This is a genomic window from Rufibacter aurantiacus, assembly GCF_017916345.1.
Lineage (GTDB): Bacteria > Bacteroidota > Bacteroidia > Cytophagales > Hymenobacteraceae > Nibribacter > Nibribacter roseolus.
This window is the reverse complement of record NZ_JAFMSV010000002.1, coordinates 977,908-1,035,578: the sequence shown is the minus strand read 5'-3', so window position 1 is coordinate 1,035,578 and position 57,671 is coordinate 977,908. Positions and strand designations below refer to the sequence as shown.

Below are 57,671 nucleotides of genomic sequence, written 5' to 3'. Positions count from 1 at the left end.
GGGTGTAGGAAATGGAATTGTTGGTGCCGTAGTTGGAGCCGGTGGTCCAGTTGAAGGCCACGGCTTCGCTGGCGGCCAGGCTTTCCTGCAGCACTACTGCGTCTTTGCTGGTGGAGATCGCCAGGGGCGCATTGACGCTTTGGTCAAACTCGTCGTAAATATCGGTTTTACAGGAGATTCCCAGCAAGGTCACCAGCAGGAGCAGCAGCGCGTAGGGCCAGTTTACTCCTTTTGAGAGGTTATATATGTTTTCCATATCAGTCTAGAATGATGGGCTAATGATTAGTAACCGGGGTTTTGGACAAGGTTTGGGTTCGCGGTGACCTCCTGCTGCGGAATAGGCAAGAGCATGTGCTTGGTGCTGGCGTTGGTCTTGCCCAGGGAATGCAGGTAAGGCACGAAATACTGGCCGTTGTCATACCGGATGATGTCAAACCAGTGGTGTCCTTCAAAGGCTAATTCAAGGCGGCGCTCTTTTCTGATGGCTGTTCTCAAAGCAACCTGGTTAAGGCCGGTGAGGTTGGGCAATCCGGCTCTTAATCTTACCCGGTTCAAAGGTCCTCCATTGTTAATGCTGGTAGCGGGGGCTTGGGCCTCGGCGGTTCTGCCTAGTTCATTCAGGGCTTCGGCCTGCATCAGGAGCACATCGGCGTAGCGCAGTACCGGGAAGTTGGCGGGGTTGGTGTTGTACTCCGAGGAGACAGACTTCGGTACCAGGAACTTGCGCAGGTTATAGCCCGTCACGGAGTAAGATTTCTTGTACGCCTGCCCGTCAAAGTCAGGGCCGCCCTCGTACAGGATGGTTTTGTCTTTTCTGAGGTCACCGGGTTCATATTGGTTCACAAACTCCTGCGTAGGCTGGTTCCAGCCATAGCCGCCCGCCACCATATTGGCGTTTCTGGGGCCCGTGAAAGTGCTCACCCAGGAGGCCATCTGCTCATTGCCCCCAAAGAAATCGGCGGTGTTCACTTTGCCGGCGTACTGTACCTCAAACAGCGATTCGGGGCCGTTTTCAGATAAAGGGTTGAAATTCGCGCTGTAGTCCGGGTTCAGGGTATATCCCAAAGAAGTCACCTGTTCGCACAACTCCACGGTTTTGGCATAGTCACCTAGGGTTAAATATACCTTAGCCAGCAATCCGGTGGCAGCACCTTTAGAGGCGCGTCCAATGTCAGAGCCGGAGTAAGTTTCTCTGGTGGGCAGTAACTCAATGGCCTCGGTTAAATCCTGCACAATCTGGGCATACACCTGGTCTTTGGGCGTGCGGGAAGGGTAGAGGTATTCCTGGGTTGGGGTGTCGGGGGCATCGGTAATCAGGGGTACATCGCCGAAGGCCCTTACCAGAATGAAATAGTACAGGCCCCGCAGGAATTTGGCCTCACCCAGGATGCGGTTCTTCAGACCTTCTTCCATTTCAATGGCCGGTACATACTTCAGCACCACATTGGCCCGCAGAATTCCGGGGGAAGGACCGCGCCATAGATCCAGGGCGGCCTCATTGGCGGTGGTGAGCACAAAGTTGGAGACATCCTGCGTCCCAATCCCGTCCGTACCGCCCCCGGCGCCCACAATGCTGTTACCCGCCCAGATGTCTGAGGTCCAGATCTGGAAGTTGTACAGCTTGGGCCACATCAAAGGCTGGTAGGCCCCATTGATGGCGGCTATGGCATCTTTCTCGGTTTTATAGAAGTTAGAAGGGTTGATGGTGTCCAGCGGAGTTCTGTCCAGGTAATCGTCGCAGCTGCCCAGCCCCAAGGTGAGCAACAGGGCCGCGGTATATTTGATGAATGATTTCATGCTCGTTCGTTTTTGATGATTAAAAGCCAATGTTGATGCCGGCGCTCAGGGTTCTGGCCAAAGGATACACACTCAGGTCCACGCCACTGGAACCCACCTCCGGGTCAAATCCGGTGTAATCCGTGAAAGTGACCAGGTTCTGGCCCGAGACATAGATCCTGGCAGAGCTCATCTTTACTTTCTGGGTGAGGCTTTGCGGCAGGGTATAGCCCAGGGTCACATTCTTCACCCGCAGGTAAGAACCGTCCTCAATGAAGCGGGTAGAGTTTCTGGTGTTTTTGTTGGGATCATTGAAGACCGCCCGCGGCATGGTGGTGCTGGGGTTGGACTCGGTCCAGCGGTTCAGGGTAGCGGTGGTCTGGTTCTGCGCCACGGCCATGCCTTCCTGGAAAACCCTATTGGCGTTGAAGATGTCGTTGCCCTCTACCCCTTGCAGGAACAAGGTGAAATCAAAGCCTTTCCAGGCCAAGGTGTTGTTCAAGGCAAAGGTGAACCGAGGGTTAGGGTCGCCAATGTACGTGCGGTCTGCGTCGGTGATCTGTCCGTCGTTGTTGATGTCCAGGAACTTCACGTCGCCGGGCCTGGTGCTGTTGAAAGGGTCGGCGCCCTGCTGCTGGCGGGCATAGTTGTCTACCTCTTCCTGGGTCTGGAAAATGCCGTTCATGATGAAGCCGTAAAACGAGTTGATAGGATAACCCACCTTCTGGCGATTGATCTGCCCAAACCCGCCGTACAAAGGCACATCGCCATTCAGGTTCAGGACCTCATTCTGGTTGATGGAGAAATTGAAGTTGGTGCTCCACTCCAGGGCTCCGGTCAGGTTCTGGGAGTTCACGGCGAACTCAAGCCCTTTGTTCCGCACTTTCCCGAAGTTGATGCTGGGCACGAAGATGTCTGAATACCCCGTAGTTACCGGCACGTTCATGGGCACCAGCATGTCATTGGTGTTTTTCAGATAGGCGTCTACGGTTACGTTTACGCGCCCGTTTAAGAAAGCAAGGTCCAAACCAAGGTTGGACTGTTCCACCTCTTCCCAGCGTACATCGGCGTTAGGCAGCACCACCGGCACCACCGAGTTGACCACGGTATTGTTGAAAGTGGCTTCGCCAATGGCTAACCGGGAGGCGTAGGCATAGTTGCCGATGTTCTGGTTACCGGTGATGCCATACCCCACCCGCAGTGACAAATCGCTCAGCCAGCCTATTTCCTTGAAGAATCCTTCTTCCGAGATGCGCCATTTGGCTGAGGCCGAAGGGAAGGTGCCGTAGCGGTTGTTGGGTCCGAAGCGGCTGCTGCCGTCGCGGCGGATGTTGGCCGTGAGTAAATACTTGTCATTGTAGTTGTAGTTCACCCGGCCCAGAAGCGAGAACAGAGCCCAGTCGCTGGCGTTTCCGCCGGAAGGAAGCATCAGGGTGGCGTTGTCCAGTTGCTGGGCATCATCACTGACGAAATCCTGGCCGGCGGCATTCATCTGGTCGTAGCGGTTGTCCTGGGCGCTGGTTCCGGCCAGAATGGTGAGGTGGTGCTTCTCCCCGAAGGTAGCATCATAGGTAAGGTAATTGTCCCAGAGTTTGGTGATGCTCTTGTTGGAGCCCTGGTAGAGGGTGCTGAACTCATTGGCGATGGGTTTCCAGGCGTATTGCGGGCTCCAGTTGCGGTTATCCCAGAAGGCCGCCTGAATACCCAGCGTGGTTTTGAAGGTCAGCTGAGGCAGGAGGGTGAACTCCCCGCTGAGGTTGCCCAGCACATTGTAACCCGTGGTGGTGTTGTCATTGATCAAAGCCTGCCCGATGGGGTTGCGCACATCGCCGTACCAGTTGCTTTGCCCCTCAGGGCCAGCCCAGGTACCATCTGGGTTGCGGATGGGCTGCACGGGAAGCGCCGCCATGGCATTGCGGATATCCACGGTGCCGCTGCTCTTCTTGTCATGGCTCAACAACAGGTTATTGGAAAGCTTGAACCACGGGAAGAAGTTGTTGTTGCTGTTGAGCGTGAGGGTATACCGTTTGTAGCGGTTATTGATCACAATCCCCTCCTGGTCTGTATAGGTGCCCGAAGCATAGAAATTAGACTTCTCCGTACCACCAGAGTAAGACAAAGAGTAGTTCTGCTGCGGTGCCGACTGGAAATATTCGCCTAGCCAATCTGTGTTGGTAGAGATGGAAGCCGGGTCTGCGTAGGCCGGATTCTGGAGTTGGCCGTTGTTGGCCATGATCTCGTTGTGCAACGCCGCGAACTGGGCCGAGTTCAACATCTTCACCGTGCTGGTGGCCTGCTGCACCGCGGTATACGCCTTGAACTCCAGACGTCCTTTCTCAGAACCTCTTCTGGTGGTGATCTGCACCACCCCGTTGGCACCCCTTGAACCGTAGATTGCGGTAGCCGAAGCATCCTTCAGAATATCCATGGTGGCGATGTCATCCGGGTTGATGGCATTCAACGGGAGATCGGTGGGCACGCCATCAATTACAATCAGCGGGTCACTGTTCCCGATGGTACCGGTGCCCCTCACCCTGATGGTCACGTTGCTGCCCGGAGCCCCTGAACCCACCACCTGCACCCCTGCGGCGCGCCCCTGCAAGGCCTGGCCCGCATCGGGTACCGGCAGCGACCGGGTTTGTTCCATGTTCACCGAGGAAACCGCCCCCGTCACTTCTCTTCTGTTTTGGGTACCGTAGCCTACCACTACCACCTCGCCCAGGGCTTTGGCGTCTTCGCGCAGCACTACATCCACGCTTGCCTGCGAAGAGACCGGCACTTCCTGGGTGATAAAGCCAATGTAGGTGAACACCAACGTGCCGCCCGCCTCAGGTACAGCCAGGCGGTATTTCCCTTCCACGTCCGTAGCTGCGCCAATGGTGGTTCCTTTCACCACAACAGACACTCCGGGAAGCCCGGTGCCCGCAGCATCTTTCACAGTGCCAGACACAGCACGGGTACCTTGGGCTTGGGCGGATACTGCCAGGAGGAGGAAGCCAACCATTACCACCATCTGGCGATATCCGTTGGACCATAATCTATCTCTGCAGAATACGCAGGCCACAAAAGAACTAAGCTTTGGTGGCCATTGAGTTAAAAGTTTGGTCATAAAGGTGTGAAGTAAGTTATGTTAGCTATTAATAATTGCCATTTTGTTAATTATGAGGGTTTGGCCCAAAGAGGAGAAGAGCAGGGCAGATAGAATGAGATGGCTGCTTATTCCCTGTTTACAAATTTGAGATTCTTATCAGCCAAGTAGAAGAAAGTGAAATGGAAAGTAAATATTTTCACAAAGGGTTTATTTGTATCGAATTGATTTTCAGATAGTTATTTTTGTTTTTTGGCTTAATTGGGTAGGTGAAAAAGTAAATGATTTAGAGCGAACAGGTGGTGTTTTAAGGTGAATTTCCCTGTTGGCTCCCTGTTTTGACTCGGGCAATCCCTAGCGAAGGCTGAATAGATCCTTTTTGGGATATTGACAAAATGTCAAAAGAAGTCCTTGGGTCTGCGCGCGGGAGTTGGATGAGAAGGCGGGAAGAAAGAATGGTAAGTGGGGCTGGAACGGGGCGTAAAAAGAAAACCCTTTTGGGGCTCTTTTTGCGAAAAGAGCCCCAAAAGGGGAATGCTGAACTTCGGGGAGGACCGGCAAGGGACTACACGTCTCTAGGCCAGATTAGAAGGCTTTGATCTCCATGATTTTCTCCTCAAAATCATCGTTGGGCAGGATAGACCGGTTCTTAACCTTGGTTTTGTAGTTGTAGATGGTCCGCACAGAGTAGTCCAGGAACTGGGCCACCTGCTCGTGGTCAGTGATGCCCAGGCGCAGGAGCGCGAAGATGCGGAGCTCTATGTTGAGGGAGTTCTTGTCTTTGAGCCTGATCCGGTCCTCTTCCTTGAAGTACGAGTTGAAGGTGGAAACGAAGTTGGGGAAAAGCTTCAGGAAGGTCTGGTCAAAGCTCTGGAACAGCAGCTCGCGCTCGTTCTGCACGTTGATGCTCTTCATGGCGTGCCCAATCTCGTCATACTTCTTAGCCATGAGTTTGCGGTCAATAGACTTCTTGAACTTGTCTATCTTGTCCAGGTACGTAGACTGGAAATTGAACGAGTAGCCAATGTACTCCTCCTTGATCACGTTGGCCTCAATCAGTTTTTCGTTTGTTTCCCGAAGTTTGTCATAGGCATCGGTAAGCGTCTGCTTGGCTTCCACCAGCTCATCATTGGTTTGCTGCAGCTTGTCAAAAGCCTCGGTGAGGGTACGTTTCGCCTCCCGCAGCTGCTTCAATTGCCGGAAGATGATGTAAGCAAACACCAATACCAGCAAGGACAGCACCGTCACCACAATAGCGTAAATGTAGAGCCGCTGGCGCTGCCCTTCCACGGTAGAGAGACGCTCGCCTTCAATGATGGGCAGGATCGCCGCCACCTGGATGGTCCGTTGTTTGGCCCCGTAAAAGGTAGCATCCCGTAAAGCCTGCTTGATGTATTCGTAGGCCCGTACCTCGTCCCCGGTCTTGTACAGGAACTCCGCCAGGGTCATAAGCGCCACCCCCTCCTTCACCGATCCTTTCATATCCGCGATGGCAGCTTTGGCCATCATCTCAATGGCTTTGTCCACGTTTCCTTTTTTGTAGTAGATATTGCCCAGGGAGTTGGCCGCCATGGCATATTGGTTCAGCGTGGGATTGAACCGGTCCAGGATTGTCTGGAAGTAGCCCCGGGCCTCATCTGGTTTCTGCGCGATCTCTGCCCGCATTCCCTTCATGGCATGGAACTGCAGCTTGCTCTCATCCAGCAACGCCAACGCGGAGTCGGCGTAAATCTCGCCTTTCTTAGAATAGCGCGAGGAATAAAAGATGTCCTGGGTATAGCCGGAGAGGTCATAGTACGCCCGCGATTTCAAGGCATAATAATCTAACCGCACACTGTCTGGCAAGTTGGTTGCCCTGATGTTTTCCAGGGAGTCCAGCGCCTCGTTGTACATGCCCGAGGAGACCAGGATAAAGCTCAGTTTCAGTTTGGCGTGCGTAACCCTGACCGGATCATTCAACTTTCTGGCTACTTCCTGCAGTTTTAAGGCATAGGCAAAAGCGGAGTCATACTTAAAGGCGCGGTATTGGTAGACAAGTTTGTCATACACGGTAAACTGGTGCAGGAGCGACCCTGAGTTCCCGTTTTTCAAGGAGTTCTTCAGTTGGTCAAGCTGCCGGTTTTTCCCCTCAATAAAACTTTCATTGTTTTTGATGGTCTGGCTAAGCTCCGTGAGTAAGCTGTCAGTCACCGGAGATGCCTGGCCGTTGGAGGGGCAGACCACGCAAGAAAGCAACAGGGCAAATGCGACCCAAAGATTCTTACCGGTTGGAAACAAAATGGGATTCAAGTTCTTCAAAGAAGCTTCTGATCTGATATGAATAAAGCAAAATTAGCTGCCATAGCTAAGGGGAGGCAGATGCAATGCTAAAGATAGCCAAATATAGAACCTTATGCCGGGTGACAGAACTAAAACTGTGAAAGGCGGCGCACCTCTGGGCAAGGGAAAAACAGTGCAAGTCAGAAAGGGCTTTAACGCCAATCGGGTTTAGGGGCTGTTTTCCGCAAAACAGCCCCTAAACCCGATTCAATATATCCGATAGGAAGTCCTGTTACGGATTACCCGCCGAGGCGCCCGAAGACGTGAGCGTAAAGGGCGCGGACTTCACGTCACGGGAGTTGGGGCCCACGTACACCATGAAATCGCCGGGTTCTGCTACGTACTTCATGTTGATGTCATAGAACTTGAGGTCGTTCTCGGTAAGGGTGAAGGTTACGGTCTGCGTCTCGCCTTTCTTGAGGAATACCTTCTTGAAATTTTTCAGCTCTTTCACCGGCCGGGAGACGGTACCCACTAGGTCCTGCACGTACAGCTGCACCACTTCCTCGCCATCATAGTTGCCGGTATTCTGCACCTGCACGCTCACCGTCATATTGCCGCCGGGCTGCAGATTGGCGGTGCTCAACGTAGGGGCCGAAATAGAGAACGTAGTATAGCTCAACCCAAACCCGAAGGGATACAGCGGATCATTGGACACGTCCAGGTAGCGCGATTTGTACTTGTCCAGCTGCTGCCCGCCGTAAGGCCGACCCGTCATTTTAGCATTGTAGTAGATAGGAACCTGCCCCACGTTCTGCGGGAAAGTGGCCGTAATTTTCCCGGACGGATTGTAGTCCCCGAACAGGACATCGGCGATGGCGTTGCCGCCCTCGGTACCCGGGAACCAGGCTTCCAGCATGGCGTCTACGTTGTCGTTTTCCCATTTCAACGCCATCGGCCGGCCGTTCATGAGCACCACCACCAAGGGCTTACCGGTGGCTTTCAGGGCTTTGAGCAGATCCAGCTGGCGGCCGGGCAAGGTGATATCGGAACGGCTGGAGGCCTCACCGGTCATGCCCTGCGACTCGCCCACCACCGCTACCACCACATCTGCTTTGCGGGCGGCCTGCACCGCTTCCCGGATCATAGCCTCGGCAGAGCGTGGGTCTACCTCAATATTTCCGCCGTGGGCGTTCAACCGACGCAGCATGAGCGTGTCATCCGCGATGTTGGCTCCTTTGGCGTAGGTGATTTTCAAGCCCGGTCCGGCTACGTTCCGGATGCCTTGCTCTACTGAGATGGCTTGTTTCCAGTCGCCGGCACCATTCCAGTTGCCTAGTTGGTCTACCTGGCTTTTCACCAGCGGGCCCACGAGCGCAATGGAACCTGTTTTCTTGAGGGGCAAGGTCTGGTTCCGGTTTTTGAGCAGGACCATGGTTCGGCGGGCGATGTCACGGGAGGCATCGCGGTACTCTTTTTTCAGGAGGGTTTCTTTCGCGCGCTGCTCGTTGGCGTAACGGAACGGGTCTTCAAACAAGCCCAGCTTGTACTTGGCCTCCAGAATTCGGCGGCAGGAGACGTTGATCTGGTCTTCGGTTACTTTTTTATCCTTTACCAGCTGGCCCAAGTGTTTCAGGAAGACTTCGCCCACCATGTCCATGTCAATGCCGGCGTCCAGGGCTACCTTGGCTACTTCGTATTCGTTTTTGCCCAAACCGTGCGGAATCAGCTCATTGATGGCGGTGTAGTCGGTGACCACCAGCCCATCGAAGCCCCACTGGTTCCGGAGCAGTTCGGTCATGAGCCAACGGTTACCGGTAGCGGCCACCCCGTTGATGTCGTTGAACGAGGACATGACGCTGGCGGCACCCGCATCCAGGGCGGCTTTGTACGGTGGCAGGTATTCTTCCTTCATGCGGCGCTCGCTCATGTCGGTGGTGTTGTAGTCGCGGCCGGCCTCGGCGGCACCGTACAGCGCGAAGTGCTTCACGCAGGCCATCACCGTGTTGTTAGCCGACAGGTCATTGCCCTGGTAGCCGCGCACCATGGCCTTGGCGATCTGGCAGCCCAGCCAGGTGTCTTCGCCGGCACCCTCGGCAATGCGGCCCCAACGCGGGTCGCGGGAGATGTCTACCATGGGCGAGAAAACCCAGTTCAAACCATCCGCTGAGGCTTCATCGGCGGCGATGCGGGCGCTGCGTTCAATGGCGGCCAAGTCCCAGGAGGCGGCCAAGGCAATGGGCATCGGGAAGATGGTGCGGTGCCCGTGGATGACATCGTACCCGAAGAGGAGCGGGATTTTCAACCGCGATTGGGTAATGGCTTTCTCCTGCAGTTTGCGCACGGCAATGGGCGTAAAGGTGTTGAACACGCCGCCCACCAGTCCTTTGGTGATGTTCTCATCCACGTTTTCGCTCACCACCGGACCCGTCACTGTAAAGCCCACCGATACCAGGTTCAGCTGCCCGATTTTCTCCTCCAGCGTCATCTTGCCCATGAGGTCGTCAATAAAGGCTTTCATCTTGGGGTCCTGCGGTCGGGTGGGGATTGAGTTAGTGGCGGTGGCCGCAGTCTGGTTTTGTCCGGTACCGGTGGAGGCGGTTTCCGGGGTTTTCTGCGGAGGCATCTGCGTGCAGCCTCCACTTATCAGCAGGATCAAGGCAAGGGTAAAATTTCTCATCATGCGCGCGTGTTTAGTGGCTTCTAATGGTATTCTCTCATATTCTTTTCGGCCAACCGATGACATCTCACCGGCGAAATCTGACCTACCGTTTTATGGCAGTTTTGGTAAAATCAGCCATAAAACGGAACTGTAATTTGGGTACTTTTCATCTGCTGTTTCACCTGAATTCAGGCGAGGCGTTTTGGGGCTGTTTTACTGAAATCGGCTCTAAAACAGTTTACTATTTCGATTCCATGACTTTGCTTCTCTCCGAGACGCCGTTCTCGTTGATGGCCTCAATCTGGAAGTAGTAGGGCAGTTCTTTGTCCATGCCTTTGAAGTAGTACTCGCCGCCGCCGTGCACCATGATGCAGTTGTAGAGCTTATCGGGCGCCACGCCCACGTAGAGGTTGTAGGCGTAGGCATCGCTCACCTGCGACCACTTGATCCAGGCGCTGCGTTTGTCTTTCTCGGTGCGCAGAATGGTGAGGTCTTTCACGGCCTGGGGCTTTTTGCCATTCCCGTTCCCAAACACCCGGAAACCGCTGATCGCGAATTTACCAGTGGGCATGTGTAGGTTCTCCAGTTTGAGGTAACGCGCCTGCACCGGCTTGTCCAGTTCAATGTAGTCATGCGGTACATCGGTTTTGTTCTGGCTTTTGTCTACCAGCACCTTCCAGGTTTTGCCGTCCAGGGAATGGTACAGCTTGTATTGGTGGTAGATGTTGGTCTGCTTGCCCAGGAAGGTCACGTCCTGGTCGGCGTAGTTGAGCTGAATGGCGTTCACCGTGCTGGGTTGGCCCAAATCGGTCTGGATCCACTCGCCTTTGTTGCCGGTGGCGGCGCTCCAGTAGGTTTTGATGCTCTCGTCCACGGCGTAGTTGGGTGCGTAGGCCGCCAGCGTGGAGGAAACCGTCACGGGTTTGTTGTAGTTGAGGAGCATCCAGCCGGTGAAGCGGCTTTTAAGGTGATCGGCGGGGCCGTTGGGCAGGTAATGCGGATAATCCCCGAAGGTGGTGTTGCAGTACATGACGCCGTCTTTGTCAAACCCGGCGGGCCACACGCCCAAACGGCGCTCAAAGTTGTTTTTCACCGAGATCACCACCGTGGAGACGTGCCACCAGTTGCCCCATTTGTCTTTGAACGAGTTGCCGTGCCCGGCGCCGCGCGCGAACCCGCCGGGCTTGTAGGCGAACGGATTGTGGGCCTGCGGTTTGAATGGCCCCAGCGGATGATCGCCCACCTGCACGCCATCGGCGTAGCCGCTGAATTCAGTGCCCGGCGCGCCGTACTGCAGGTAATACTTGCCGTTGTGCTTGTCCATCCAGGCGCCTTCCATGAACGGGTCCAGGAAGGTGTTGTCAAGGTACTCCCCGAAACGCTGCCACCCAAATCGCTCATCGTTCAAGGCGATCATCTCCTTTTTCTCGCCGATGGGCTCAAAGGTCTTCCGGTTGATCTCGATGCCGTACATGGGGTATACGTTGCTGCTGCCCCAGTAGAGATACAGGCGGTTGTCATCGTCCAGGAAGAAAGCGGGGTCCCAGGCGCCCACCTGAAACGGCTCCACGGCCTCTTTCCACTGGTTGGCTTTGGGGTTGGTGCTCATCCAGAGCGGGAAATTCTTCTCCTGGGTAGACCCGAAGACCAAAAGCGTATCACCCAGCACGAATACCGCCGGGGCGCACAGATCGTCGTAAACTTTGTGGTGCGGCTTCAGGAAAGACTTGGAGACGAAGTTCCAGTTGTAGAGGTTGTTGCTCCACCAGTATCCCCACTGGTTTGTGGAAAACAGGTAATAATCACCTTTGTACATCACAATGACCGGATCTGCGGTGGCACGGTGCTTGCCCGATTCCGTGAAGTTGGGGATGGGCGTGTAGCCGTAATCCAGGTTCATGGGGTTGCAGTAGGTGCGCTGCGGTTTGGGCTGGCCCATGGCCGGCAGGTGCATCAGCCAGGCGATGAGCAGGACCAGGCTTAGGTTTAAGGCTGTTTTCATTTGCTCGCGTTTACTGGTAACTGAGGACTTTCAAACCCGAGTTTCCGAAGGCCGTTCTGCACATCGGGGATGCTCATGAACAGCTTCCAGAGCAGGCCGGTCCGGTGGTTCTCGATCATGACGATGATAGGCCCCTGGTCGATAGCCAGGTGCGAGTTGGCGTACCAGTTGTGGTGCTCGCTGAAGGCATCCACGAAGCCGTACTCGCTCCAGATTTTATCACCCAGGGTGTCATAGAAGTACCGCATCGCCTTCATGGAATACTCGGGCGTGTAGGGGAACGAAGACAAAGCCGCCGTGGGGGTAATCACGCCCAGGTCCTCGGTGGGTGAGTGGGCGGCGTAGCCCCGGTAGCTGTCGCTGGCGGTGAGGCCCCAGGAGTTCTCTGAGTAGCCTTTGTACTTCTTGGGATTGTCAATGCAGTAAGCCCGGTTGATGAGCGTGTGGCGCTTGTTCTGCTCCCAGTAGTCGGCGTACTGGTCTTTTAGCCCGCGTGGGTCCAGCCCCAAAAACGAATAATGGGCGAAAAACAGCGGCCCGCCATAGTCGAAGCCCAAGGGCAGTTTGATGCCGTAGAACTCGCGGTCGTTGCGGAAGTAGTTGTTGGTGGTCCAGCCCTGGTGGTAGACCTGCGGACTGATGCTGAACCGCGGTGACGATGCGGCCAAGACGTAGGTGATCAGCCCTTCGTTCCAGCCGCGGAGCTGGTGGTTCATGCTCCAGCCGTTGTTGGGGCTCCAGTGCCAGTACAGCACGTTCTGTCCGCCTTGGGTGTGCCAGTTCCACTCAATGCCCTCCCACATCCAGAGGATCTTGTTGCGCAACTGGCTCTCAGTGGGATTGTCCTGGTTGAAGTACTGGCGGGCGCAGAGCAGGCCCTGGAACAGGAAAGAAGTTTCCACCAGATCACCACCGTCGTCTTTGGGGCTGAACCGGATCACCTTGCCCGTTGCGCCGTCAAGCCAGTGCGGGAACACGCCGTGGAACTGATCGGCTTTCCAGAGGAAATTCACGATTTTGAGCATCCGCTCGGCGGCCTGCTGTCGGGTGATCCATTTGCGCTCCGCGGCCACAATGATGCCCATCACCCCGAAGCCGGTTCCGCCGGTGGTAACTACCTCGTCGCCGTAATCAAAGCTCCGGTTGCTGCGCTCGCGGGCCATGCCGCTCACCGGGTGCCCGAAGTCCCAGAAATACCGGAACGTCTGCCGCTGCACCAGTTCCATGAGTTGTTCATCGGAGAGGTTCTTGGGGCGTTTCACGGGGCCTTTCTTCTGGGCTTGTACGCAGCCGCAGAAGAGAATCAGGAGAAGTGCTATGGTGTAGAATTGCTTCATAGTTCGTTGGTATGTGGTGTGCCGTTCTGTTTTGGGGCCGTTTTTCCTTATCGGAGGTAAACCGGCAGTTCTTTGTTAAGCGTGGTATTGGTGAGTTTGAGTTTATAGGCGCCCGGGGACAAGCCCGCCCCGAAATTGACTTGATACAGCCCGTTGGCTTTGGCCTCCTGGTTCCAGAGCGTCTCCATGACGGTCCCGTCTGGTTTCTCCACTGTGAGGGTCACCGTGCCGGCATTCTTGAGAGCGACATCAATCTGGTAGGTTTCCACATCGGGGTGTTTGAGCAGGTCGTATTGCCCGGTTCTCACCTCCGGAATGGCTAGGTAAAAGCCCGTCTCGTACTCCGGTTTCTGGATGCCAGCCTTCACCAGGGCTGCCTGGATTTCCGGGAGATCGGTAAACAATTTCCACAAGAGGCCGCTGCGGTAGTTTTCAATCATGGCCACGATGGGTCCCTGGTCAATAGCCAGGTAATCTTTACCCACCCAGTTTTGCGGTTTGTTGTAGGCATCATAAGGCCCGTAGGTCCCGATCATCTGGGAACTGAGGTTGCCGTACAGGTTCCGGAGCACCTGCATGGAGTAGTAGGGTGTGTAAGGGAAAGAACTAAGCGCGGCCGTGGGTGTCACGGTGCCGTTGTCGTTGGTGGGGCTGTGCGCCGAGTAGCCGTTGGGCTCATCAGAGGCGGTCAAACCCCACAGGTGTTCTGAGTACCCGTAGGCTTTGGGCGCCAGGTAGATGCTGTAAGACCGGTTAATGAGCGTGTGCTTCACGTTATGCTGCCAATAGTTCACGTACTGGTCCTGCATCTGCCGCGGATCAAGGCTCAAAAACGAATAATGCGCAAAAAACAACGGTCCGCCATAAGGTGGCCCGATCTCCAGTTTGTAGCCTTCCAGCGTTTGGGTGCTCCGGAAACCGCTGCCGGTCCAGGAGGTTTGGTAAACCGCCGGGGAGATGGCGTGCGTGGGAGAAGCCAGCGCCAATACATAGGCGATCAGACCCTCGTTCCAACCCTGGATGGGCATGTTCATTTCCCACCCGTAAGTGGGGCTCCAGTGCCAGTACAGTTTGTTGTCGCCGCGCGAGGCGTACCAGTCCCATTCCACGGTTTCCCAGAGTTGGGTGATCTTGTTCCGCAGTTCGGTTTCCTTCGCATCTGGTCCGTTGAAGTAAGCCTGGGCGGTAAGCAGTCCGTTCACCAAAAAGGCAGTCTCTATCACATCGCCGCCGTTGTCTTTGGGGCTGAAGGGAATCACCTTGCCGTTGCTGCCATTGAGCCAGTGCGGCCATACCCCGTGGAACCGATCAGCGGAGGCCAGAAAGTTGCAAAGCTTCAACAAACGTTCAGTGGCCTCCTGCCGGGTGATGAACTTGCGGTGCACCCCCACAATGATGGCCTGCACCCCAAACCCGGTGCCGCCGCTGGTAACTGTCTCGCCAGAGTTGGTTCTTTCGCGGGCCATGCCCGAGGCCGGGAGCGCATACTCCCAGAAATATTTGAAGGCAGACTCCTGTACCTTGTTCAGCAACTCCCGGTCCGAGGCTGTGCTCACCGGGTTCTCCGGTGGGTACAACGAGGTGTCATCTGCCTCGTTTTTATCCTCCTTGCAGGCGAGGGTAGCCCATGCGAACAGAAGGCAGAAGATATAAAACGTCGGTTTGGTCATCAGGGGAATGGGAGTGGGTTTCCTGTTAAAATAGCCTGAAAGTTTGGGGTACAGTAAGGCTGATTTCAGGCCGTTTTCCTGAAAACGGGCCTAAAAAGCCAGAGGCGATTACACAAGAAAGAAGCAGTTTTAAAGGAAGGGCCGGCGCGTTAAAACCCCGGCCTTTTACCTATCTGTTGATCAATATCCAGGGTTCTGCACCAGGGTTCCGCCGCTGAGGGTGATCTGGTTCTGAGGAATTGGCAGTACCTCGTTTTTACCGGGGGTGAAGTTTTTGCCTTGTGCCCGCAATACATCAGCGGCTCTTCCTTGGCGCACCAGATCATAGAAGCGTTCGCCGTTTTCCAGGGCTAACTCTACCCGGCGCTCATTCCAGATCTTCATCCGGAAGTCTTCTTTGGTGGTAAAAGAAACTGGGGAAAGGCCCGCTCTCTGCCGTACCATGTTCAAAGAAGATTCTGCCTTGTCTGTCTGCCCAAGTTCATTGGCGGCTTCGGCGTGCATGAGCAATATCTCGGCGTAGCGCAAAATGCGGATGTTCTGGTCTTTTCCGTAGCCGCACACCTGGGTTACGCTGGAAGGCACATACGCTTTTTGGTTGTAATAAGGGTTAGGGGCCGATTCCAGGATTTTGTCACCTTCAGGGGTGGTTTCCCCGCGGAACAGGATGGTGGCCTCTTTCCGCTCATCTCCAGGTTCAAATGCGTTCACCAGGCTCTCAGAGGGAATAAAGAAGCCCCATCCAAACTGGCCTCTCACGGACTGTACCTCGGCCCATTGGCTGTTGGAAGAACCGCAGTTTCCAGGCAGGGTCTGGGCCTGGATCTCAAATATGGACTCAGAGTTGTTTTCGCCCTGTAATCTGAAAATCTGGTAATAATCAGGAGTCAGGCTGTAGCCAAGGCCCATTACCTGCTCAGTGAGGGAGAGCACATCGGCCCATTGAGCCTGATATAGATTCACTTTCGCCAGCATACCCAGTGCGGCACCTTTAGTGGCTCGGCCAATGTCTGCGGCGCCGTATGCAGTAGGCAAGACGGCAGCGGCTTCGGTTAAGTCTTGCTCTACGAAGGCGTAGACTTCTTCCCGCGTGTTACGGACTGGGTTCAGTTCTTCTGCTGTTACAGGTACCCGGCTCACGATAGGTACGCCGCCAAAAGTCCGGACTAAGTTGAAGTAATGATAAGCCCGCAGGAACTTGGCCTCAGCCAGAAGCCGGGCTTTCAGGTTCTCGTCCATGGTGATGCCGGGCACGTTGTCCAGTACTTGGTTGGCCAGGTTTATTCCCTGGTATTGCCCTACCCAGTAGCCATTAAGCTGTCCTTCAGTGGGGGTGACCGTGAAATTGTCATAGAGGTTCATGAACTCGGCATCACCGGGCACACTTCCTTTCTCCGCGTCATCTGAGGTGATGGTGCTTACGGCCAGGAAGGCAAAGGCAATGTTGTTCCACTCTCTTAAGTTCCCATAGATAGAGTTTACGGCCGTTATTGCCTGCGCCTGCGTCTGGTAAAACTGCGTATTCACCGCCTGTCCTTCTGGCGGAACCTCCAGAAAAGAATCACTGCAGGAATAGGATACTCCTAGGGTTAAAGTCCCGGCCAAGAGCCAGGTCAGACGTTTTATCTTAAATGATTTATTTTCCATGGTGTTCATCTGATTAGAAAGTGACATTTAGACCCAGGTTATAGGTGGCAGAAAGCGGGTACACATTTCTGTCAATACCAAAGTCAATTGGGGTGGGACCACCTACCTCTGGAGAAAAACCATTGTAGTCAAAGATGGTAATTGGGTTCTGGGCATTGAGGAAAATCCGGAGGCCCTGCATTTTCCATCTGTTTACCATAGCCGTAGGGAAGTTGTAGCCCAACTGCAGGTTTCTGATGCGGATATAGTCTCCGCTCTCTACATAAAAGCTGTTAGGATCCAGATTGTTACCGGTTAGGTTAGCTGATGGGTAGGTATTGGAGGAACCTGGCCCTGTCCAGCGGTTGTCATAGAATTCCTGGTCGTAGTTTTCGTTTCCGTAGCGGGTGTTACGGTTACCATTGTAGATGTCTCTATCTGCCACGCCCTGGATATCTAGCTGAAGGTCAAAGTTTTTATAGGTAAATCCGGTGTTGATGCCGTACGTGATGCCCGGATTTGGATTGCCCAGAATGACCTTGTCTCGGGAGTCAATCACGTTGTCTCCGTTGATGTCGCGGTACCGGAAATCACCGGGTTTGGCGCTGGTCTGGGCTGAGGCCGCGATCTCGTCTGTGGTCTGGAAAATACCGTCCATGATATAGCCGTAGAAAGAACCAATGGGGTCTCCCACGCGCGAGATGGTGGTGAGATAACCACCAACTGGAATGCTACCTCCGGCCAGCGATACGTTGCCGGTTGCCAAGCTGGTTACTTTGTTTTTGTTTCTGGAGAAGTTAGCCCCCACGTTGTAAGAGAAGTCATTTCCCACGGTGGCGTTCCAGCGCACGGCTAGTTCAACGCCTCTGTTTTGGAAGGAGGCATAATTGCCCATAATGGAGCTTCTATTGGCTCCAGACGTACCAATTAGCGGCACTGTGAACACGGCATCCTCCGTTTTCTTATCATACCAGTCCACTTCAATGTTTAACTGGTTGTTTAAGAAGCCAAACTCAGCACCTAAGTCGGTCTCTTTCACAACTTCCCACAGCAGGGTTGGAGGTACAAAGTCCGTAAGGTTACCTCCCGGATAGGCGATTCCATTAAAGAAGGCAACATATCTGGGGTCAAAATTTACAACCTGGCTTGTAATGTTGGATGGTACGTTGTTGTTTCCCAGTTTTCCCCAACTAGCCCTGAGCTTAAGGAAACTTATAGTTTCCTGGTTTTTCATGAAGGATTCCTCTGAGACTACCCAGCCCAAACCAACGGAAGGAAAATAGTCATACCGGTCATTCTCAGGGAATTTTGAGGAACCATCATACCGTAGGGTGGCAGTTAAGAGATATTTGCCCATGAAGGAATAGTTTACCCGACCGAAGTAGGACAGGAATTTTTCCCGCCCTGCACTGTTGAAGGCCAGCAAAGTAGTCTGATCGCCATTGCTCAGGTATAAATTGGCTTCGGTTTCATAAACTACGCCTTTCACAGAGCCACCCAGAGTTTCATTGAAGGCTTCTTGGGATGAGGTACCGCCCAATAAGGTAAATTCATGGTCTCCTAAGGTTTTCTGGAACGTCAAGGTGTTTTCCCAAAGCCAACTATTTGCTTTGCTTCTGCTTCTGGTAAGCGAGCTTATCTGAGCCTTCTGCACCGTGGTCAATGAGTCTTCTGATTGGAAGTTCCTGTACTCATTGATGTTGTAGTCAAGCCCTAAGCTGGTTCTGAAAGTGAAGCTGTTAAGGAAATTCCACTCTCCAAAGACGTTGCCAGTAACGCGTTGGCCGTTTGATCTTTGGTTGTACCAGTCCAGGGAAGCCTGCGGGTTGGCAAAGTTCCCGATAGGGTAATCAATGGGGTCACCGTAGTTACCATTGGCTTTTCTTACCGGAAGTACTGGGGGCGCTACAAAGGCCTGGTAGAAGATATCACCGGGTATGTCTCTGGACTTGTAACCGTAGAAGATACCGCTGTAGCCCACTTTTATTCTCTCAGATAGCTTCACATCTGTTTGCAGCCGGGCAGTTAACCTTTCATACTCATGTCCTTTCACTACGCCTTCTTGGTTTAGGTAGCCGGCGCTTAAACTGTAGGTGGCTTTCTCATTACCACCGGAGGCCGAAACCTGGTGGTTCTGGATATTGGCGGTTTGCAGAATCTCATCAAACCAATCGGTGTTGGGTAAATTGGTGCTAATGGTACCAGGGGCGTTCTTTTCGTTGTACAGTTGGGCGTACTCTTGGGCATCAGTCATCTCCAACTTATTGGTTACCCGTTGGACGCCTACAAACCCGTTGTAGTTGATTCTGGGCACGCCGGCCTTGCCTCGCTTGGTAGTGACAAGTACTACCCCGTTGGCGGCCCTGATACCATATATAGAGGCACTGGAAGCATCTTTTAGGATTTCCATGGACTCAATGTCCGCTGGGTTCAGGAAGCTCAGGTCAGAAACGAAGGTTCCGTCCACCACATACAGCGGTTCTAGCCCACCCTGAGCCGAACCTACCCCCCTGATCCTTACCTGGGGAGAGGCGCCCGGTGCGCCCGAGTTGGTCACCTGCACACCGGCTACCCTTCCCTGAATAGAACTCACCGGATTTTGGGAAGACTGCCTTTCAAATTCCTGGGCTTTCACGGAGGAGATGGAGCCTGTCACGTCTCGTTTCTGCTGCACCCCATAACCTACCACCACTACCTGCTCCAACTCATTGGCTGAGGACTGTAGTTGAATGTTGATAGAGGTTCTGCCATTCACGGCTACCGTCTGGTCTACATAGCCGATGTAGCTAACAACCAAAGCAGCATCTGAGGGAACATTGGTGATGGTGAAATTACCATCGGCGTCGGTCTGGGCACCAAGGGTGGTGCCCCTTACCTGTATACTCGCTCCAATAAGGGGATCGTTGTTCCCGGCATCGGTGACCCGACCGGCTACCGTGACGGTGCCCTGGGCGTGAACGAGCGTGAATGTTAACAGGTAAAATAGGAATAGGAGTAGGGGTTGTTTCATAGGTAGTTTGGTATAAGGGTACACACTCTTCTGAACTGACCTAAAAGTCCTGACATTATTTACTAAAGGCTAAAAATCTGCCTCAACAATACTACATCAATTACGAAAATTTCAATATCCTTGTTTAAATGCAGTTTGAATCTAAGGAATAGGCATTTTTATAGCTTTGAAGATGTGAAATTCATAAGGCTTAAACAGGTGTGTACACCCTATGAGAGGTAATGATGTAGTGAGAAAAGCCTTTTTCCATTGAGATTGTACTCAGCGAAAGGCATGAAGAACCCTCAAAAAGCCTTCTGTTCTCTGACAGGCAGGGAGTATTGGGGCTTTTTGCGATCAGAAGCGGCGGTAAGTTGCAAGGGGCAAGGGAAGAGTGTAGGCTCCTATCAAGGGAGATGAGAGGTGGAAAAGTAAGTTGTAGAGGCAGGCTTTCCGCAAGAATCAGGGTGAGAAACCCTTGAAAAAGGAATGTTCCGGTGGGCGCATAGGAGAGGAAGGTGCTGTTTGGGGCTGTTTTTGAAAAATCAATCCAAAAGCGCAGCCCAGGTTTGAGCTGTTTTGGCCCTAAGATTGGAATAATGGAAGCTGCCAGGTCTGCGGAAAACTGGTTTCGCTTCACGAATGGCCGGGCAATACCAAGAGCCGGCTTAGTGCGTATCTGTGGAACAATGAAAGGGTAAAATCCAGGAAGCTGTTGTTTAGAGGCTGCTTTTTAGAAAAGAGGCTCTAAACACCAGCTTCTTACAAGGGGTTGGAGGGAACATTCCAACACTGGTAAGAGACGCAGGCAGATCTTGGGGTGAGGGTTTCCAGGTTTCTCCGCTGCTCTCAGGTAGTGGAAAGGACCTATACATCCATGAGAAACTCCACCAGGTTCTTCTCATGGTCAAGGTTCAGCTTGCGGCGGAGGCGGTAGCGCCTGATCTCCACACCCCGCAGGGTGATGTTGAGCAGCGAGGCGATCTCTTTGCTGTTCATGTTCATGCGCAGGTAGGCGCACAATTTCAGGTCGTTGGGCGTGAGGTCAAGGTGGCGGCATTTGAGTTTCTTGAAGTAGTTCTCGTGCGCCTCGTTGAAACTGGACTCAAACAGGTTCCAGTCATAGTCCTCGGTCATGCCATCCTTGATCACCTTCTGAATTTTCTTCAGTTGGTCATCGCCCAGTTTTTTGCCGCCCTGGTCTTTCAGTTGCAGAATCTCTTCTTTGATGTTGAGCAGCAGTTCATTCTTGGAGACAATGTTCAACGCAGAGTTGGCCAGTTCGCGGCTTTTGGCCGCCAGTTCTGACTGTAGCTGCTCGTTTTTGAGTTTGATCAGTTTCTGTTCATTGATAATGGCCTCCTGCCGCAGGAACTCTTCTTTCTCTTTCTCCAGCTTCAGCCTGATGCGCTCTTTGTCTTTCTGCAGCTTCAGGAGGTACAGGTGCCGGCACAGCAAGAGCAAGATACCGCCTATAAGCACGTAAACGATGCCCGCCCAGTAAGTGGCGTACCAGGGCGGCGCCACCGTAAAGGCAAACTCCGTGACCGGCGACTCGGCCTCGTTGTCAATGCGGGCTTTTACCAGCAGCTTGTAATCGCCTTGCTCAAGGTTAATGAATTCCTTCTGTGTGGCGTTGCCCCAGTCTGACCACTTCTCAGAGAATCCTTCCAGAAAATACCGGAACTGCGGCCGGGCCTGGCTGTAGTAGGGCAGAGAAAACGCCACGCTGATATTGTTCCGGCTGAAGGGGAGCCTCAGGTCCCGGCTGCCCCGCTCCGTAAGGATAACCGAGCCGTCTGCGGCGTTCTGGACCCTTCGCACCAACACCGGCGGCAGCGTTTTGTTACGCTGCGGCGATACCTCGGTGTTGTACACCACAAAACCATCGTCAATACTGATGAGGTAAATAGAATTGCTTATCCGGCTGATGTTCTCATTCTGCTGTACCATGCGCCCGTTGAGCATGCTGAACGGACTGGAACTGATTTCCAGCGCGCCGGGGCTGGCCAGGTTCACCAGCGCCACCTTGCCGTGGTTGATAAACCAGTACTTGTTTCCGGCGGCTTTGATAATGCGGTTAGAACCCGCAAAAGGCCCCAGCATTTTGTTCAGCTCAGTATAGCCAGTGAACCGGTCGCTGATCTCGTCATAGACCTGGAAACCTTCAGTAGAGGAAAACACCACCCGGCTGCCCAGCCTGAACACGTTGATCTGGTTGTTCCTGGGCAGGCCATTCCCTTTCTCATAGTACCTGGAGCTTTTCACGGTTCTCAGGTCACTGCTCAGGGCTAGGCGGTACAGGCCTTTGTAGGCATGGCTTACCCAGAAATGCCCAGAGTTGTCCTGCTCCACGTACCTTGACGGCTCCCCGAAACCCGTTACCTGGTGCGAGAAAACCCAGTTGCCCGTTGGGTCCTTTTTGTAGATGACCAGCCCTGTATAGGTTCCTTGCACCAGCAGATGGGGGTGAGAGGCCAGGCGCTTGATGGTCCAGCCGCCTTTGAAATCAGATAGTTTCTGGATGCGGTCGCCCTCTACCCTGAAAGTGCCCTCATTGTGGCCGCAGAGGAGTTGACCGTCTACCAGAATGAGTTCCCATACCTGGCCCTGGGAGCCTTCAATGATCTTGAAATCCAGCGATTGGAAAGATTGCGCGTTGTTGGCGGTCCAGTTGCTGTAAAAGATGCCCTGGTTTGTGCCCAGGTAGATCTTGCCGTCATGCACAATGCTGGAGTACACCGTACCAAAGGTGCCGGTTTTGTCAAAGTAGAAGTACAGCGGCGAGTTGACTTCAATACGGTCCACGCCGTTGTCCAGGCCGGTCCAGAGGTTCTGCTCGGTATCGGTGAAAAGGCTCAGGACGGTGTTGTTCTGCAGGCCGCTGGCTTTGTTTATCCGGTGGGTGATGTTGCCCTGGCGGTCCAGGATGATGAGGCCGTTGAGGATGGTGCCGTAGGCGAATTGCCCATGCGGCAGCACCGCCCCGTTGTTCAGTTGGTTTGTTTTGAGAAAAGCATTAGCCACCGGCGAGCCCCAGGGCGAGATGGAAGAACCGTCATACAAGAAAAGGCCGCTCTTGGCACTGCCCACCAGGAAGGAATCCTTCTGGAAAGGCAGCACCGACAACACCCCCGCCTCTCCCAAGCCTTCGCTGCCTTTGATGAACGCCAGCTTGTTGCCCTTCAATTCATATAAACCTTTGGAAATCACCTCCACAAAGTATCGGTTATGGGCCTTGAGCAGGAACAGCAGGGTGTTAGGGCCTTTCACTACCTCTACCTTGCCTTTCTCAAAGATGTAGATGGCCGAGAAAGATTGGAAAAGTACCCGGTCTTTCTCCACGTAGATTTTCCAGATCTCATCTTTGAGGGCGTTGTCGCGGGGGATTAGCCTGGAGAGGGAATGGTAGGTGAACTGGCCCTTGTCATTGTGGCTCCAGTACCCAAACTCCCCGAAACCACCGGCATAGATGCGGTCTTTCTCCTGGTCGGCGGCTACGGCCCGCACAATGATTTTCTCCGGCATGCGGTAGAGTTGCCAGTACTGCCCGTCATAGGCCATGAGGCCGTCTGAGTTGCCAAAGTACATGACCCGATTTTTCCCCTCGGTAATGGACCAGTTCTGGTTTCCGGCCTGGTAAAGCAGTTTTGAGTAATTCTGGACAAACGGAAAACTGGCACGCTCGCTCATTTGGGCTGTGGAGACCGCCGTGCAAAACAGCATCACCCAGCCTATAACCAAACAGATTTTGCTCTTCACTCTCATCCCTTATCACAAATGAACCTGATACTCTTTCTCCAGGGCCGGCCATCCCAAGAAAAGAATTAGAAAACGCCGGGCTGAAGTACGCTAAGCGGTGGCTGTCCGTCTGTTCCCGTTTTAGAGATGAAGAAGAGCAAGCCAAAGAAAAGGGGGCAGCCAAAAAAAAGAGGCAGGCCGCAAGATGACCTTAATTTCCTGTAATTTTCTCTAATTCTGAAATATTCAGGCCAGAAATATAAGGTGTAATCATGCTCATGTGCGGTTCAGGCTATAAAGCAAAGTCCTTTGGATGGGCGTGTATGCCACGCCGGAAGCGTGGGAGAGGAGAAACAGCGTTTTAAGCCTGATTTTCCTGAAACTTGCCCTTTTCAGGCGCAGAGGTGAGCAGCGGTTCGGTTCCGTAGTATCTTCTCCTGAACCAGTAGGCCACGTTTACCAGCGCAATGAGTGCCGGAACCTCTATGAGCGGACCCACTACCCCGGCAAAAGCCTGCCCGGAGTTAAGCCCGAATACCCCGATGGCCACGGCAATGGCCAGTTCAAAGTTGTTGCCTGTAGCGGTGAATGCCACCGAGGCGTTCTGCGCGTAATTCGCTCCCAAAGCTTTGCCCATGTAAATACTCACCAGAAACATCACGGCAAAGTAGATCACCAGCGGCACGGCAATGCGCAGCACATCCAGCGGAATGGTCACAATCAGGTTGCCTTTCAAACTGAACATCACCACAATGGTAAACAGCAGGGCCACCAACGTGATGGGGCTGATAGCCGGGATGAACTTCTGCGTGTACCAGGCATCGCCTTTGATACGGCGCAGGATGAGGCGCGATAAGAAGCCCAGCAGGAACGGAATACCCAGGTAAGTGAAAACGCTCTGCGCGATATCACCCATGCTGATGTCTACCACCTTGCCCTCCAGCCCGAACCAGGTGGGCAGCACCGTGATGAAAACGAAGGCGAACACGCTGTAGAACAGCACCTGAAAAATGCTGTTGAAGGCCACCAGCCCGGCCGCGTATTCCCGGTCCCCCTCGGCCAGTTCATTCCAGACCAGCACCATGGCAATGCAGCGGGCCAGCCCGATTAAGATAATCCCGATCATGTACTCTGGATAGTCCCTGAGGAAAATGATGGCCAGCAGGAACATGAGCACCGGCCCGATGATCCAGTTCAGCACCAGCGACAGGGTAATGACTTTCACGTTGTCAAACACCCGGCCCAGTTGCTCATAGCGTACTTTCGCCAGGGGCGGATACATCATCAGAATCAGGCCCGCCGCGATGGGCACGTTCACGGTACCCACCTGGAAGGTATTGATGACCTCCTCGGTGCCGGGGTACAGGTACCCCAGGAGCACGCCCGCGCCCATGGCCACAAAAATCCAGAGGGTAAGAAAGCGGTCCAGGGTGGAAAGCTTTTTCCTTTTATCTACAGTGCATTGACTCATTTGCGTGTGATATTTGATTTGATAAATGACGTTATCGGGGTGGGTTCTGGGTTAAACCCAGGCTTTCGTTTCAGGGCAGTTTTCCTCAAAATGGCCCCGAAACCAAAAACCAGCCACAGGCCTGAATAAAAGTGAAACCGGATGTCTGGCTCAGGCCGTGCGTAGCATCTGGGCAAACGCGTTGGGCAGGGGGCTGGCCTCTATGGCTTGGGCGGCTTTCTCCACCTCATAAGGCACCCTGATGAATTCAACTTTGATGCTTTCCGGCTCACGGAGGTTGCTGTCTGGATTGAGTTCCAGGATCACGTAGCCCGCCCTGGGGTCTCCGTCCTTGGGTTTCCCCACCGACCCGATGTTGATGGCGTGCCGGTACCTGGTCTGCCCTTCGTGTTCGTAAGCCATGGCGCGGTGGTAGGGCTTGTGCGTGTGCCCGAAGAACAGGAGATCCGCTTGGGCTTCTTCCATCATCTTCAGGAAGCTCTTTTCGGGCCGGTCTTCAAACAGGTACTCGTTTATCTTACGGGGGCTGCCGTGCACCAGCAGGATTTCCATTCTGTTTTCCTCCTTAGACTCGTCCAGAAAGGTGAGCCGAAGGTGGCGCGGCAGCATGCGCAGGTACTGGCGGGTCTCCGGGGTCACCACCTGGTTTGTAAAATCAATGGACTGCTGCCCCAGGTCTTTCTCCTGGTCGGTTTTATAGGCACAGCCGCAGTTGGGACTTCCCAGGCCCACGCCTTCGTCATAATTCCCCGCGATGGTGGGAATCCTTCTTTTCCTGATTTCCGCCACTACCTCGTTGGGCCAGGGCGCATACCCCACCAGGTCTCCCAGGCAGTAAATGGCATCTAATTGTTGGGTGTCCATGTGGGCCAGCACCGCCTCCAGGGCAGGAAGGTTGGCGTGGATATCGGAGAAAAAGGCGATTCTCATACTTGGATTATGTAACGATGAAGGAAGTGGATTTTTAGCAACAGTTGTCCTGGCAGGCCACCGGGCTGGAGAACAACTGGAGGAACATATCGCGGGCTTCTTCCCAGTTTTGCTTGTCTATGCAGTAGCACACGCTGGTGCCTTCCACGGTACCTTTAATCAGCCCCACTGCCTTAAGCTCTTTCAGGTGCTGTGATACCGTGGCCTGCGCCAATGGAAGTTCGCTTACCAGATCACCGCAGATACAGGTCTGTTGTTTGAGCAGGTGCTGCAGAATGGCTACCCGGGCCGGATGTCCCAGGGCCTTGGCCAAAGCCGCCAGCCTGTTCTGCTCCCCGGTGAAGTGCTGAGTTTTGGTAACGCCCATGGTTCTGGTTTCTAAATTCATCGCAATACTACGATAAAGGAAAGTGAAATCAAATGGGTCAGGTGCAACCCGCTGAAATTCAATGGTGCTTTGTAGTTTTTGTGGTTTCTTTACGGGCCCCGTGGAAGAGTTTCCCCTGATCGCCAAACTTAAGGCGCCTGGTTTGGCGACCGGTGGCCTCTTGGCTGTACAAGTGGTTTTGCATGTTCTATGCCACGCCTTCGCCGAAGGCTTTCTGCAACTTCTACAGCCTTTGGGCAAGCTTGTTATTCTTGTATCTGGTGGTATCTTAGAGCCATAATGAAAGCCCGCTCAGCTGATATTATTTTCCCCGTAAGGACTGCTTTCAAGCCTATTGCAAGGTTTGATCTCCAATCAAACAACCTGGCTTTACCTACTAGAAAACGCATCATGTCTTAATGAAAGGCCTTCTCTGTTTCCTCCTGCTGATTTACTGTAGCTTTCTTACCTACGCCCAGGTCCCTGCGCCAAAGACCAGCTATGCCCTTATTCTTTATCCTGCTTCCCTGGTAGAAAAGGAGGGAAGCTTTACCGAAAGCTGGCTTAAACACTAACCTGGCGTTTATTGGCCCGAAATTTAAAATCATGATAAATATGAGTTGGAATAGATTCCTTTCCATGACACCTGAACCTTCAATTTAACGGCCCTCCATGAAAGATCAATCAACACCCCTCCTCAAGTCCTTTGCTGCGCTGGCATTGGGCCTAAGCATTTTTATAGGATGTAAAAGTGTGAAGGAGGAAACCAGGGCAACCCTCACCGACAGCCTTACCCAATTTGTTGACCCCTACATAGGCACTAGTTTCCACGGCCACGTTTTCATGGGAGCCAACGTTCCCTTTGGCGCAGTACAACTAGGCCCAACCAACATAACCGAAGGGTGGGACTGGTGCTCTGGCTACCACTACTCAGACTCCACCATTGTGGGTTTCGCGCACACCCATTTGAGCGGCACCGGCATTGGGGATCTGGGCGACATTGCGGTGATGCCCACCACCGGCCCGGTGAAGGTGATGGAAGGATCAGTTAAGAACCCTGAGAAAGGCTTTGTGTCTTTGTACTCGCACCAGGATGAGCGTGTGAAGCCCGGCTATTATGCCGTAAAACTAAAACGGTATAACATCCAGGCGGAACTGACGGCCTCAGAACGGGTGGGTTTTCATCAATACACTTTCCCGGCCTCAGAAGAAGCCCATATTGTGGTGGATCTGCAGTCGGGTATTGGCTGGGACCAGCCCACCGAGACTTTCATTGAGCAGATGAACGACAGTACGCTGGCCGGTTACCGCTATTCAAAGGGCTGGGCAGCGGACCAGCGCATCTATTTCGCGGCCGTTTTTTCAAAACCCATCCAAAACTTCAAAAGCTACCAGCTGCTGGATTCCCTAGGAAATACAGCCCCGGCCTCCAAAGGAACTAGAATCAAAGGAGTAGTCAGCTTTACCACTTCCAATAACGAGAAGGTGAAACTGAAGGTGGGTATTTCACCGGTGAGTACCCAGAACGCTATGGCAAATATCAGGGCCGAAATCCCGCACTGGAACTTTGACAAAGTAGTAGCCGATGCCGATGCTGCCTGGAACAAGGAACTGCAGAAAGTACGCATCAAAACCGATGATCCCAAACAGCTGAAGACTTTCTACACCGCCATGTATCACACCTTAATTGCGCCGTCTAATTTCAACGACCATAACGGCGATTACCTGGGCACGGATAAAAAGGTATACAAGAATGCGCCTTTCACCAACCTCACCACCTTCTCGCTCTGGGATACCTACCGGGCGGCGCATCCGCTGTTTACCATCCTGCAGAAAGAACGGGTAAGTGACATGATCAACTCCATGCTGGCCGTGTACAAGCAACAGGGCAAATTACCGGTATGGCACCTGATGGGCAACGAGACCAACACCATGGTGGGCTATAGTGCTGTGCCGGTAGTCGCCGATGCCATTCTCAAAGGCTTTGATGGGTTTGACAAAGACCTGGCGTATGAGGCCATGAAAGCCACGGCCATGCGAGACGACAAAGGGCTGGATCAGGTAAAAGCCAAGGGCTACATCCCCGCCAACACCACGGTAGAATCAGTGGCCATGGGGCTGGAGTACGCCATTGACGACTGGTGTCTGGCTCAGGTAGCCAAGCAGAGAGGCGCTACTGAAGACTACGCCTACTTCGGCAAACGCGGCCGGAACTATGAAAACTACTTTGACAAGCAAACCCGGTTCATGCGTGGCCGGATTTCTGACCAGGAATGGCGCAACCCGTTCAGTCCGTTTGTATCGCGGCACCGCAATGATGATTTCTGTGAAGGAAACTCCTGGCAGTACACCTGGCTCGTTCCCCAGGATGTGGAAGGCCTGATCGATTTACAGGGAGGGGAGAAACAGTTTAGCCAGAAGCTTGACTCGTTGTTTGTGGCCCAAGGCGACATGGGAGAGGAAGCCTCTAATGACATCTCGGGGTTGATTGGCCAGTACGCCCACGGCAACGAGCCTAGTCACCACATCACCTATCTTTACAGCTATGTAGGCCAGCCCTGGAAAACCGCAGACAAGGTGCGGTTCATCCTCAACCACTTCTACACTGATAAACCCGATGGCATTATCGGGAACGAGGATGTGGGCCAAATGTCGGCCTGGTACGTTTTCTCGTCTCTTGGTTTTTACCCGGTGAATCCGGCCAACGGCGCTTACGTCTTCGGGAGCCCAGCCGTGAAGGAAGCCACGCTGAACCTAGCCGATGGCAAAAAGCTGGTGATCAAGGCGCCTAACAACAGCCCTAAGAATAAATACATTCAGAAAGTCACCCTGAACGGCAAGCCTTATACTAAATCCTACATCCTGCACAAAGACCTGATGCAGGGCGGCGAATTGGTGTTTGAAATGGGCAGCACGCCAAGTGCTTCCTGGGGAGTGGCGCAAAAAGACAGACCCAGATCTGTAACCAGGTAGGACTTCAGGCAAGCCCCATCTTATCCAGATTTCCCTCAAATAAAAGCCCTCAGTTTAGGGGCTGTTTTCCAGAAAACAGCCCCTAAACTGAGGGCAAGATGAACTGGCTATCTTTAGCAGATTTGCACCAGTTAATAGGGTTTAGCCCTCTTTTGCTTAGAACAGGCTCAAAACGCCTTGAGGTGATCAGGCATGCTTCTCAATTGAATCAAAGCCCATCTCAAGTCTTTCCAATACTTCTTAAAACTTCATTTTCAGTTTCCAGTGCTTTGCCAACCGTTTGGCTTCTTTTCTGGTGAGGTGCACAACGGCTCCGTGCTTGGGCGACGAAAAGTTGGTGGTCTTCATCACGCCCTCATTGAAATGGCCAATAGGAGTGAAGTTCACGAAGTCTGTGGTTTCGCTGAACCCGAAATTATGCGGGTTGATGCCGTAGATGTCATAGATGAGGACCCATTTATCCTGACCAATGCGCTTGAAAACGGTGGGTGCTTCGCAGGCCTGAGGCTCGGGGTCAATCCATTGGGGAGCATATTGGTACCCGCTGTGAATAGAATCAGATACCGCCTGCTTGATCCCGGGAACTCCGTCATGCGGCACATAGAACATGTGGTATTTATTGCCTGTTTTGGTGATATCCGCGTCAATATAGGTGATGTCTTTGGGGTACTGGAATAACAACTGAGGCGTTGTTTCCATGGCGGTGAAGGCATCGTTCATGTAAGTGTAGTACAGCTTGTTGTTGCCATTCCGGAACCGCATGGTAAAATACAGCATCAGCTTTTTCTTACTCTCGTCATAAATGGTCTGGGGTGCCCAGGCGCATCCAATCTCCTCCAGTCCCGGGAACGCCTGGTCAACCCGCAGAATGGTGCGTGACCAATGGATGAGGTCCTTGGATTTCATGAGAACCAGGGATCGGTTGTTTCCCCAGCCGTACAGTTTGCCGTCGCGTTCCCACTCGGTGCTGCGGTAACCCGCTTTCTGGGCAAAGATGTGCAGGTCCGTCATGGCCAGGTAGAACATTCCATCGGGGCCACGGGTGATGTGTGGGTCCCGGATGCCCTTCTGCAGGGCAATGGTATCTCCGGCCATGACCTGGTTCCCAGAATTGATATCCGTAAAGGTGTACCCATCCGGACTGAGTGCCATGTGCAGCCCGTGGGTAGCATCCTTGAAATACACCAGCAGGTACGCCTTCATATCCTTCTCCCAAGGAGCTCTGAATTCCCTTTGGGCTTTAACTACACCGGTGGTAAGTCCCAGTATCACGAGTAGGACCATGACTGCCCGCCTGAATTCCTTATTGTACTTCATGCATGATGAGTGAGATGGCCGCAAGTGTAGGTTGCCCTTATACTCATAGATTTTTGCTTATATGTGTAAAATTAACATTTATTCAAGCATCTGCGCGAGAAAGTGGCGATTATTGAAATTTTAATCCAAATACAGCTAAATGGACCTTTCTAATTAGCAAAAATTTATTTTACTAAAATGTGGTTGCAGATTTTGCAAATTCTGAATTAAAGAGTAGGTTTATCCCCAAGTGAATAAGTGTACAAACAACGCTTATTTTTAAACCGAAAGCTATCCAATAAGATTTGGTATTTAAATGTGGCTCCTGTTTGAATATAGGGTGACCAATATACCAGCATGGAGAAGCTTATCATTGACAGAATGCGGTCAATAGATACCATCACAAATTCCCGTCCCCCCTACGGGTATGATAGGTTTGGTTAATCCTGAACCAGGATTTTCAAGAAGTTAAACGCTGCGATAGTTCCATGGGCTAGACTCATGGTCATGAGGCAGTTATTGATACTCTTTTAAAATTTTAAACCAACTATTTTACCTATGAAGCACAATTACTCGGCTAAGGAGAACAGGTACGCTCTGGTTCTTCTACTTTACTTATCCACGCATTTCACTGGGTTGGCTCAGATGCTTCCGAAAAGTGAAATAAAGACCCCTGAGATTGGTTCTGTTTCCTCGAAAAGAGGCAATAAACCAACCACGCTTCTCGCCAGTAACAGGCAGGTAAGCCCAAGCGGCGCAACAGAACGGCAAACCCAGTTCAAAGTAACGGGCAAGGTAGTATCCCAGGAAGATGGTTCCGGTCTTACAGGGGTAAGCGTTGTGTTAAAGGGAACAACCATTGGTACCAACACAGACATCAACGGAGACTTCACCTTGAACGCCCCGGACGGAAAAGGCACCCTGGTCTTCACTTACATAGGCTTTGTGACCCAAGAAGTGCCCCTGGAGAACAGAAGGGAAATCTCGGTGAAGCTGGTGCCGGATACAAAAGCGATCCAGGAAGTTGTGGTGGTGGGGTTTGGCGAGCAGAAAAAGGCCAGTCTGGTAAGTTCTATTACTTCAGTGAGCGTGGCAGATCTGAAGACCCCAACCTCTAACTTAACCAATGCCATTGCCGGTAAAGTAGCCGGGGTAATCTCGTTTCAGCAAAGCGGCGAGCCTGGCCTGGGAACCGATAACTCCACCTTCTACATCCGGGGTCTGTCTACTTTCGGGACCGGTAAACGCGATCCCCTGATCCTGATTGACGGGATAGAGTCCTCCCCCACGGATATGGCCCGCCTGCAGCCAGATGATATCTCAGATTTCTCGGTATTGAAGGATGCCGCGGCCAGCTCCATCTATGGTGCCAGAGGGGCAAACGGAGTAGTCCTGATCAACACCAAATCAGGGAAGGAAGGACCCATTAAAGTTAGCCTGAGGGTGGAAAACCGCATTTCCACCAATACCAAGAACTTTCAGTTGGCTGACAACATCACCTACATGAACCTGGCGAATGATGCCACCTTGACCCGTTCTCCACTCGCCAAAGAGCCGTACTCCCAGAACAAGATCAACAGTACCAGAATGGGGGAGGATCCTTATCTGTTCCCTAACAACAACTGGGTTGATCAACTGATCAGGGACCATACCTTCAACCAGGGCTACAACATCAATTTAAGCGGGGGTACAAACAAAGGCCGCTATTATCTGGCCATGACCTACAACAAGGATAATGGTATCCTGAAGGTAGACCCCATCAACAATTTCAACAGCAACATTAGCCTGAACAACTACTCTATCCGGTCTAACATTGATTTTGACCTCACGCCCACCACTGTATTGACGGCCCGGGTGTATGGCCAGTTTGATGATTACAACGGACCTATTGGAGGTGGGGCGACTACCTTTAGAAATGCCTTAAATACCAACCCGGTGATGTTCCCGGCGTTTTACCCCAAAGACAAGCTGCCCTTCGTGGATCACCCGCTGTTTGGGTCTGCCCGCACCATCAACAGCGATGCCGTAGAGACCACCACGTTATTCGTGAATCCTTACGCCGAGATGGTGAAGGGCTACGAAACCTACAAAACAGCCAACCTGAACCCCCAGCTGGAGATAAAGCAGGACCTGGGTTTCCTTACCAAAGGGCTTAGTGCCAGGGCCATGACCTACCTAAAAAGGGTGTCCTTTGTGTCGCTCAACCGGTTCTACAATCCATTCTACTACAGCTCAACCATTAACCCGGAAGACGGAAGCTATAAAATCGGGGTGCTGAATGATGGTTCCTCTACCTCCATCGGGCTGCCGGGAACAGAGTATCTGAACTACACCGAAGGTCTTAAACTGGTGGAGTCAACTTTCTGGCTGCAGGGAGCGGTGGATTATAACCGCACCTTCGCTGACAAGCATGATGTCGGCGGATTGTTGGTGTCCTATATCTCGAACTACGAGGCTGGTAACCCCGGTACCCTTATCCGTTCTCTCCCCAACAGAAACCACGGCATCTCCGGCCGCTTTACCTACGGGTATGACCAGCGTTACCTTATTGAGATGAACTTTGGTTACAACGGATCTGAGCGCTTCGCCAAAAAGAACCGTTACGGCTTCTTCCCATCCGCGGGTATTGGATACCGCATCTCCAATGAGAAATTCTTTGAGCCTCTCAAAGGCATCATCTCTAACCTGAAATTCAGAGCTACCTACGGTATTGTAGGAAATGACCAGATCGGGAACAGAGATGAAAGATTCCTGTACATGTCCAACGTCAATCTCAATGACAATGGCTTTGGTTCTTCCTTCGGAAGAAATGACGGAACCGCGGTTTATTACCGGCCTGGGGTTTCTATCTCAAGATACTCTAATGAGAGCATCACCTGGGAGAAATCAAAGCAGCTCAACTTAGGGATGGACCTGAACATAGGCTCTGCCCTGAACTCTGTGGAACTGATTGTGGATATGTTCAAGCAACAAAGATCCCAGATCTTACAGCCTATTACCTATATAGACAACGTCTCTGGTTTGATGGCTACCCCGCTCTCAAACTACGGTAAGGCAGAGTCGCAGGGGGTTGACCTTTCTGCGAACTACAGCAAGACACTTTCCCAGAATCTGAATGTAGAACTCAGGGGAACTTTCACCTACGCCACCAGCAAAGCGGTTAAGGTAGATGAGTTGGCCTATGACAGTGACTTGGCCCACTTGTCCAGAGCCGGGCGTCCCCTGAGCCAGAGATGGGGCTATATCGCGGAGCGCTTGTTCGTGGATAACGAGGAAGTGGCCAACTCTCCGGTACAGTTTGGCGACAGAGGCCTGCTGGCCGGTGACATCAAATACCGGGACATCAACAAGGATGGCGTGATCAACACCGATGACATGGTTCCCCTTGGGTATCCGCAGCAACCGGAGATCATCTACGGCTTTGGTACCACCGTCAGATACAAGAAGTTTGACCTGAACCTGTACTTCCAGGGAGCAGCCCGCACCTCTTTCTTCATTGATCCATGGGCTATCCAACCTTTTTACCAGTACCAGCTTCCTAACCAGGCAGGCGGTTACCAGACAGGACTGTTGCAGGCCATCGCAGATGACCATTGGTCTGAAGAAAACGGAAACCTGTACGCCTTCTGGCCACGCCTAAGCACCTGGCAGGTACCTTCCAACAATCAAACCTCCACCTGGTGGATGCGGAACGGAAGCTTCATCAGACTGAAGAATGTTGACTTCGGGTACAACATAGACAAGGTGAAAAGACTTGGGGTGCAGAGCGCCAGAATTTACTTCTCGGCCACCAACCTGTTGATGTTCAGCAAATTCAAGCTGTGGGATGTGGAAATGGGCGGCAATGGCCTGAACTATCCAATCCAGTCTGTTTATAACCTGGGTCTGTCTGTCAATTTATAATCAAAGTTTGATGTACGATATCATGGAAAAGAAGAGTTTCCTCTCAAAAATATATCCCTTTGGCAAAGGACTTTTCAAAGCCCCGGCCAAAAAAGAAGCTTCGCACAGAAGAAAGAAACCGTTCAGTTTCTTTCTGGTTCTTCTGGCTCTGGCTGCTTCTTCCTGCAAAGACTATCTGGATGTGGTGCCAGACAACGTGGCTACCATAGAGCATGCCTTCAAGCTGCGCAACGAGGCAGAGAAGTACCTGTTTACCTGTTATTCCTTTCTGCCTAAAAACGGGGATGGCTGGTACAATGCGGGATTGATGTCTGGCGATGAGATTTGGCTGCCCCAGGCAAGCCAGACCCATTGGCACCCGGCCTACAGGATTGCCCTGGGCCAGCAAACCAAAGATGCGCCCTTGTTTGATGAATGGGCGGGCATGCGCAAAGGCAACGGCGGCTGGAACGACCACCTGAAAATCTACAGAGGTATCCGTCACTGCAATATCTTTCTGGCCAATGTAAAGGACCCCAGCAAGGTGCCTGATCTCACCCCGGAAGAACGCATCCGGTGGATTGGGGAGGTTGAGTTCCTGAAGGCGTTCTACCACTTCTACTTATTCAGGATGTACGGACCCATTCCGATTGTTGATGATATCCCTGCCACTGACGAGCCCAGCGCCAAACGCATGCCGGTAGACGAGGTGGTGAACTACATCTCCAACCTGCTAGACCAATCCGTTGAGAAATTGCCCGCCCGTATTTTCGATGAAAACAAACAGATGGGCAGAATCACCCAACCTATTGCGCTGGCTGTAAAGGCAAAGCTCTGGCTGTATGCCGCCAGTCCTTTGTTCAATGGCAACGCTGATTACGCCGGCTTCACAGACAAACAAGGGGTAGCCTTATTCAACCCTACTTACGACCAGAGCAAATGGGTAAAAGCCGCGGAGGCAGCCAAAGCCGCCATTGAGTCGGCGGAGCAGAACGGGCACGCACTTTACAAGTACACCACCGATGTGTACAACCTGAGCCAGGTCACCAAAACCCAGTTGAACATCAGAAACGCGGTTACCAACCGGTGGGGTACTGAGCATGTATGGGCTTTGTCTAACAGTTATTTCATCAATGAAAGGCTGTGCATGCCTCCTATGGAGAGAGGAAGCCAGAACAGTAGGTTTGAGTTGCAGGCTCCCTGGTCTGCCCCTATCAAAATCGCCAAGATGTTCTACACCAAAAACGGGGTGCCTATTGAAGAAGACAAAACCCTGGACTTTACCAACTACTCAGCGGTTAAGGTGGCCGGGGCAGAGGAGAATTTCAACATAGAGACCAACTACAAAACCGCCCGCCTGAATTTTGACCGTGAACCCCGTTTCTACGCCGATTTAGGTTTTGACGGCGGTATCTGGTACATGAAGGATGGAAACCCAACCGGCAGTGACGTCAACACCTTCTATGTGAAATCTAAAAACGGGGATAAAGCAGGTTTCGGGGACTTCGTGAACTGGAACGAGACCGGGTACTTCATTAAAAAACTGGTGCACTGGGAGTCTACTACCAACGGCACCAATGCCCCTACCTGGAAATCCTACCCCTGGCCAGAAATACGGCTGGCAGATCTATACCTGATGTACGCCGAGGCCCTGAACGAAGTACAGGCAGGTTCTCCCGTGGCCATTGAATACTTAGACAAAATCAGGGAAAGAGCCGGTTTGAAAGGGATTGTAGAGTCTTGGTCTAATTTCTCTAAAAACCCCTCAAAATACACTTCACAAACCGGTCTGCGGGACATTATCAGACGTGAGCGTCTCATTGAGCTTGCTTTTGAAGGTCACCGCTTCTGGGACTTGAGAAGATGGAAACTGGCGGGCGAGGAGTTGAACAAAGACATCACGGGCTTTAACATCATGGGTAAAACCCCTGAGACCTATAACAATGAAAGAGTGGTGTTCAGCCAGAAGTTTATAACCCCCAGAGACTATTTCTGGCCGGTGGGTAACTATGACATCAGACGCAACCAGAATTTGGTAGAAAACCCAGGATGGTAAATCAACATTTTAGCGGATTAAACTTATGAACTTACATAAACTTAAAACATCGTTTTTCCTCATTTTTGGAATAATGGCCGTGGTTTCCTGCGAAGAGGATTTGCAGTTCCGGGAACCCATAGGAGGGGATAGCAGCGTGCCTAGCATGGTGTCAAACGTCACCGTGGAGAACCTGGCGGGTAAGGCTAAACTGACCTATACCATACCCAAAGACCAGAATCTGCTGTACGTGAAGGCGGTATACACCATTGCCACCGGTAAGACCCTGGAGGCGCAGACCTCTTACTACAACAACTCGCTTATAGTGGATGGCTTTGCAGACACCAACGAGCATGAGGTTCAGTTGTACACCGTGAGCCGTAGCAACGTCAAATCCAATCCGGTTACGGTGAAGGTGAAGCCTTTGGAGGCGCCCATCTGGAAAGTCTACAAAAGCATTCAGGTGGCTACTGCCTTTGGCGGTTACAACCTGTCTGCGGCAAATCCAGACACGGCCAATGTTTCCATCATTGTAATGAAGAAGAATGCCTTCAATGAGTTTGAGGTAGATAATCAGAAGAGCGTTTTCACCTCGGTAAAAGACATCACTTCTAAGATCAGGGGCCTGGATACTACCCGGTACGAATTCAAGGTCTTTGTCAAAGACAGATGGGGGAACTCCACTGATACCACTTCCAAAATAGTCCAGCCCTTGTTTGAGGCAGAGCTGCCCAGTTCAGGGTTCAGAGCATTTGTCCTGCCCGGTGATGCGCCCCAGGTAACGAACGGCGCCCGGCTGGAATATGCCTGGGACGGGCTTTTGGGGTGGCCCTATGTAAGCTTTACCCACCAGGTGAATGGCGGGCCCGAGCCCCATATGATCACCTTTGACACCGGCAAGCTGGCCAAAATGAGCCGCATCTGGATCCGTCCTTTTCCAGAGTTGGACCCGCCTCAATTCTATTATCTGACCACCATGAAGCGGTTTGAGATCTACGGATCGGCCAATCCTTCTTTGAACGGGGCTTTAGACACCAGCTGGGTTTTGCTGGGCTCTTACGAAGTGGTGAAACCTTCGGGCACTGGTTACGGGCAAGACACGCCCAAAGACCGGGAGACAGCGGCCGCCGGCTTTAACTGGGATCTGGACCTGAACGCGCCTAAGGTGAGATACATCCGGATTAGATGCCTGGAGAACTTTGCGGGAGGCACGGCCCAGAGCATCAATGAACTGAAAGTGTACGGAGATACCCGTTTGTAAAACATTAAATCCAGGTCCTGCCGCCATTCTATGGAGGGGAGGCAGGACCTTTAAAGAAAACATACAATGAAAAGGATATTCATACATAAAATAAGGCTGGCCTTTGCCTCCTTACTTTCCTTGATGGCTTTGTATTCCTGTACTGACTGGGATGACTTCAAGGAGTACACCAAGGATGGGGAGATTCAGTACGCCGGCAAAATGGACTCGGTGAAAATCTTCTCCGGCAAGGGACGCGTGCTGTACAAGGGGCAACTAAGCGCCGATCCCAAGGTGAAAACTGTAAAGATTTTCTGGAATGACCGGAAAGACTCCGTGGAATACCAGATTGAGAAAGGAGTGGGCAAAGAGCCGTTTGAAAGAACTTTCGCTGTGGACGAAGGCGTGAAGAACTTTGTCACCGTCACCTATGACGCCGCCGGGAATGCTTCAATTCCGGTGAATGCGATAGGTACATCCTATGGCAATACCTACCGCAGGAGATTGAACAACCGGCTGATTTCTTTGCTTGACTTTGAGACCAGCAGAACGGTGATCAACTGGGATGCCATGGACCTGTCAACCGGGGCCCAGTATACCGAGGTAGAGTATGTGGTGAACGGGGAAACAAAGGTGATCACTACTCCCGTGTCTACCTCCAAAACTGTTCTGGAAGGACTTACAGAATCCACCACCATCAAATACAGAACCATCTTCAAGCCAGAGCCGACCAGTATTGACACATTTGCGGTGGCTTTCCAGAATTATGCCATCAACATTGTGCCGCAATTGAAGAACAAGAAAGTACCGTTTATCGCAACTGCAACTTCGGGAAGATGGGGCAACCTGGCCAACTGGATCACGAACGATGCGGCTAAAAACCACGGCGGTTTTGGCGGCTGGGATGAGTGGAACGGCAATATCTTCAACGTGGAATCCGGCTGGGGCTCGCCGCCCATCACCAACGGGAAGATTTACCAGACCCTTACCCTTGACCCCGGAACCTATACTTTTGAGATATCAAACCTGAGAGACACCAACCTGACTCCTGACGATAAAACCTATTTGGTGGTCGCCCTGGGGAATACCCTGCCAGATGTGGAGCAAGTCACCACTTCTTTGGGGCATACAAAGATCTACAACGGACGGCCCATTGGTGAGCTGCGGGTAACCTTCACGGTTCAGGAGAAATCAGAGGTAAGCATGGGATACCTTACCACCCAACCAGACGGATGGCCAGGTAAATACTGTAACATCATCGCGTTTGATTTTTATAAAAACTAAGCAAGGTTAATTAGAGGTCGCATGCAAAAGCAAAAGCCAGTAGGGGATTACCCTGCTGGCTTTTTGCTTTTATCCTTCTTCGCCTGGGAGCCTGTTATAGCGTACCTGAGAGCACACCCACTAATTCTTTTTGAAGGTCCTCGCCTTTGTTTGCGTTGTACCAGTTCTGGATCTCAACCTTTATTTTCTCAAACGGAGCCTTCTCCTTCTGCAGTTGGGTAAATACCAATTGGCAGTTTGCGGGGCGCGGGCCCCACGTTCCCAGATTATTTCCTTCCTGGTCCCGGACGATTAGTTTCGGGATGGACCTAGTGCCATTGGTAAGGTACTGTTCTATCCTGAAGGGGGCCGTATCCCTTAGCTCGTAAGTAACCGATATAAGTGGATTCTTCCGCGCTATCATCTCTATGAAAGGTATGTTGTGGGCCGCATCGCCGCACCAGGGCTCAGTGATCACGATCCAGCTCTGGGGTCGGTCTATTTTACTTACAACCTCCAGGATTTCCTCAGAGAGTTTTCCGGTCTTGAACCAGCGGTTCATGCGTGACCAGTTTAAATTCGTGTAATCCAGGTAGTCTGGATTGTCATAAGGTGGCTGCTGTTCTGCGGCATCTTTTTCCAAAATGCCTTTGAAGTATGCGCTGTATTCCTGATAGTTCATGGCCTTTGTTTTGTTAAAGAATACGGAAGCCGTGGTCGGCTCTCCTGATTACTTGGGGAACAAGCCTGGCTGCTGCGTCCGGTTCTCATCAATAAGTAAATTATCCGGTAAAATTAACTTATAAATAATTCACAATCCGCCTTACTTTAGTCCTGGTTAGAGCCCAGATATTCTAATAACACTCAGTTTTATGAGAGTGTTTAATCTAATGTTGTCCCAGATAGGTTTGAAAAAGATATGAATGCCCTGTCGTTTATCAGAAGTAGGGTATTGATAATGGAAACAGGGATTTGACCTTAGCTCTGGTAAGAAGACCAGACCTGCCGTTTGTAGCTTGTTTTCAGGAAAGTAGCCTCAAATGGGGTGAGGTGTTTTTAAGCGGGTTGCTGTGCAACACTTTTGGGTGTTTCCTGTTTGAGGTGCCTCTTCAGGTTGGAAATCGGGAGCTCAAACAACTTCCAGGACAGCCAGGCAAGCAGGAAGAGAAGAACTAAATTCTCTGATAGAAAGAAGTAGAAGTTCCCTTTGATTTCTTGAGGAAGGGGAAGGGCTTTGTTGAAGCTGTACAGAAACCTTGCACTATGATTGAATATGGTGACATGGTAGAGGTAAATGCCGTAGATTATTTTCCCCATCAATAGCAGAGCCCTGTTTTGAAAAAGCCAGGTCAGCTTTTCCTGCCCGGTATTTCCCACGCTTAGGAAATAGGCTATTGCCCAGGAAACAATAAGGGCTACCAGGGTTCTGTGGTGAAGTGAAGGAAACTCTCCCCAAATATTCTGGCCTGCAATGACCAGGATGCTAAAGGGACAGTAGTTTAACGCGAGCTACTACTTTCTTCATTGATATAAAACTGGCTACCTATGAGCATGATTTATTTTCTATTGAAGAGTATTTAGAACCAAATCCGCGTTAAAAAGTGTCCGATATGTGTCCGTATTAAAATAAAAAAACCCTGTAATACAACGTATTACAGGGTTTTTTAAATGGTAAGTGTGGAGATGCAGGGATTCGAACCCTGGTCCAGACAAGGAAACTTGAGCGCTTTCTACATGTTTAGTCTTGGTTGGGTTTTCGTGTGGCTCCAGGCCCAAGCCTGGCCTATGAAGTCACCTTAGATGCTTTAGTTTCATGCAGACCCCGCACCTTGGCCTACACTAGATCGGCATTACGATGCCCTGTAACCAGCCCCCACCGAACCGAGGAGCTGCAGGACAATGGCAAAATGCTTAGTACCTAGACTAGGCAGCCATGGCGTAGTTAGACTCGCCAGATAATCGTCGGTCAATTCTGATTTACGGGAAAACTGCCAACTCCCGACATGCTTACACCCAGCTTGCTCAAGCTGTCAATTCCGGTCATCCCCAATTGTGAAAGAACTTCTCTGGCCTCTATTACGGCAGATGCCTGCAAAAGTAACCAAATTATAGACAAATCCTACCAGGCGGGAGTTCCCGTTTGGCGGGCGTTTTACAGAAAAGAGCCCTTAAACAAATTATAAGAAGGTCTTTAACTGGCTGAGGCAGTGTACCTCATAGGTGGGTTTCAGACGGGGGCGTTTTTTCTCGGGGTTGAAGAAAACCTGGTCAATGCCCGCGTTCATGGCGCCCAGTACATCGGCTTCCAGGCTATCACCAATCATGAGGCTCTCCTGGGCCGTGACACCGGCGCGCTGCAGTGCATGCTGGAAAATACGCTTATCGGGTTTGGTGCAGTTGATACACTCAGAGGTGATGATCTCAGAGAAATAGGAATCCAGCTTCGCCGACCGCATCTTTATGTATTGGACGTCTTTGAACCCGTTGGTGATGATATGCAGGACGTATTTCTCCTTCAGGTAACCCAACACCTCGTGGGTAAACGGGAACACCGCGGTTTTGGTGGGGCAGATGTCAATAAAGGCCTTGCTGATGCCCTCGGGTATATCATTAGAGGCTACGCCCAGGTCTGTAAGGCACTTGACAAAGCGGTTCTCCCGGAGCTGCTGCTGCGTGATTTTCCCTTTGTGGTACTGGTCCCACATGCGTTGGTTCACAAAGCTGTATTTTCGGTAGAAAGAGTCCCGGGTGAAGTTCCCCAGTTGGTCTAGCTTATAGTGGTCGTATAAATGGTGCAGCGTCTCTTCAGAGTTCTTCTCGAAGTCCCACAGCGTGTGGTCCAGGTCAAAGAACAGGTGACGGTAAGTTTTAGGCTTTTTCATAACAGAAGTGCTCGCTGACAAGGCAGCAGAAGAGCAAAGTTGTTATTTTAAAACCAATCTACCGGCTTTTAGTTTCAACAAAGCGGCGCGGGGAAAACATCTTCAGGACTTTTTTTCGCAAAGGGGCCTCCAAAACATAGTAGCCTACTACAGAAATCAAAGCCAGCAGCAGCAACACGCCTCCTTTGTTCTGCCAGACATGGAAGTAAAGGAGATCAAACCCAAAGGTGTAATGGGCCAGGTAGAAAATGTAAGAACCTTTTCCCAGCGCTTCCCCGGTTCTGGAGCCGAGTAGCTTTGAAAGGGCGGTCTCTTCCAAGGCCAGCCCGGTAACCAGGCTCCCGATGAAAACGGGCAGCACAAGGTTGTTCATGGTGTGGAAGGTGAGGAACCTCAAAGCTGGGAAATCGGGTAACAGGTTGATGGCCGGAGCCATAAGCAGCATGAAGGCCAGAATACCCAAGGAGCCCACATAGGTGAATGCGCCGGCCTTTTGCGCGGACGCAAGGGGAGGGGCAGACGACAGCAGAAACCTTTTGGCGCACCAGATGCCCAGGTAGAATTCAAAGCATCGGCCGAAGAAAGTAGCCCTAAGCAGAAAATTGCCGTCTGGGACAAAGGACACTGGCAAGGGTGATTGCCCAATCAAAAGCAATAGGCCACCGGCAAGCAGGGTGACCAGAAACCACCTGAACAGGCCTAATTTCTCCCAGTATAATAGAACCAAAGGCGCAGCCGCATAGAAACATACCTCTACCGTCATGGACCAGCCAACGCCAATGCCCGTGAAAGAATACGCTGGAAACAGGCCCTGTGCCATAGAAAGGTTCATCAGCCAGACGCCGGGCCTGAAATCCTGCCGAAAAACCAAAGCAGCGATAGTGCAGAGGAGATAAACGGGGTAGATGCGGGCTACCCGGTGCAATACATACTGCCGCCAGGCTGCAGAATCCTCCGCCTGAAAACTTTGGCTGTACCTTAAGCCAATGAGGAAACCGCTGAGCACAAAGAAAATGGAAACGCCCATGTGGCCTTCCCGGAACAAGTTGTTAAAAAACGGGGTGGCAAAGGGGACCTGGGGCTTGGCATGGTGGGCATAAACCAGGTAGGCAGCCACAGCCCGCAGTCCGGTTAAAGCCGGGAAATACCGGCCGGAGGCATCTGGGGTACGCATGCAACTACAGGCCGGTAAAATGCCGCTGCTGTAGCCGGTTAATGGCCAGTTCGCGGTTAGAGAAGAGCGTTTGGTAGACTTCCTGGTCTTTGAGTAACAGCGGATCTTTCTCCAGGTACCCGAACATCTGCTGCAAAAAGTCCAGCATTTCGTCTTTGATATAATAAAAGGCCCACTGATCCTGTTTACGGAAGGATACCAAGCCGGTGTTTTTTAGGTAGATGAGGTGGCGGGAGGTCTTGGTTTGGGTGAAATCCAGCACCAGTTCCAGATCAGCGATACACAGCTCCTTGTTGCGCATTAACAGGTTCAGAACCCTGATCCTGGAAACGTCACTCATGGCTTTGAATACTTGTTCCCCAAAACTGACGTTAAAATGTTTGAGCCTCATGGAGTATCTCTTCGTAAAATTAATTTAAAGCTCTTCGGCACAAAGTACTATAAAAAGCCTATACTTGTAAACGAACTGATCCATGACTACGCTATATTTCAATCCTTCTCCTCTATATTCCCGCTATTGGGCGCATCTGGGGCGCTTTCTGGTGGTCCTCTTATTTATTTCAGGAATTAGCCTCACCTCTGCGCACGGCCAGGGAGCCAAAAAGGTGATCCAGTTAACCGGGGTGGTGACTGCCGGCGATAGCCTGCTGGGGATTCCGGGCGCCAGCGTGTATATTCCCAAAGCCGGCCGCGGGACCAACACAAATGAGTATGGCTTTTTCTCTTTGCCAGTGCTGGCAGGCGATAGCGTGGTGTTCAGCTCACTGGGCTATGCCAAACAGTCTCTGGTGATTCCGCAGAGCTTTGAGAAGGACAGTTATTCCATTATCATCGAGATGCTGGAAGACCCTACGGCCCTGCCCGAAATCCGGGTTTTCCCGTATGCCACCTTCCGCGACTTTACCCAGGCGGTGCTGGCCATGAAATCACCGGTGGAGGATATTGACCGCGAGAGCGCCATGAGCCAGCAGATTCTGGACCAGATGTTCCGGAACACGCCCATGGATGCCAACTCTAACCACCGCACGTACATGAACCTGCAGAACCAGCAGCAAATGCGCCGGGGCGGTTATAATCCCGGGGCCACCAACCCGCTCTTAGACCCCATTAAGTGGTACCAGGTCATCAAAGCCATCAAGAACGGAGACTTCAAGAACAAAGAATAAATGCAGGTTTCCTGCCAACTTCAGGGACTGTCCAACCAACGGACAGTCCTTTTTTTGTGCCTTTTTCCGAAGGACCAACCAAAGAGGGAAACAGAGTTCATGCCTGTCTTCTAGAGAGACAAGCTGACCTTAGACCCACATGAAAACAACTCAATCTCTCCTCCTGGGCATGGTGCTGATGCTGGCAGGCTGTAACCCGAAGCTTACGGCGCCTTCACTGGATTATTTGCCCCAGGCGCTTCTGACCGCTTTTGAGCAAAACGGCCTTAAAACACAGTACACCCTTAACCCCGCGCTCAATCCTTTCTACCTTCAGGGGAATTTTGACGGAGACAATGCGCCCGACTACGCGGTGTTCCTGCAAAATAAACGCACTCAAAAAACCGCCGTTGCCTTCCTGTTGGGGACAGATCCAGCCAAGGCGATGGTAGTGGAGGAAGGGCAGTGGCCTGCCTTAAGGAGCTTTATGGAGGTCGCCTTTTGGAAAACCACCTCTCATTTCCCGGCGGGGGCAGGATCAGTTTTACCGGGCATCAAGGGAGGCGGGATTGTGTTGGGGCTACGGAAGCCTGAGGAGGTCCGGTGGATCTACTGGAATGGGCAGGAGTGGCAATGCATTAACCCAGAATAGAAATCCTCCTAAAACAAAATCCCCACCTGAATGAACAGGTGGGGATTTTGTTGGATGGCTGTTTAGAGCCTGTTTTCAGGAAAACGGACCCGAAACGGTTGGCTTAGTTTCCGCCTTGCGAACGGGGAGCCGTCTGGCGTTGGGTCTGCTGCTGCAACGGATTTGGCGTGATGCCGCGAGGTTGCTCTTTGAACAGCTCAAAACGGCTTGGTTGCGGACGCTGCGGATACGAGTTGTTGTTCATGTCAGTGTCGGCGGTTTCCTGGAAAGGATCCAGCATGAAGCTGGCCACGGGTTTCTCGGTCACGAACACCTTGGTGATTTCCTTTTCGTCGTAGCGCCAGATCTCCGCGGGGATGCGCACAATCTCGGAAGTACCGTCCTGGTACGTCATCTGCATCACCACTGGCATTACCAGCCCACCGTTGTTCCGGATGCCCACTTCGTAGAAGTTCAGGCCTTTCTGCAATAGGGCCCGCTCTTCAGGAGCCAAAGACTGCAGGTATTTCTGGTACTGCGCTTTGCTTTCCTCGGTCACGGCCAAGGGGTCATAGGTGTTGTAGAAGTCCTTCAGTTCTGGTTTGGTGTCTACCAAGGTCTTCTGGATGTCCTGCAGGTTGCGCTGCTGCGACAGGCTCTTAGGCGCGGCGTTGATTTCGGCGCGGCGTTTGGCGTTCTCCACCTCGGGGTTGCGGGTGTCTACAGAGTACCATTTCACGCCGGTCAGCTCCTGTTCTACGTGGTCGGTGGTGTAGAACCAGCCTCTCCAGAACCAATCCAGGTCGGTGCCTGAGGCATCTTCCATGGAGCGGAAGAAATCAGCGGGCATGGGGTGTTTGAAAGCCCAGCGGCGGCAATATTCTTTGAAGGCGTAATCAAACAGCTTGCGGCCCATCACGGTCTCACGGAGGATGTTCAAAGCCGTGGCTGGTTTGCCGTAGGCGTTGTTGCCCAACTGCGTGATAGACTCAGAGTTGGTCATGATAGGCTGCTGCATGCTCTTGTCCATCTTCATGTAGGTCACCATGTTTCTAGGCTCGCCACGGCTGGAGGGATAATCGCGCTGCCATTCTTGCTCCGTGAGGTACTGTACAAAGGTGTTTAAACCTTCATCCATCCAGGTCCACTGACGCTCATCTGAGTTGATGATCATCGGGAAGAAGTTGTGGCCTACTTCGTGGATGATCACGGAGATCATGCCGTATTTGGTGCGCTCGGTGTACGAGCCGTCTTTCTCCGGGCGTCCACCGTTGAAGGAGATCATCGGGTATTCCATCCCGCCCACGGCACCGTGCACGGAGATAGCCACCGGATACGGGTAGTCAATGGTGAATTTGGAGTAGGTCTTGATGGTGTGCGCTACAACCTCGGTGGAATACTGGCCCCACAATGGGTTTCCTTCTTTGGGGTAATAGCTCATGGCCAGGGTGTTTTTGCCGGCGTAGTTCACGTTCATGGCATCCCAGATGAACTTACGGCTAGAGGCCCACGCGAAGTCGCGCACGTCTTTGGCCACGAAGGTCCAGGTCTTTTTGCCTTTGGCTTTGTTTTTCTCGGCTTTCAGGGCTTCCTCCGGCGTCACGATCAAAACGGGCTTGTTAGCTTTCTTGGCTTGGGCCAGGCGGCTGCGTTGGGCAGAGGTTAAAACATCTTCGTTCTGCAACTCACCGGTAGAGGCTACCACGTGGTCTGAAGGAACGGTGAGGCTCACTTTGTAGTCTCCGAACGGCAGGGCGAACTCGCCGGTGCCCAGGAACTGCTTGTGCTGCCAGCCGTTCACGTCGTCATAGACGGCCATGCGCGGGAACCACTGGGCCATCTGGTACTCGTAGTTGCCGTCCTCAGGGAAGAACTCATAGCCGCCGCGGCCACCCTGCTTTTTCTGGTCGTTGATGAGGTTGGACCACTCTATGCTGAACTTCACGCTCTGCTTCGGTTTCAACGGCTGCGGCAGGTCAATGCGCATCATGGTGAAGTTGATGGTGTGCGGCAAGGCCTTGCCGTTCGCATCCTTCACCGATTTGATTTTGTAACCGCCGTCAAAAGCCTGCTCACCCAGCGCCTCGGCCACGCCGAAGGTAGGCTTGTCCGGGATCTTGTTCGTGCGGGTGAGGTTGGTCATTGAATTCTTCTCGAAGATATTCTGGTCCAGCTGTACCCACAGATAGGTCAGGACATCGGGCGAGAGGTTGGTATAGGTGATGGTCTCCGAGCCGGTGAGCGACTGGTTGTCATCGTTCAGCTCGGCCTTGATGTTGTAGTCGGCGCGCTGTTGCCAGTACTCGTGGCCCGGGGCCCCGGAAGCGGTACGGTAGGTATTGGGGGTAGGCAATTCCTGCGCCAGTTGCCTGAACTTGGACTTGTCAATGTTTTCCTGCGCCAGAACCGGTGCTGCCAAACCTAGGAGCAGCCCGGAGGCGAGTAAGAACTGTTTCATTTAGTGCGTAAGGTTGTGTTTGTTGGATTGTGAGAAAAAGCAAATTGGGCAATTAAAGGCAAAGAAAAAAGCAGACGTGCTCTTATTTAGACATTTGGGGAAGATCCTCGCCAAAGTGCTTCCTGATATCCTGCCGCAAAACCTTCATGAGTCGGAAGATGGCTGATCCAATAGGGACCGTGATCACGCCCAGCAGCAGGTGCTTGTATTGCCCCGAGTAGAAGAAAAGAAAGGGAACCAGCATAAAGGTGAAGCCCGTGAGAAAACCAAGGAAAAGTACCAGGTAGCTGCTGCCCCAGGCCAGGACGTACCACCACTTTTTCTTCATCTCCAGGGTGCGCTGCACGTACGCTTGGTGGTCTTTCTCGCGCTGGCGGCGGGCTCTTTCCCGCGCTACGGCCGCCCAGGCCAGGTACTCCTTGGGATCGGCCGGCGGATCATAGACGAACTCGTATCTCTCCCAGTCAGACTGCTGTTTGGGTGGCGCCGTGTAGGAATAGGAGGCGGATGGTGCCGCCGCGGCTACCTCCTTGAAACGCTGCAGATACTCATACGCCGACTGGATACGCATGAACATGGCCGGCGCCTCAGGGTCTTTGTTTCTGTCTGGGTGGTACTGCAAGACCAGTTGCCGGTAGGCATGCCTTACCTGAGGCATCTCAGCGCCAAAAGGTACTCCTAATACGCGGTAAGACTCGGTCAGCATGGGTGCGGCTTATAAAACAGGAAAGCAGGGGCGCTCCTGATTTATACTTGTTTTTCAGAAAATGGCTGAAAAATCCTGGTTTAAAATTAACATAAGGGCAATAGCCCCGGCTGCGCTGCTGATGCCCAACGCCCAGTCGCGTTTCTGTATCGGTAAGGCCCTGGTGAGGAGGAAATTAAGGATGAGTACAATCAGAACAATCAGCAACTGACCTAACTCAATGCCCACATTGAAGGCCAATAATTCCAGTACAATGTTCTGCCCCTGGCCCAGCAGAGATTTGAGGTAATTGGAGAAGCCCATGCCGTGGATGAGCCCGAAGAAAACGGCGAACGCGTTGTTCAATGACCAGACCGCGCCGCCTTTCTTTTTCACCTTGCCCAGCTGGGTGAAATTATACAAACACGTGAGCAAGATGGTGATAGGGATAAGCAGTTCTATGAGGGCGGTATTGAACTTTATCAGGTTAAGGGTAGACAAAGCCAGCGTGATGGAATGCCCAATGGTAAAGCTGGTGACCAGGGCCAAAATGCGGCGCCACTCACTGCCAGAATACATGGCGCACATGGCCAGCACAAACACCATGTGGTCATACGCCTGAAGGTTGAAAATGTGGTGGAAGCCTAATTGAAGGTAGGTGAAGAAGACGGATGACACTTTTGTTTGCTGTTTTAAAACGGTGTTAGTCAGGCAAGATTAGAAAAAAGCCTCAGGGATGCAAGTTCTGTGGGTGATGAGGGAGCAGGTGAAGGTGAGTTTCTGGTTCCTGCCTGTTTTAGAAAATACATGCCGAAAACGTAGCGGTGTTACACCGTAACGCCGTGTGGCCACAGGGCAATACCGCTGCCAATAACCTGAATTGTGCTTTAGGATTAAATAGACAAATCTCTTTGGCGTGGTAAGGCTGTTGAGGAAAGGAAGCCAACTACTGCGTATGACCACGGCGTTACGGTGTAACGCCGCTACATAATTGGTTTCTGGCCCATTTTCTCATAATCTGCCTTATAACATGTTGTATGGGCAATAAAAAAGGCGCCGGAGAATTGCTCCCCGACGCCTTCACTTCAACTTAAAACAACGGATTATCTATCAATGGGCAGATCAATGTCCACGTTGATGAACCTGATTTCACCGTCTTCCAGCACCGCTTCTACCACGGCATCTTTACGGATGTCACCGGCCAGGATGGCTTTGGACAGCTCGTTCAGGATGCGGCGTTGCAGCACGCGTTTCAACGGACGGGCACCGAACTGCGGATCGTAACCTTCGCGGCCCAAGAAGTCCAGTACCTCGTCGGTGGCTTCCAGACGGATGCCGCTGTCTTCCAGACGCTCCTGGATGTGACGGAACTGGATGTCCACAATCTTCCGGATCTCTCTTGAGCTCAACGGACGGAACATGATCAGCTCATCAATCCGGTTCAGGAACTCAGGGCGCAGGGTTTTCTTCAGCACCTCAAACACCTCGTCACGGGTCCGGTCAATGGTAGGCTCTGGGTTCAGCTCGTCCAGATCCTGGAAGTTATCCTGGATAATGTTCGCGCCGATGTTGGACGTCATGATGATGATGGTGTTCTTAAAGTTGGCAACCCGACCTTTGTTATCGGTCAAACGGCCATCATCCAGCACCTGCAGCAGGATGTTGAACACATCTGGGTGCGCTTTCTCAATCTCGTCCAGCAGTACAACGGAGTAGGGCTTCCGGCGAACGGCTTCGGTCAGCTGACCACCTTCATCGTAACCCACGTATCCCGGAGGCGCTCCCACCAGGCGGCTCACGGCGTGGCGTTCCTGGTACTCACTCATGTCAATCCGCACCATGGCGTTCTCGTCGTTGAACAGGAAGTCGGCCAGGGCCTTGGCAAGCTCGGTTTTACCCACCCCAGTAGTACCCAGGAAGATAAACGAACCGATAGGCCGCTTGGGATCCTGCAGCCCAGCCCGGCTGCGGCGCACGGCATCAGAAATGGCGGCAATGGCTTCTTCCTGACCAGCCACGCGGCGGCCCAGTTCTTCTTCCAGGTGCAACAGTTTCTCACGATCGCTTTGCAGCATTTTGTTTACCGGCACGCCGGTCCACTTGGCTACCACTTCGGCGATGTCTTCAGAGGTAACTTCTTCCTGCAGCATGTGGTCGCCGTCTTGTTGCTGTTTCACCTGCTCTTGAAGTTCGCGCAGTTTGGCTTCGGCTTCCTGAATCTTACCATAGCGCAGCTCAGCCACTCTACCGTAGTCACCGGCGCGTTCAGCGTGCTCGGCCTCCAGACGGAATTGCTCAATGGCCTCTTTCTGTTTCTGGATGCCTTCAATCACCTGTTTCTCGCTCTGCCACTTGGCGCGCAAGGCGTCACGGGTTTCGCTCAAATCAGCGATTTCCTTGGAAAGAAGATTCTCTTTCTCTTTATCATTCTCGCGGCGGATGGCTTCACGCTCAATCTCCAACTGCATGATCTTACGCTGTACCTCGTCCAGCTCTACCGGCAAAGAGTCAATCTCGATGCGCAGTTTAGAGGCCGCCTCATCAATCAAGTCGATGGCTTTGTCTGGCAGGAAACGGTCAGAGATGTAACGGCTGGATAATTCTACCGCGGCAATGATGGCGTCGTCTTTGATCCGTACCCCGTGGTGCAGCTCGTACTTTTCTTTGATCCCGCGCAGGATGGAAATGGCATCCGGGATGCTTGGTTCATCTACCGTTACAGACTGGAAACGGCGCTCCATGGCCTTGTCTTTCTCAAAGTACTTCTGGTACTCTTTAAGCGTAGTCGCACCAATGGCGTGCAATTCACCGCGGGCCAGGGCTGGTTTCAGGAGGTTAGCAGCATCCATAGCGCTATCGCCACCGGCACCGGCCCCAATCAAGGTGTGGATCTCGTCAATGAAGAGCACGATTTCGCCTTCAGAGTCTACCACTTCTTTGATCACCGCTTTCAGGCGCTCCTCAAACTCACCTTTGTATTTGGCACCCGCTACCAACAGACCCATATCCAGGCTCATGATGGTTTTGGTTTTCAGGTTCTCGGGCACGTCACCAGACACAATGCGCTGGGCTAAACCTTCCACGATGGCGGTTTTACCCACGCCCGGCTCTCCCAACAGAATCGGGTTGTTTTTGGTGCGACGGCTCAGAATCTGCAGCACGCGGCGGATCTCTTCGTCTCGGCCAATCACCGGGTCAATCTTACCCAGGCGAGCCTGCTCGTTCAGGTCAATGGCATAACGTTTCAGCGAGTTGTATTTCGCCTCGGCGTTCTGGTCGGTTACTTTGGAGTCACCACGCAGTTCTTTGATGGCGGCTTTCAGGCCTTTCTCGGTGATACCTGCGTCTTTCATGAGTGTGGCCACCCGGTCTCTGCCAGCCAGCAGGCCCAGGAGCAGGTGCTCAATGGCGACGTACTCATCGTCAAATTCCTTCAGGTAAGAATTGGCTTTCTGCAGTGCAGCTGCCGCATCATTGCCCAGGTACGGACTGCCGCCGCTCACTTTAGGGTAAGCGTTCACAATCTCGTCCATACGCGTGTTGAATTGGTTCACGTTCACGCCCAGTTTCTTCAGGTAGAAACCGGTCACGTTCTCGTCAGTTTGCAGGATACCCTTCAGCAAGTGCCCCGTCTCGATGGCCTGCTGCTGGTTGCCGCCGGCAATCTCGGTCGCCTTCTGCACGGCTTCCTGCGATTTGATGGTATAGTTGTTAAAGTTCATAGCTCTATCTAAGTCTTTCCGTAGTTTCTAAGTTTGTTACGACGATAGTAGCAAATGAGGTGCCTACCCGTTTTTTGCCTGTTTTCCGGAAAAAATGACAGAAATGGGAGGGTGTTTATTTAACATAATGAGACAAAAAGTCTGCAAGTGAGACAAGCAGATGGCGTAGACGCTCGCAGGTCCTCCGGACGCTACGAGGTCTTTTGAGTAAGCGGTGTTTTGGAGACACATGGAGTTGGGTCCACCTCTGCCCCTCTGAGGAGGGGAGTTATCGGCTATTGTAAGTAGAGGGTGAATTCTGAATAATTCCTAAAGCTTGAGATCAAGTTTCTAAAGGCTGCGGTTTTCAAAACAATGGAGCAAATAATCCTTTATCAAGCAGGATACCTTTCGCGTTTCGCCTCTCTTTTTGGCAAAACAATCCCAAACCAGAATAGCCTAATTACCTTCCTGGGAGAGGTAGGGGTGGGTTCAACTGCGTTCCTCACCTTCATCTCCCAAAAGCCCCTAAAAACGCATTTCCTACTCAGGACTCAGAACTCAAGACTCAGAACTAATTATGCCATCTGCCGCAGTTTCTGCAGCATCTCATACAGGAGGCGGTAGATTTCTCGCAGTTCAGAGATGTCCAGGATGGCTTCATCCTTGGAGAAGGTGAGCACGGTCTCGGGGCCGGTCTCGTCGGCGTCTTCGTCTAGTTTGAGGCTGCAGTTCTTGTGCTTCAGCAGCATGTCATGGATGGCGGGATCAGAGAGCAACGCTTTGAGGGTTTCCGGCTGGTTTGTCTTGATGATGAAAGCATCGTCAATGTCTGGGTAACCCAGTTCAATGTCTTCCATCCCGAAGAACTTGCCTACTTCGTCCATCCAGCCTTGTTCATGTAAGGCAAACCGCAGGGAAACGTGCGCAGGCACGGGGGCCATGAATGTGGTTGACGAGATGCCGCTTTCAAAGCCGCCTCCTAGATCAAGGTCGGTGTCAAAGTAAATCTGGGTGCCGTGCTGCTGCAGGAGCGCAGAATAGGATAACAACTCTTTCTGGCTGGCCATGTCATAGGCTACCAGGTGCCAAAGTTCTTCTTCAGAGGAGGCGGAAAAGGATTTGATTGTTTCCATAGAGTTTTAGGTTGGTGGACGCTGCCTGTAAAAGCCCGCGTTTTCACCGTAAGGACGTAAGTGGGGAGCTTCGGGTTGGCTACGGAGACGGGCGGGCTAAAAGGGCGGCCCTTGAAGTAAGCCAATAATTGCCGCAGATGCAAATGGTGCTGCGCTGTTTTTCAAGGTGTTAAGTTCAGGTGCCCAGATTTTGATAGTTTGCCGGCTCAGGTTTTCTTCAATACTTTGATTTGATCTGGTTTTCACCAGATAATCTACTCACAGGCTTTTTTGTTGCCTGTTTCCGGGTGACCCCAAAACCAAAGGGCGCCACAGGAAAGAGCCTTTCCCTAACAGGGAAAGGCTCTTTGGGGATCCAAAAAACAACGGCTATAGGGTACGCATCAGGCATTGGCTTGCAGAAAGCTTCAATGGCCTGGGGCACGGTATCTGTTCCTTCTTTAAAATTATAGTAGCAGTAGGAGGCTCTTATAATATACTAGTGCCATTTGGGTTGGTTTGGGAAAATGGGGCAGATGAACGCAAATCCAGTACATATACAGACACATTGCTTACCAGATGCCGTATTTGCCGACCCTGCCTCCGTATTCTCTCATGTACGGGTTTAAACCACCTCTTTCTTGTATACCTCGGCGTAGTGATCGGCCAGGCGGGTAGGCTCGGGCAGTTTGTGCTTGATAGCGGTCTGCAGGGCAATGGCCGTGGCGGTTTCCAGGTCCATCAGGTGGCCTGGCGATACAAACACCGGCTTCACTTTGTCTTTGGTCCGGATTACGTTGCCGATGTGTTCCTGCCGGTGCAGGAGCGGGGTGATGCTGCCTTTCATGGGGGCAGGCTCCTCGTAGCGGCCCGTCAATACTTTCTTGGCCACGCCCATAGTAGGTTTGTTCAACAGTACGCCCAGTTGGCTGGCAATGCCCAGACGGCGCGGGTGCGCGATACCGTGCCCGTCTACCATGATCAGGTCAGGGGTGTGCTGCAGCTTGCCGTAGGCTTTCACCAGGTTGGGCGCCTCCCTGAACGCCAGGAACCCCGGAATGTAAGGCAGTTCCACCTGGCCGTAGTGCCACACGCTTTCCACTAGTTCCAGCTCAGGGTAAGTCAGCACCACGAACACTGACAGAATATTCTCCCCGATGAAGGATGAATCACAGCCGGCCAGCAGCTTCAGCTCGAAGTCTGGTTTCTGCAGCACCACCTGTTTCCGCAGCACTTCCTGCTGCTCGGTCAGGGTCTTAACAAGCTGGGGATCCGGGGGAGGAAGGTGCGAGGGCCAGGCCATATGGAGAGTTCTGAGTCTTGAGTCTTGAGTTTGCGCGAAGGTGTTTTGAGGCTGATTTCAGGAAATCTTGACCTAAACAGACTTGCTTTTTCTCTTACGGCGGTTAGGCTGGCAAGATGCTTCCACTTGTGGTGAGTTTGTCTGAAAGCCAACTCGTTGTCGTGATACTTGCTACTTGATACCAGAATCAAGCGCTGCACGGTACTGAGAGGTCTATGAACAGCACCCGCCATTGGCCATTGATCTGCCCGAAATGGAATCTGAAACCGCTTTTGGTGTGCAGCACTGTTTTGCTGACCAGTAGTTGGGTTTGGTGAACTTTTTGCTCTTCCTGGGCTGGTAAACCGGCGTATTTATAGGCCTCATTCTTTCTGAAAGCTGCGGCATCAGCCGAAAAGCATCCCTGCCGGGCGAAATTGTTGTCCTCGCTCTGGCAGGTAATGGTGGGCAGCGCCTTCACTTCTTCCAGTTTGCAGTCTTTGATCGTTTCCCCGATGGAGAAGAACGGCCGTGCTCCGGCATTGGCTCGCTTGAAGTTCCTGATATCCGTGACATGGGTGAATTGCGGAACCGCACCCGGGGTTTCAATGAGGTAAAGTCCCCTTTCCGCGTCTATCCACTGGTTCAATTCTTCGGCATCCTGCTGGGTGATGGTTTCCCTGAAGTTTTCAAAAAACGGCTTAAAATCAGGCGAAGCGCCAGGCGTTGGCTTTTTTACCACCTCGTCCTGCACTGCGTTCAGGGTGTCTTTGGCCAATACCTCGGCTTGTTGGCGCTGCTCTTTTGTCTGGGTTCCTGGCGCAGGGCGTTCCTTTTCCGTGGTGGCATTTTTCCTGCCTTCATTTGGTCCGCAAGCAAACAAGAGCGGTATGGCAAGCGCCAGGGCATAGTTCCGTGTCTTCATGCGCCTTATACGTAGGTAGTTGCCTGGTGAAGCACATTGTCATTATGCAGATGATTGGCAGGTGGGAGCAAAGGGAAGGTGCCAACATAAAAGCCTCAGGGCACCTTGCTCATTGGGGAACAAGGTGCCCTGAGGCATTATCCGTAAGCAAGTGCTTAACTGGTTTTGAAAAGGATCTTAGTGACTTATTGCTTAAAGAACTTGCTAACAGAGTGGTTTGATTTCACCAGGTAAAGGCCGGCGGCTAAATCCCGCACGGACAATTGCACCAATGCCTCGTTCTTAGGCAGTATTACTGTTTTTACCAATTTACCCGCTGCATTTAAGATATAGAAATTCTGGTCTTGCTGAGAGGTGGACCCTGCTTTGAGGGTAAGTACATCGGAGGCTGGGTTTGGATAGGTGGTCACGGTAGAAGACTGTGGTTCTCCCTTATAGGCCAGGTAAATGGTTTTGGATCGCTCAAATTTGCCGTCATAGTCAACCTGGGTTAAGCGGTAGTAGTTGGCGCCTGGTTTAGGGGACCGGTCTACAAAGGAATACTTGAGGAGAACGTTGCTGTTACCGGCACCTTTCACCTCTCCAATGGCCACAAAGGTTTTGCCGTCCTGGCTGCGTTCTACCACAAAACGCTCATTGTCTTTTTCGTTCGCGGTAATCCAATCCAGCTTAGCGCCCTCGGCTACTTTCTTTACACCAAAGGCGGTCAAGGAGATGGGCAGCGGATCTGGACCGGTGCCGCCGTTGCTAGGAGCGCTGGGGGTAGAATAGTCTACCGGTGGGGCTGGCATGTTTACATTCCGCCAGGCTAAATCAGAAATCGCGAAACCTTGCTGTCCTTTCCCGTTTTGCGGAGGAATGCCATTATAAAAGGTGAATTCAACCCTGTCAACCGGCTCCAGGAAAGTGATGGTGACATCACCCTCTGGGGAAGATCCGTCAATGCTCGCTCCTCCGGCGGCGGAAGTTTTGCTTCTGAAGAATATCGTGTTTCCCTCCTGGGCCATTTCATTGGTGGCGGTGGTTTGTGTATACCGTTTCTGGGGTAAAATTGGCGTAGTGCTTCCAGTGCGGTAAGCAACGATCTTTAAGATATCTAAGAACTGGTTTCTGTTCATGTCTATATCAAAGAGTGAGAAGGTTAGTCCCTCCACAGCGGTATTTCTGAAATGAAGCGTGTTCAGTGAGTAGTTGTTTGAAGTGACCCCTCCGGCATGTTGCTGCGAGATAGAGTAAGCGTGTATGTTTTGGTAATCTGGGGTAACCTGCTGGGTGTACATATTGGCCGTGCCAACTTCCTGCTTGTTCCATTGCATTTTGACCCCGTCTGCCTCATAGTAATTATTGCTGCCATACCGGGCTATATTGTAGGGTACCTCGCCGCCTACTCTGTTGTCCCAACTGAACTTTGACAAGGCCGCTGGAAGGCCAGGCCCCCCGTAAGGTATTCCGGTAATGGTAATATCATCAATGGCGTAAGCGGTGGAGGCATCAGTGACAACGAAAGTCCAGCGTAATTTTACCCTGCCTTTGTTAAAACAGTCAGGTAAGGAAATACCTAGTTCTGCATTCACTTTTGACCATTCGGTGCCTACATCAAACCATTTGTCAACGGGTACCCAAACGCCGCCATTAAAGCTGTATTCCAGAAGCAAAGCCGTCTCTCCGGCTTTTTTTCCACCCCAGCTTACGTCTATGTCTTCGTACCCTCCGGTAGATAACTCACCTAGCTCTAGGATATAGGTGCCTGGGGTAGTCCCTGTCTTGAGATGTGTTCCCTTAGAAGCCTTGGTATAGGAGGCAGTGCTGTTTGGGGTGGTTCCCGTTTGCCAGTTATGCGTGATGCTGTTAAAGGTGCCTATAAAATTTTCATGGTAAAGAGTGGTTCTAGGGGCTTGTCCATACACCTCTACCTGTAGTAATGCTACTACGCCTACAAGGATCACTAGTAAAAATGATTTCATAAAGGGGAATATTAAATTACTGGTATATAAAATGTGAAAAGTGTTTTTCTTAGTATTTATGTTAAATTATATCTTGTTGTAATTATATGATATGTTTAAAAATGTGGTGTAAATTATATTTTGTTTAACTATTTAACAATAGGCAAGTGCTTTTGGAGATTATAGGAGAGGGTGCAGGAAGAAGTTGTGAATCTAAATAGTGCTACTGGTTTTCTTTGCGGTAGCCTTTAAATTGTATCTTTGTATAAAATAGTTATATAAAAAATATAATAAATTATTTTTAAAAAATAGTTGCCAAAAATTTATACTACATCCTTGAGGTTCATTAAGCCTTATCTGGCTTGGCGCGGAAGAAAGCTCTTTGAATGCTATTGGTTAGAGAGAAGACCTTGGAAGCAGCGTGGTATATAATCCATCCAAGCCAGTATTTAAAGAGGTAGAATCCTGGCCAGGTAAAGTTTGGTATTAGGTAAGTGTCTTGATGATGAGAATGTTATGGTTTTGTTTTGCTCAGGAGATTGGAAGCGGTACCTGGCGGATAGGTATCAATGTTCAACAGCAGTCAAATAGAGGGCAGACTTGTGACCTGTTTTCTAAGGGGTGGGCAGCAAGTTGAGTTGTTTTTCTTAATCCTGATGCCCGTTTGTGCGTAAGGGAATAGGTTGTGTCTGCTCGGTGTTCCCGGGTAGGCAATATGAAAAAGTCGCTTATATTTGCTAGGTAAACCCCGCCTTTAACGGCAGGGCACAGGTCTGAAATCGTTTGGGGTTGTGAAGCCCCGAGTGATAGTATTTAATTTAAAGAGCAACATGACAAAAACTGCGAAGATCATTTATACCATTACAGATGAGGCGCCGGCCCTGGCCACGCAATCTTTTCTGCCTATTGTGAAAGCCTTCACCAAGGCGGCTGACATTGAGGTAGAAACCAGAGACATCTCTCTGGCGGGCCGTATTCTGGCTACTTTCCCAGACCATCTAAGAGAAAACCAGGCCCAAAACGATGATCTGGCCTATCTGGGCGAATTAGCTAAAACCCCCGAGGCCAATATCATCAAATTGCCAAACATCAGTGCCTCTATTCCGCAGCTAACTGCGGCTAT

At 52.0% G+C, this 57,671-nt stretch carries 37 protein-coding genes and 1 other RNA gene (2 of these 38 only partly in view); 8 read left to right on the top strand and 30 right to left on the bottom strand.

Annotated elements, in window-relative coordinates:
• The 15 genes from J3P34_RS09495 to J3P34_RS09425 form a co-directional block, all read right to left on the bottom strand.
• Positions 1–256: the beginning of a SusE domain-containing protein gene (locus tag J3P34_RS09495; protein ID WP_210488140.1), read on the bottom strand. The gene continues 1,217 nt to the left of window position 1, outside the view; the window shows 256 of its 1,473 coding nt (coding positions 1–256); it begins with the start codon at positions 254–256; its stop codon lies beyond the left edge, outside the window.
• Between the two features lie 26 nt (positions 257–282).
• Complete coding sequence (locus tag J3P34_RS09490) at positions 283–1,797, bottom strand: RagB/SusD family nutrient uptake outer membrane protein (RefSeq protein ID WP_210488138.1); 1,515 nt, start codon at positions 1,795–1,797, stop codon at positions 283–285.
• A gap of 19 nt (positions 1,798–1,816) precedes the next feature.
• Positions 1,817–4,780: a SusC/RagA family TonB-linked outer membrane protein gene (locus tag J3P34_RS09485; RefSeq protein WP_210488136.1), complete on the bottom strand. Its 2,964-nt coding sequence runs from the start codon at positions 4,778–4,780 to the stop codon at positions 1,817–1,819.
• A gap of 669 nt (positions 4,781–5,449) precedes the next feature.
• Positions 5,450–7,153 (bottom strand): DUF6377 domain-containing protein, encoded by a 1,704-nt coding sequence (locus tag J3P34_RS09480; RefSeq protein ID WP_210488134.1) that lies wholly within the window; start codon positions 7,151–7,153, stop codon positions 5,450–5,452.
• 262 nt (positions 7,154–7,415) lie between these two features.
• A complete protein-coding gene (bglX, locus tag J3P34_RS09475) occupies positions 7,416–9,806 on the bottom strand; it encodes a beta-glucosidase BglX (RefSeq protein WP_246853634.1) in 2,391 nt (796 codons plus the stop codon).
• A gap of 220 nt (positions 9,807–10,026) precedes the next feature.
• Positions 10,027–11,787 (bottom strand): family 43 glycosylhydrolase, encoded by a 1,761-nt coding sequence (locus J3P34_RS09470; RefSeq protein ID WP_246853632.1) that lies wholly within the window; start codon positions 11,785–11,787, stop codon positions 10,027–10,029.
• Positions 11,784–13,124, bottom strand: coding sequence for a glucoamylase family protein (locus tag J3P34_RS09465; RefSeq protein ID WP_210488132.1), 1,341 nt, complete (start codon positions 13,122–13,124; stop codon positions 11,784–11,786). The genes J3P34_RS09470 and J3P34_RS09465 overlap by 4 nt, the downstream gene beginning before the upstream one ends.
• Before the next feature lie 47 nt (positions 13,125–13,171).
• Positions 13,172–14,794, bottom strand: a complete 1,623-nt coding sequence (locus J3P34_RS09460) for a glucoamylase family protein (RefSeq protein WP_210488130.1) — start codon at positions 14,792–14,794, stop codon at positions 13,172–13,174.
• Positions 14,795–14,974: 180 nt separating this feature from the next.
• Positions 14,975–16,468: a RagB/SusD family nutrient uptake outer membrane protein gene (locus J3P34_RS09455; protein ID WP_210488129.1), complete on the bottom strand. Its 1,494-nt coding sequence runs from the start codon at positions 16,466–16,468 to the stop codon at positions 14,975–14,977.
• Entirely contained in the window at positions 16,455–19,430 is a 2,976-nt protein-coding gene (locus J3P34_RS09450; protein ID WP_210488127.1) for a SusC/RagA family TonB-linked outer membrane protein, read from the bottom strand. Before J3P34_RS09450 ends, J3P34_RS09455 begins: the two co-directional genes overlap by 14 nt.
• Before the next feature lie 846 nt (positions 19,431–20,276).
• Positions 20,277–23,135: a triple tyrosine motif-containing protein gene (locus tag J3P34_RS09445; protein ID WP_210488125.1), complete on the bottom strand. Its 2,859-nt coding sequence runs from the start codon at positions 23,133–23,135 to the stop codon at positions 20,277–20,279.
• A 376-nt stretch (positions 23,136–23,511) separates the two neighbouring features.
• Entirely contained in the window at positions 23,512–24,621 is a 1,110-nt protein-coding gene (gene arsB, locus J3P34_RS09440; RefSeq protein ID WP_210463334.1) for an ACR3 family arsenite efflux transporter, read from the bottom strand.
• 150 nt (positions 24,622–24,771) lie between these two features.
• The gene (locus tag J3P34_RS09435; protein WP_210488123.1) at positions 24,772–25,551 is read right to left on the bottom strand and encodes a metallophosphoesterase family protein; all 780 of its coding nucleotides are present in this window, start codon (positions 25,549–25,551) and stop codon (positions 24,772–24,774) included.
• 34 nt (positions 25,552–25,585) lie between these two features.
• Entirely contained in the window at positions 25,586–25,918 is a 333-nt protein-coding gene (locus J3P34_RS09430) for an ArsR/SmtB family transcription factor (RefSeq protein WP_210488121.1), read from the bottom strand.
• A 416-nt stretch (positions 25,919–26,334) separates the two neighbouring features.
• The gene (locus J3P34_RS09425) at positions 26,335–26,559 is read right to left on the bottom strand and encodes a hypothetical protein (protein ID WP_210488120.1); all 225 of its coding nucleotides are present in this window, start codon (positions 26,557–26,559) and stop codon (positions 26,335–26,337) included.
• Between the two features lie 112 nt (positions 26,560–26,671).
• Between J3P34_RS09425 and J3P34_RS09420 the strand changes: the two genes are divergently transcribed.
• Complete coding sequence (locus J3P34_RS09420) at positions 26,672–28,891, top strand: GH92 family glycosyl hydrolase (RefSeq protein WP_345890346.1); 2,220 nt, start codon at positions 26,672–26,674, stop codon at positions 28,889–28,891.
• A 240-nt stretch (positions 28,892–29,131) separates the two neighbouring features.
• On the opposite strand, the gene J3P34_RS09415 is transcribed toward J3P34_RS09420, so the two are convergent.
• On the bottom strand, positions 29,132–30,208 hold the full coding sequence (locus tag J3P34_RS09415) for a glycoside hydrolase family 43 protein (RefSeq protein ID WP_210488118.1): 1,077 nt from the start codon (positions 30,206–30,208) through the stop codon (positions 29,132–29,134).
• A gap of 537 nt (positions 30,209–30,745) precedes the next feature.
• On the opposite strand from J3P34_RS09415, the gene J3P34_RS09410 reads away from it, so the two are divergent.
• The 4 genes from J3P34_RS09410 (at position 30,746) to J3P34_RS09395 (ending at position 38,628) form a co-directional block, all read left to right on the top strand.
• Positions 30,746–34,090: a SusC/RagA family TonB-linked outer membrane protein gene (locus J3P34_RS09410; protein ID WP_345890345.1), complete on the top strand. Its 3,345-nt coding sequence runs from the start codon at positions 30,746–30,748 to the stop codon at positions 34,088–34,090.
• 22 nt (positions 34,091–34,112) lie between these two features.
• Complete coding sequence (locus J3P34_RS09405; RefSeq protein WP_210488116.1) at positions 34,113–36,125, top strand: RagB/SusD family nutrient uptake outer membrane protein; 2,013 nt, start codon at positions 34,113–34,115, stop codon at positions 36,123–36,125.
• A gap of 25 nt (positions 36,126–36,150) precedes the next feature.
• Positions 36,151–37,365: a DUF4959 domain-containing protein gene (locus J3P34_RS09400; protein WP_210488114.1), complete on the top strand. Its 1,215-nt coding sequence runs from the start codon at positions 36,151–36,153 to the stop codon at positions 37,363–37,365.
• Positions 37,366–37,431: 66 nt separating this feature from the next.
• Complete coding sequence (locus J3P34_RS09395) at positions 37,432–38,628, top strand: DUF4998 domain-containing protein (protein WP_210488113.1); 1,197 nt, start codon at positions 37,432–37,434, stop codon at positions 38,626–38,628.
• A 94-nt stretch (positions 38,629–38,722) separates the two neighbouring features.
• Here the strand turns inward: J3P34_RS09395 and J3P34_RS09390 are convergent, their stop codons facing one another.
• The 6 genes from J3P34_RS09390 to J3P34_RS09365 all read right to left on the bottom strand — a co-directional run bounded on the left by J3P34_RS09390 (position 38,723) and on the right by J3P34_RS09365 (position 43,054).
• Positions 38,723–39,289: a thioredoxin family protein gene (locus J3P34_RS09390; RefSeq protein ID WP_210488111.1), complete on the bottom strand. Its 567-nt coding sequence runs from the start codon at positions 39,287–39,289 to the stop codon at positions 38,723–38,725.
• A gap of 374 nt (positions 39,290–39,663) precedes the next feature.
• A complete protein-coding gene (locus J3P34_RS09385; RefSeq protein ID WP_210488109.1) occupies positions 39,664–39,984 on the bottom strand; it encodes a hypothetical protein in 321 nt (106 codons plus the stop codon).
• Positions 39,985–40,282: 298 nt separating this feature from the next.
• Positions 40,283–40,655: a transfer-messenger RNA gene (gene ssrA / locus J3P34_RS09380) on the bottom strand.
• A gap of 129 nt (positions 40,656–40,784) precedes the next feature.
• Entirely contained in the window at positions 40,785–41,489 is a 705-nt protein-coding gene (locus tag J3P34_RS09375) for a YjjG family noncanonical pyrimidine nucleotidase (RefSeq protein WP_210488107.1), read from the bottom strand.
• A 58-nt stretch (positions 41,490–41,547) separates the two neighbouring features.
• Positions 41,548–42,663: an acyltransferase family protein gene (locus tag J3P34_RS09370; RefSeq protein WP_210488105.1), complete on the bottom strand. Its 1,116-nt coding sequence runs from the start codon at positions 42,661–42,663 to the stop codon at positions 41,548–41,550.
• Positions 42,664–42,667: 4 nt separating this feature from the next.
• Positions 42,668–43,054, bottom strand: coding sequence for an ArsR/SmtB family transcription factor (locus tag J3P34_RS09365; RefSeq protein ID WP_210463362.1), 387 nt, complete (start codon positions 43,052–43,054; stop codon positions 42,668–42,670).
• A gap of 82 nt (positions 43,055–43,136) precedes the next feature.
• On the opposite strand from J3P34_RS09365, the gene J3P34_RS09360 reads away from it, so the two are divergent.
• Positions 43,137–43,829, top strand: a complete 693-nt coding sequence (locus tag J3P34_RS09360; protein ID WP_210488103.1) for a carboxypeptidase-like regulatory domain-containing protein — start codon at positions 43,137–43,139, stop codon at positions 43,827–43,829.
• A 139-nt stretch (positions 43,830–43,968) separates the two neighbouring features.
• On the top strand, positions 43,969–44,460 hold the full coding sequence (locus J3P34_RS09355) for a hypothetical protein (protein ID WP_210488101.1): 492 nt from the start codon (positions 43,969–43,971) through the stop codon (positions 44,458–44,460).
• A 103-nt stretch (positions 44,461–44,563) separates the two neighbouring features.
• On the opposite strand, the gene J3P34_RS09350 is transcribed toward J3P34_RS09355, so the two are convergent.
• The 8 genes from J3P34_RS09350 to J3P34_RS09315 all read right to left on the bottom strand — a co-directional run bounded on the left by J3P34_RS09350 (position 44,564) and on the right by J3P34_RS09315 (position 56,569).
• Positions 44,564–46,897 carry a M1 family metallopeptidase gene (locus J3P34_RS09350; protein WP_210488099.1) on the bottom strand — a complete coding sequence of 778 codons (2,334 nt, stop codon included), beginning with the start codon at positions 46,895–46,897 and terminating at the stop codon, positions 44,564–44,566.
• Between the two features lie 82 nt (positions 46,898–46,979).
• Positions 46,980–47,603 carry a J domain-containing protein gene (locus tag J3P34_RS09345; RefSeq protein WP_210488097.1) on the bottom strand — a complete coding sequence of 208 codons (624 nt, stop codon included), beginning with the start codon at positions 47,601–47,603 and terminating at the stop codon, positions 46,980–46,982.
• Between the two features lie 54 nt (positions 47,604–47,657).
• Positions 47,658–48,260: a HupE/UreJ family protein gene (locus J3P34_RS09340; RefSeq protein ID WP_210488094.1), complete on the bottom strand. Its 603-nt coding sequence runs from the start codon at positions 48,258–48,260 to the stop codon at positions 47,658–47,660.
• A gap of 425 nt (positions 48,261–48,685) precedes the next feature.
• Complete coding sequence (gene clpB, locus J3P34_RS09335; protein WP_210488093.1) at positions 48,686–51,304, bottom strand: ATP-dependent chaperone ClpB; 2,619 nt, start codon at positions 51,302–51,304, stop codon at positions 48,686–48,688.
• A 557-nt stretch (positions 51,305–51,861) separates the two neighbouring features.
• Complete coding sequence (locus J3P34_RS09330; RefSeq protein ID WP_210463369.1) at positions 51,862–52,419, bottom strand: hypothetical protein; 558 nt, start codon at positions 52,417–52,419, stop codon at positions 51,862–51,864.
• Between the two features lie 604 nt (positions 52,420–53,023).
• The gene (nfi, locus tag J3P34_RS09325; protein WP_210488092.1) at positions 53,024–53,701 is read right to left on the bottom strand and encodes a deoxyribonuclease V; all 678 of its coding nucleotides are present in this window, start codon (positions 53,699–53,701) and stop codon (positions 53,024–53,026) included.
• 187 nt (positions 53,702–53,888) lie between these two features.
• Positions 53,889–54,605 (bottom strand): hypothetical protein, encoded by a 717-nt coding sequence (locus J3P34_RS09320; RefSeq protein ID WP_210488091.1) that lies wholly within the window; start codon positions 54,603–54,605, stop codon positions 53,889–53,891.
• 185 nt (positions 54,606–54,790) lie between these two features.
• Positions 54,791–56,569, bottom strand: a complete 1,779-nt coding sequence (locus J3P34_RS09315; protein ID WP_210488090.1) for a T9SS type A sorting domain-containing protein — start codon at positions 56,567–56,569, stop codon at positions 54,791–54,793.
• 809 nt (positions 56,570–57,378) lie between these two features.
• Here J3P34_RS09315 and J3P34_RS09310 point away from each other — a divergent pair.
• Positions 57,379–57,671, top strand: the 5' end (the start) of a protein-coding gene (locus J3P34_RS09310; protein ID WP_210488089.1) for an NADP-dependent isocitrate dehydrogenase. Its footprint extends 1,933 nt past the window's final position; only the first 293 of its 2,226 coding nucleotides appear in the window; it begins with the start codon at positions 57,379–57,381; its stop codon lies off the right edge, out of view.

Bases quoted from the DNA above. Each gene is read 5' to 3' on its own strand.
- J3P34_RS09490 (WP_210488138.1), bottom strand. From the start codon at position 1,797: ATGAAATCATTCATCAAATATACCGCGGCCCTGTTGCTCACCTTGGGG.
- J3P34_RS09485 (WP_210488136.1), bottom strand. From the start codon at position 4,780: ATGGTTGGCTTCCTCCTCCTGGCAGTATCCGCCCAAGCCCAAGGTACC.
- bglX (WP_246853634.1), bottom strand. From the start codon at position 9,806: ATGATGAGAAATTTTACCCTTGCCTTGATCCTGCTGATAAGTGGAGGC.
- J3P34_RS09470 (WP_246853632.1), bottom strand. From the start codon at position 11,787: ATGAAAACAGCCTTAAACCTAAGCCTGGTCCTGCTCATCGCCTGGCTG.
- J3P34_RS09465 (WP_210488132.1), bottom strand. From the start codon at position 13,124: ATGAAGCAATTCTACACCATAGCACTTCTCCTGATTCTCTTCTGCGGC.
- J3P34_RS09460 (WP_210488130.1), bottom strand. From the start codon at position 14,794: ATGACCAAACCGACGTTTTATATCTTCTGCCTTCTGTTCGCATGGGCT.
- J3P34_RS09455 (WP_210488129.1), bottom strand. From the start codon at position 16,468: ATGTCACTTTCTAATCAGATGAACACCATGGAAAATAAATCATTTAAG.
- J3P34_RS09450 (WP_210488127.1), bottom strand. From the start codon at position 19,430: ATGAAACAACCCCTACTCCTATTCCTATTTTACCTGTTAACATTCACG.
- J3P34_RS09445 (WP_210488125.1), bottom strand. From the start codon at position 23,135: ATGCTGTTTTGCACGGCGGTCTCCACAGCCCAAATGAGCGAGCGTGCC.
- arsB (WP_210463334.1), bottom strand. From the start codon at position 24,621: ATGAGTCAATGCACTGTAGATAAAAGGAAAAAGCTTTCCACCCTGGAC.
- J3P34_RS09435 (WP_210488123.1), bottom strand. From the start codon at position 25,551: ATGAGAATCGCCTTTTTCTCCGATATCCACGCCAACCTTCCTGCCCTG.
- J3P34_RS09430 (WP_210488121.1), bottom strand. From the start codon at position 25,918: ATGGGCGTTACCAAAACTCAGCACTTCACCGGGGAGCAGAACAGGCTG.
- J3P34_RS09425 (WP_210488120.1), bottom strand. From the start codon at position 26,559: ATGGAAAGGAATCTATTCCAACTCATATTTATCATGATTTTAAATTTC.
- J3P34_RS09415 (WP_210488118.1), bottom strand. From the start codon at position 30,208: ATGAAGTACAATAAGGAATTCAGGCGGGCAGTCATGGTCCTACTCGTG.
- J3P34_RS09410 (WP_345890345.1), top strand. From the start codon at position 30,746: ATGAAGCACAATTACTCGGCTAAGGAGAACAGGTACGCTCTGGTTCTT.
- J3P34_RS09405 (WP_210488116.1), top strand. From the start codon at position 34,113: ATGGAAAAGAAGAGTTTCCTCTCAAAAATATATCCCTTTGGCAAAGGA.
- J3P34_RS09400 (WP_210488114.1), top strand. From the start codon at position 36,151: ATGAACTTACATAAACTTAAAACATCGTTTTTCCTCATTTTTGGAATA.
- J3P34_RS09395 (WP_210488113.1), top strand. From the start codon at position 37,432: ATGAAAAGGATATTCATACATAAAATAAGGCTGGCCTTTGCCTCCTTA.
- J3P34_RS09390 (WP_210488111.1), bottom strand. From the start codon at position 39,289: ATGAACTATCAGGAATACAGCGCATACTTCAAAGGCATTTTGGAAAAA.
- J3P34_RS09375 (WP_210488107.1), bottom strand. From the start codon at position 41,489: ATGAAAAAGCCTAAAACTTACCGTCACCTGTTCTTTGACCTGGACCAC.
- J3P34_RS09370 (WP_210488105.1), bottom strand. From the start codon at position 42,663: ATGCGTACCCCAGATGCCTCCGGCCGGTATTTCCCGGCTTTAACCGGA.
- J3P34_RS09365 (WP_210463362.1), bottom strand. From the start codon at position 43,054: ATGAGGCTCAAACATTTTAACGTCAGTTTTGGGGAACAAGTATTCAAA.
- J3P34_RS09360 (WP_210488103.1), top strand. From the start codon at position 43,137: ATGACTACGCTATATTTCAATCCTTCTCCTCTATATTCCCGCTATTGG.
- J3P34_RS09355 (WP_210488101.1), top strand. From the start codon at position 43,969: ATGAAAACAACTCAATCTCTCCTCCTGGGCATGGTGCTGATGCTGGCA.
- J3P34_RS09350 (WP_210488099.1), bottom strand. From the start codon at position 46,897: ATGAAACAGTTCTTACTCGCCTCCGGGCTGCTCCTAGGTTTGGCAGCA.
- J3P34_RS09345 (WP_210488097.1), bottom strand. From the start codon at position 47,603: ATGCTGACCGAGTCTTACCGCGTATTAGGAGTACCTTTTGGCGCTGAG.
- clpB (WP_210488093.1), bottom strand. From the start codon at position 51,304: ATGAACTTTAACAACTATACCATCAAATCGCAGGAAGCCGTGCAGAAG.
- J3P34_RS09330 (WP_210463369.1), bottom strand. From the start codon at position 52,419: ATGGAAACAATCAAATCCTTTTCCGCCTCCTCTGAAGAAGAACTTTGG.
- nfi (WP_210488092.1), bottom strand. From the start codon at position 53,701: ATGGCCTGGCCCTCGCACCTTCCTCCCCCGGATCCCCAGCTTGTTAAG.
- J3P34_RS09320 (WP_210488091.1), bottom strand. From the start codon at position 54,605: ATGAAGACACGGAACTATGCCCTGGCGCTTGCCATACCGCTCTTGTTT.
- J3P34_RS09315 (WP_210488090.1), bottom strand. From the start codon at position 56,569: ATGAAATCATTTTTACTAGTGATCCTTGTAGGCGTAGTAGCATTACTA.